The organism is Acinetobacter sp. AM (assembly GCF_003105055.1).
GTDB lineage: Bacteria > Pseudomonadota > Gammaproteobacteria > Pseudomonadales > Moraxellaceae > Acinetobacter > Acinetobacter tibetensis.
Genome location: NZ_QETG01000008.1, coordinates 57,672 through 114,883 on the forward strand (window position 1 = coordinate 57,672; position 57,212 = coordinate 114,883).

Sequence of the window (57,212 nt, forward strand, 5' to 3'; positions counted from 1 at the left end):
TGGCGACTGTTGGGCTATTGCAGAATGGGTGTGGAATGGTCAACAGTTTGTGCAAACGGTCGATCGTTGGACAGGCATGTGTAAAGGTTTAGCCGCAGGAGGCGTGTGGGAGTTAGATAAAATTGAGGCAGTGCTGAAGTAGTTGGCTGATGATCATGTATTGAAACTAGGGTGGGTTATCTGGTTTTTATCCAATTGATATAAAACAATATTTTATTAGAGTGCATTCCTGTAGAGCCTATTTAAGAAAATTGTGTTAATTGATACAACGAAAAATTGAAAAGTAGAAATTGTTTAACATTAAATATAGTTTGCTTGATCTAGTTTTCAGTAAAAAATAAAAATGAAGAATAAAATCAGTGACCTATCGTTTGTTATTTTATGTAATTTGCGATATTTTTAAATAATAAAATAATTATTGAGAACGACGACGTGAATGTAAAACAATTTATTTTCATTGGGGCGATGGGAATGACTTTACAGGGATGTAACCACATCGGTAATTTCAGTACCGATTCCATCAATAAATATGCTACACCACAAGCGTTAATTGACCAGAAAAAATTGAATGCTGCGAATGGTGATGCGAAAGAATATGTTTATGATTGGGGACAACAACAAAAAAGCACTGAAACTCAAGCGTTATATCCACGTAAGTATTTAGGCAGTTATTGTCATGCTAAAGGTGGCAAATTTGCCTTGCTGTATAAAAGTAATTTGTATTTAGTCAAAGATCAGACACAGAAAAAGCGCCTGACGGGAAACAGTAATGTGAAGCAAGGTATCGGTGCTTATGAATGTGTATTACCCAATGAGCGTTGGATTGTTTCGATTGAACCTACCGCAGAAGGAAAGTTGGAAAGTCGTCTTGCAGCGCGTGCTGTGAGTTTACAAACCCGGATGCTGAGTGCGGATGAAGCCAAGCAATGGTATAAAAATGTAGCATCAAACTCGACAGAGAAAAAAACAGCGAAGAGCACTACAACGACAAAAAATAGCAAAACCGAAATAGCCAAAGAGTCTGACAATAAAAAAGAAGCAGAGAAAAAGAAAGAAAGTAAACCTACTGTAGTAGAAACAACGCAAACTGTAACTGCCCCAGCAGTTGAAACACCGCAACAGCAGCAGCTTAAAGCTTATGTCACTGCTCGTCGTGATTTAAGCAAAGGGACCAATAAGTTAAATGCCTGTAACAATGCCCAACGTGCGTATAACTATGGAAAATTGGCAGGAACCAATGCAAATGTATACACAGATTCAGGCATGCTCGTTGCACGTTGTTTGACCAGTGTGCCTGCATACAGCACTCGTTTTTCTAACCCGAAAGGACAAGCCGATAAAATTCTGCAAAATCTTGCTAGCAACTATAACCATGCAGGTGCTAAGCGCATGTTGAAACAGGGACGATAAGTCGTTTAACGGTCAGTTAAAGTGGATCAATGGAATTGGGGCAGTCAGCAGCAGACCCAATTGAAAACGCATACCTTATTACAAAATCAAGGGGGCTATTTTTATTGGTATTGCAACAAATCATCGACCATACATCATCAATCGCCCGTGATGAAATAGCTCATCTATGGGTTGCGTTCCCAACATGTGGTCTGGAACGCAACGATCATTGTTTAAGATAAAATGTCTTAAATCTGAATAGTTGCACCGAGTGCTTTTACATATTGCGCTAACCAAGCAGGGTGTGCAGGCCAAGCAGGTGCTGTGACCAAATGTCCATCTGTCACCGCTTCTGTTACGGCAATATCGGCATAGTGACCACCTGCCAGTTTCACTTCTGCTGCACAAGCAGGATAGGCGGAACAGGTTCGGCCTTGCAGTACATTGGCCGCAGCCAGAATTTGTGCACCGTGACATACCGCAGCAATCGGTTTTTTCGAAGTGTCGAATTCTTGCACAATTTCAATGACACGGGCATTCATGCGTAAGTACTCAGGCGCGCGGCCTCCCGGAATCACCAAGCCAATATAGTCTGTGGTATTCACTGCATCAAAATCATGATTAATGGCAAAGTTGTGTCCACGCTTTTCGCTATAGGTTTGTTCCCCTTCAAAGTCATGAATTGCCGTGGCAATACTGTCCCCCGATTTTTTGTCTGGACAGACCGCATGTACGGTATAACCCAGTCCTGTCAAAAATTGAAAAGGCACCATAGTTTCGTAATCTTCGGCATAGTCACCGACCAGCATGAGAATCTGTTTAGGCATGATTTTTCTCTCTGTGTTGTTATGTTTCACCATAGCATAGCCCGATGATCAGTTTAAGTCTGGCTTTATTGTCTTTAGTCGTAATGAATTACCAGTAGGGGGATGGAAAATAAAAGACATCCAATATTATGGTGATCATCAGTTGTTTTAGACCTGAGCTGCATTAAAATGCGGGTCTGTCGTATAGCAATAACAAAGGATAATAAAGATGAGTGTGAAGCACGGGGTTTCAAAAAGTTTGTTATGGGTCGCAATCAGTTTTTCTTCAATGGCTATGGCTGCGGACATGACCAGCTATCGGGGGATGGGGACTACGAAACAAGATTTTCCGACGTTTAAAGTTTTACAAGCGGGTGGCTTTATTGCCAAGAAACCTGAAGTTTCCCGTTATGACTACAACGATGTATTTCGCATTAAAAAACCGCTTAAGTTTATGGGGCAAAGTGTGGTCGCGGTGTCGGATGAATATATGTCACAGTATGTCGGCTGTTGTGTCAGTGAAGGTTGGGGGGCTATATTAAGTAAAACTGCGGATTTAGCCGCACTGCAACAATTTGCCAAAAAGAATCAGTGTACTTTAGGCCTTATAGCAAACGATAATACGGATTATTATAGTCATATTCTAAAAAGACGTCCGCAAGCTGAATATTATGAGCTGTCTTGTCGGGAGCGAGATTTAGCGCAATATTAAATCATGTTTTATCCGACAGTAGATGCCACTCGGTGAGTTGGATTCACTCCGTATCTAATTAGAAAAATGATGAAACCCGCACAATGCGGGTTTATTTACCTTGATGGTATTTTTATAGAAAACAAGCGCCTGCGGTTGCACCAAAGAGCATGACCCAAAGAGGATGTACTTTCTTAAATAGGCTCATCACTGTCGTAATTGCAATGATGGCCATCAGTAAACTATTTTGTGCCGAAGCATCGGCAATAATCCACGCACTGACCAACACCAAGCCTACCGTAATGGGTTTTAAGGCTTTTTCAAAGCGTTCGCGTAGAGGATGGTCTTTAAACTGATTCCAGAATTTGAGTGCGAATACCGTAATCACGGATGAAGGCCCAAATTGGGCAAATGAGGTGACCAAGAGTCCAGCGGGGCCTGCTACATGCCAACCCACCAACGGAACAATCATCATATTAGGGCCGGGCGCTGCCTGTGCCATCGCAAACATGGTGCTAAATTCTGTGGCAGTTAACCAGTGATGCACTTCGACCACTTGATGTTGTATTTCAGGCAAAATGGCATTACCACCGCCAAAAGCCAGTAACGAAAGCTGAGTAAAAACGATGGCTAAAGCAATCAGAATCATGCGTTTTTTGCTCCTTTATTCAGGCTTAAAACTGTGATGTTAAGGGTAACTAAAATCAGCAAAGTCAGCAGCAAGGGAATTTTGATGACCAGCATAAATAGAAAAGTCATGCTGATGGTCAACCAAGTTAAATAACGTTTTATAATGGGACGTAGCATTTTTAATCCCATCGCAAACAACAAACCTGCGGCTGCCGCTGCCAAACCTTGAAGCATGTGTTTAACTGCGGGAATGGATTGAAATTGGGCGTACAGTTCATACAGTATAATTACAATTAAAGTGGGTGCCGAGATCAAACCCACCGCAGCACTAATTGCACCTTTAATTCCTTGAAATTGATAGCCAATTGCGACTGACATATTGATGATATTGCCACCGGGGAGCAGTTGACACACGCCCAATAAATGTGTGAATTCCTCAATGCTCAGCCATTTACGATCATCCACAATCATACGGTGTGCCAGTGGCAGTACTCCACCAAACCCCATCAGACCAAGTTTCATAAACCCCATAAATAATTCCTGATTATTGGGATGAATGTCTTGCTCCAATGTCATGACTTCAGTTTTCATTGCTGGCCTCACTTGTTCTAATGTCAAAAGTATGCGCCTGTTGCGTTATAATGAAAAATGCTATTTATGGTGTAATCCATACCTAAAAAGTATGTTTAATTTAGAAGGTGGAAGATGGATATACACAAGCTCAATGCCTTTGTGGCAGTGGTAGAAGAAAGCAATATTTCACGTGCAGCCGTTCGTTTAAATATGCAGCAGCCACCTTTGACCCGCATCATTAAAGGTCTGGAAGATGAATTGAATGTGCAACTACTGAAGCGTTTACCGCGTGGCGTAGAGGCAACTGAAGCAGGGAAAGTGTTGTATCAGGAAGCACTAACCATATTGGCGCATGCACAGGCGATTCCACAGCGCGTGAAGAACATTACCCAAGGTTTGGAAGGGCAATTGAATATTGGCTTTACCAATTCGGTTGGGTTACATCCTTTTTTACCTGCCTTGCTGCGGAGCTTCCGTGAAGCTTTTCCTGCGGTGTCGATTCATCTGGAAGAAGATGGCAGTAACTCACTGATTGATTCCATCAGCAATGATAAAAACGATATTGTATTTTTACGCAAACCCGCACCGATTGGTTTGGGGCTAAATAGCTTGCCTGTATTGGATGAGCCATTGATTGTGGCGATGCCGAATAATCATCCATTGGCAGAACAGCCAGATGCAATCCAATTGTTAGCTTTAGAGCCTTACGATTTTGTATTGTATCGCCGTTTAGCAGGGCAAGACTTATTCGACAATATTATGGCAAGTTGTTATCAGGCGGGGTTTAGTCCCAAAATTGTCCAAGAAGCCCCACGGTTAACCTCCAGTTTAAACTTGATTGCGGCAGGTATTGGTTTATCCATTGTGCCCGAAGCCATTCGAGATTTTTGGAACAAACAGATTGTGTATAAGTCGTTAAAGGCAGAGCCACCATGTATTGCCCCAATTTATGCAGTGTATAAGGACAATCCTGAAAATGTACGTTTACAGCATGTGTTGCAATTGTTGGGTAGACAGCACCATGAGATACAGAGTCATAACAACCAACGCTAAAGTCCTGTGCTACAAAGAAGCCAATCAGTTATTGGAATTCAGCAGATGTCTGTTCAGCTTGTGAAAACTCAGGGGAAATGGTCGGGTCTTGGTCGTGCGGTGTTGTTGGCAGCCACGGTTTTGGGTGCAACGCAGATGACTATGGCGAGTACGACGGTCGATCAACTGAGTGACTGTTTGGTGAAATCGACGACGGCTACCGATAAAACCGCCGTGTTACAGTGGACCTTTATGGCGTTATCGACGCATCCCGATTTAAAGCAGTACAGTCAGGTCACAGAAGATCAGAAAACCGCATTGGATAAAAACGTGGCGCAGGTGTTGCAGCGCATTTTAGTCGAGCAATGTTCGGCACAAACCAAAGCCGTGATTCAGGCAGAGGGCATACAAGCGGTTGGGGAAAGTTTTCAGCAGTTGGGGCAGATTACGGGCGAGGAAATTGTAAAGAATACCGAAGTAAAGCAGCAGTTGAATGGTTTGTTGCGTTATGTCGATTTGAATAAGATGGTGACGACGTTTTTGACGCCTGATATTTGGAATAAGTTGGGTGTGGTACGTTAATAAATTATATAAAATCCCTCTTGATGAGGGATTTTATGTTTTATTGCGCCTTAATTTATCGTAATGAACATGCTTTCCCTTCAATTTCATAACGATTAACTTTGTATTCTTGACCATCCCAGCGGAAAACGGCGAAGCAAAAGCCAGAACCATTATTCATAATATCAGGCCAACCATCTTTACCTTTGGTTTCTAGGAAAGTTGGAGTACCTCTATTTTCGAAGATTAGTTTCCATGCTCCATTTTTTTGAAGGGAGATGATGTGGTAACCAACCATTTCTCGACCATAACATATAGAGTCGGCATCTGAAATGATGGCATCTTTTAGCCCATCACCATTTAAATCTTTATATGTGGTGATTTCACCTATATCACAGTTGCCTTCCCAACCATACTTTGTCTTTTTGAAGCCAGCAGCTTTAAAGATTTGGCTAGCTTCTTTGGTAAGAACATTGGGTTTGGTTTCTGCAAAGGTGGTTGTGCTTAAAAGTGTAAGCGTAGCCAACGTAATAATAGATAGTTTCATTGTTGTCCTAAAGTTTTTAAGTTCGTTATGGATGAAGTAATAAAATTTTTTGGAGATTTTAGCGGATTTTGGGGAATTAGCTAAGTTGTGTTTTTACCTCTCCCTAGCCCTCTCCTAAAAGGAGAGGGAACTTCGCGTATCAAATTAATCACATGACAAAGTCTCCCTTTCCCAAAGGGAGATTTAGAGGGATTTAGAAATCACGCATAAAAAATGATTTACAAAGTTGGATACGTCCTAAGTCTTTGAGTTTTATGACAGAGGGCACTTTTTTGATAGTCATGTTGTTTTTAAAATCATAGACTTATAACTTAATGATATATTAAATAATATTTACAAAAATAGATGGGAATTTAATGTCAGTATATATAAATCGAGAAACAAGCTTTACCGAAAGTGAAAAATTGGTAAATGAATTAGGATCTAAATCTTTTCTAAGGTTTTGGACATGGCCAAATTTATTTAGAGATCAAGAAAACGGTAAAGAAATTTGTGATTTAATTATTGTATTTGGAAATGATATTTTATTAATTAGTGATAAAAAAATTGAATTTAATACTGAAAAAGACCTAGAGGTTGAATGGAAGAGATGGTACAAAAAGGCAATTACTAAATCATTGTCACAGACTGTAGGTGCAGAGAGATGGATACGAAAATTTCCTAATCGACTTTTCGTAGATAAAGGATGTACTAAAGCTTTCCCAATTAATTTTGATATCTCCCAAGCTAAATTTCATCACATCTTAGTTACTCATGGTTTAGAAAATGTATTAGAAAAGGCTCTAGGCTATGCAAGTTTGCAATTTACAAATGATCATGAGCTTAGCGATCATCAGCACTTTAAAATAGGATTAATTAATCAAAGCAATCCATTTGTTCATGTCTTTACAGAGAAAACATTGCAAGATTCATTAGGTCATTTTGATACAGCGAATGACTTTATAGAATATTTAAAGCTTAGAGAGATTTTTTTTCTTACGGATAAAGATGTCAGTTTAAATGCTGAAGGTGATTTAATAACTTTATGGTATGAAAGTTATGATGAAAATATAGAAAAAAGGAATATTTTTTCAAATTCAGAAATGAATAAAGATTCTATCAATTTAAATTACCCCACTTTTGATAAGTTTATTGATCGAGAAGATTTTAAATTAAGAAAAGAACTAGATACAAATAGTTATGTTTGGGATGCCTTAATTGAGTCATTTAGTTTTCATATTTTAAATGGTACATCTATAGATAACAATAATTGGACAGAAATACATGAAATTGAAGAAAAAATTAGAAATATGGCACAAGCTAATAGATTTCAAAGGCGTATTTTAGGAGATTCATTTGTTGGTATGTATTATGATTTTAAAAATAAAAGAGGCACAAGACTTTCTACAATAAGTGGGTTAGAACAAGCATATTTATTTTTCTGCTTACCAGTTGCTGTAGAATATGGAAGTATGGAGCAATATCGAGAAGTTAGAAAAATGATGCTTCATGAATACGCAGTGATTAGAAAATTAAAGCATCCTGAGATTAAGAGTCTAGTTATGATTGGTTTTGCATCTGCAAGAGATGGATCAATTTTAGATACAAGTTTTTTTGAAGAAGGTAATGATTTCGGTTATATCGATTTTTCTGATTGGTCTGAGGAAGATAATAATCAGGCCAAATATGTTCTAGCGGAATATGAAAAATATAACTTAGTAGGAAAAAATCAGATTACTGAAATGACGGCAGAAGAGTTTACACCGACCTATAAAAAAACCCGCTCTTAAGCGGGTTTTCTTTTGAAATTAGATCAGATCAACCAATCAATTTCTTCATTAATTCATTCACTTGTGCAGGGTTAGCTTTGCCTTTAGCAGCTTTCATCACTTGACCCACAAGGCCGTTAAAGGCTTTCTCTTTACCAGACTTGTATTCCTCAACCATCTTCTCGTTGGCTGCAAGCACGTCTTTAATAATCGCTTCAATCGCGCCAGTATCAGTTTCCTGCTTCAAGCCTTTTTCAGCAATAATGGCATCGGCAGTTTTGCCTTCTTCCCACATAAAGCCAAACACTTGCTTCGCAATCTTACCGTTAATGGTGTTGTCCACAATACGCGCGATCATACCACCCAATTGCTCAGCCGAAACAGTGGAATCCGCTAACTCTAAGCCTGCTTTATTTAAAGCACCCGAGAATTCGCCCATCACCCAGTTTGCCGACACTTTACCTTGAGCCGCACCGCCAGCAGCTTGAACCACCGCTTCATAAAACTCAGACATTTCACGAGTCAGTGTTAAAACGTGTGCATCGTACTCAGTCACCCCAAAGTCCGCCACGAAACGCTCACGACGTGCCGCAGGTAACTCAGGTAATGTTGCGCGTGCTGCTTCAATTTGTGCATCTGAAATAATCACAGGCAACAAGTCTGGGTCAGGGAAGTAGCGGTAATCGTTCGCTTCTTCTTTCGAACGCATTGAACGCGTTTCCATTTTTACTGGGTCGAATAGACGTGTTTCTTGGTCGATTTTACCGCCGTCTTCCAAAATTTCCATTTGGCGTTCAATTTCAACATTGATCGCTTGTTCAATGAAACGGAAAGAGTTGAGGTTTTTCAGTTCACAACGTGTACCAAATTCGTTGCCCGGACGACGTAGCGACACGTTACAGTCGGCGCGGAATGAACCTTCCGCCATGTTACCGTCAGAAATGCCCAACCAACGTACTAAAGTGTGAATCGACTTGATATACGCCACAGCTTCTTCAACCGAACGCATGTCAGGTTCAGACACGATTTCAAGTAAAGGTGTACCTGCACGGTTTAAGTCGATACCTGACATCCCTTCAAACTGGTCATGGATCGATTTACCCGCATCTTCCTCTAGGTGAGCACGTGTTACGCCAATGCGCTTCACCGTACCATCTTCAAGTTGAATGTCGATATGACCCAAGCCCACAATCGGGTTGTCCATCTGGCTAATTTGGTAGCCTTTTGGCGAATCTGGATAGAAGTAGTTTTTACGGGCAAACACAGATGCTTGGTCGATGTACGCATCAATACCCAAACCAAAACGAATCGCCAAATCCACCACTTGTTTATTTAAAACAGGTAGTACACCCGGCATTGCCAAGTCAACAAGGCTGGCTTGTGTATTTGGGTCTTGACCAAATTCGGTCGAAGAACCTGAGAAAATTTTAGATTTGGTCGCAAGCTGAGTGTGAATCTCAATCCCGATAACGACTTCCCAACCGTCAATCAATTTCAACTTTTGAGCTTCAGCCATTATGCATTCTCCTCAGCAATTGCTGCACGTTTGGTGTGCCAGTCCGTGTTTTGTTGGTATTGATGAACAATTGACAACAATTGTGATTCTGACCAGTAGTTACCAATCAACTGTAAACCAACAGGGAGTTGATCTTGGTCGAAGCCAACAGGAGCGTTGATGGCTGGTAAACCTGCCAAGTTCACTGCGATGGTGTAGATGTCGCCCAAATACATTTCGACTGGGTCTAACGATGCCCCAATGCGGTAAGCGGTGGTCGGTGCAGATGGTGCAGCAATCACATCCACTTGTTCAAAGGCTTTTAAGAAGTCTTGCTGAATTAAACGACGAACTTTCTGTGCTTTCACGTAGTAAGCATCGTAGTAACCCGCAGACAGCGCATAGGTTCCAATCAGGATACGACGTTGTACTTCAGCACCAAAACCTTCAGAACGAGAGCGTTTATACAGGTCTAAAATATCCGTCGGGTTTTCACAGCGGTAGCCGTAACGTACACCATCAAAACGAGAGAGGTTCGATGATGCTTCCGCAGGTGCAATCAAATAATACGTCGGAACATAAGCTTCAGTCATGTTGAGATCAATCTCAACAAGTGTTGCGCCCATCTCTTCCAACTTCTTCAATGACTCTTCAACACGTGCTTTAACTGCTGCGTCTAAACCAGCGACATTAAAGTATTGTTTAGGAATACCAATGCGTAAGCCTTTAACCGCTGTGCTGTTTAGATTTGCCACATAATCATCAACGTCTTTTTCAATAGACGTTGAGTCTTTCGCGTCATGACCTGCCATCACGTTCATGAGGTAAGCACAGTCTTCTGCCGAACGTGCCATTGGACCACCTTGATCGAGTGATGATGCATAAGCAATCATCCCGAAACGGGATACACGACCATAGGTTGGTTTTAAACCCGTTAAACCACAGAACGAAGCAGGCTGACGGATTGAACCGCCTGTATCGGTACCTGTCGCAAATGGTGCAAGGTCCGCTGCAACGGCTGCCGCAGAACCACCTGAAGAACCACCTGGTACATGACCTAAGTTCCAAGGGTTAGCTGTAGCACCGTAGAAGGAGTTCTCAGAGGTTGAACCCATGGCAAATTCGTCCATGTTCACTTTACCTAAAGTCACCAGACCTGCGGTTTTACCTTTGGCAACCACTGTTGCATCGTAAGGAGAGATAAAGTTATCCAACATCTTAGAACCCGCAGAAGTGCGAATGCCTTGAGTACAGAAAATATCTTTGTGCGCAATCGGTACACCTGTGAGCGCAGTCGCTTGACCTGCTTGACGTAAAGCATCTGCGGCATCGGCTTGAGCCAAAGCTTGTTCAGCCGTCACCGTCACATAGGATTGAACTTGGGCATCGATTTTTTCAATACGTTTTAAATAATGTGCAGTCAGTTCGCGAGAAGAGAATTGAGCTTGAGCCAAACCCTCAGCAAGTTCACGAATCGATAAGCGGTGTAAATCGGTCATGAGAAATAATTCTTTACGTTTAATTTAAAAAAAATGGTTCAACTGAGTGAAAATTATTCAATCACGCGTGGTACAAGGTACAAGCCTGCTTCGGTTGCAGGTGCAACAGCTTGATATTCTTCACGATGATTTTGTTCAGTCACCACGTCTTCACGTAACGGCTGTGGATTGTCGAAAGGGCTTTTCAATGGTTCAACACCTTCGGTGTCGATGCCTTTTAAGGTTTCCATCATGCCTAAAATTTTATTTAAACTTTGAGCATATTCAGCAGATTGCGTATCATCTAGCGACAAACGAGCAAGATTGGCGATCGCTGAAACGGTTTGAGCATTTAAATCTGCTGAATGCTGAGCATCCGATGTAGACATAACATCACCTAATCAGTATTAAAAAATTTCAAAATATCGTGCGTTATAATAAGCGATTGACTTGTTCAAAGCATCACATTTAGTTAAAGTTGCGACCTTGCGTCCATATAAAGTTAAACTGAGAACGACCCCGTGATTCTAAAACGACTAATTGGCTTGTTTTCGCCAGACCTCGCCATTGATTTAGGTACAGCAAATACACTTATTTATGCACCAGGACGAGGCATTATATTAAATGAACCAACAGTTGTGGCTATTCGTCACAGTGGTTCACACAAAATTGTTGCCGCTGTTGGTCTTGATGCGAAGCAAATGCTTGGTCGTACGCCTGCGAACATCTCTGCAATTCGCCCAATGAAAGACGGTGTAATTGCTGATTTTGAAGTGACTGAAACCATGCTAAACCAATTTATTGGTAAAGTGCATGAAAAGCGTTTATTTCCACCTGCGCCACGCGTTGTGGTGTGTGTCCCATGTAAATCAACTTTGGTTGAACGTCGTGCCATTCGTGAGGCTGTATTCAATGCAGGCGCACGTGATGTCCGTTTAATTGAAGAACCGATGGCTGCTGCAATTGGTGCAGGTTTACCTGTGGAACAAGCTTGCGGTTCAATGGTGGTAGATGTGGGTGGTGGTACAACTGAAATTGCGATTATTTCGCTGCAAGGTTGTGTCTATGCCGACTCTTTACGTGTTGGTGGAGATGTGTTTGATGAACAAATCATTAACTATGTACGTAAAGCACATGGCTGCGTGATTGGTGAAACCACAGCAGAAAACATCAAGAAAGAAGTAGGCATGGCTTTACCAGACGAAAATGGTAAAATTTTAGAAATTGAAGTTCGTGGTCGTAACTTGGCAGAAGGTGTGCCACGTGCCATTACTGTAACTTCAAACGAAATTACCCAAGCGATTTCTGATCCTTTACAAAGCATTGTTTCAGCAGTGAAATCTGCATTAGAACAAACGCCACCTGAATTATCTTCAGATATTGCAGAGCGCGGCATTGTATTGACAGGGGGTGGTGCATTGCTACGTAACCTCGACAAATTATTGGCTCAGGAAACTGGTTTACCAGTCGTAGTTGCTGAAGATCCTTTAACTTGCGTCACTCGTGGTGGTGGTAAAGTTTTAGAATTCTTTGATAATCCAAATCACGACATGTTATTCGTTGGTTAATTAAGGATTTGGCTGTGCAAACAAATTTGTTTTCTAGGCAGCCCCCATCATTTCGCTCATTTATCATTGCGGTTGTAACATGTTTGGTGGTGCTATTTTTTAACTGGCGCTTACCTCATGTGATACAGCCTGCAAGAGATGTCTTGTATGCGGCATATAATCCCATTTATGCCTTGGCAAGTTATCCTGTATTGTCCAGCGAATGGTTAACTCAGCAGACCAAGTCTGAGGCACAACTACGTCGTGAAAACACGGCCATGCAGGCGGAGTTGCTACAAGCCCAAGTGCGTTTGCAAAAGCTGTCCGAGCTTTCTGCTGAAAATACACGTTTACGTGGTTTACTCGATACGCCTTTAATTATTGATGGTCGAATGGAAATTGCTGAAGTCATTGGGACGGATGCAGATCCATTACGCCATATTATTGTGATTAACCGTGGTTCAACCAACAACTTGAAAGTTGGACAAACGGTATTGGACGATAAGGGTATTATGGGGCAAATCATCAATGTGTATCCGCACAGTAGCCGCGTCATGTTGCTTTCTGACAAAGATCATTCTTTATCAGTGCGTTTAGAGTACACAGGCATGCGTGCTATTGTTTCAGGTACAGGTGATTTAGGACATCTGAAAATGGAATACGTTCCGACCAGTGCCAATATTAAGGTGGGTGAAAAAGTGTATAGCTCAGGTTTAGGGGCGCATTTCCCAGCAGGATATTTGGTCGGTACAGTGTCTAAAGTGAGTCGACATACGACAGGTGAATTTGCACAGATTGATGTGGTTCCCGCGGCGCAGTTAGCCAGTGGTCATCATGTTGTGGTGCTGTTTTCCGATTCATTAGCGATGGAGCAGCCACATGCCAATCGCTAAGTTACGTCAAGAAAAACGTCAAGATCCGTTATTCCCAATCATCTTTTCAGTGATTGTTGCTTCTGTGCTGATGGTTTATCCATTGGCATATGCAGTTTCGGGCTGGCGTCCATTGTTTATGATGATGGTGATGCTGTTTTGGGTGCTGTGTCAGCCAACATGGTGTGGTGTCTGGTTTGCCTTCGGTACTGGTATTTTTGTTGATTTGTTGATGGATGCACCACTGGGCTTGAATGCCTTATGTTTTGTGGTGATTAGTTTTGTTACGCGGTTTTTGATTCGTGAACGCCGTGTACTGACTTTTGCCAACCTGTGGGTTATTGCAGCGCTGGCAATTCTAGCCTACCTATTTATGATGTGGGTGGCACAAATTATGGGGGGCATTCAGTTTCCCTTTGCCCGACATTGGCAACCATTACTCACCAGTGTTTTGCTGTGGCCGTTGGTTTATTTTGTACTGAAAAAATGGCGCATCTAGTTCTTGCCTCTAGTTCTCCCAGACGTCGTGAGCTGCTTCAGCAGCTCGGTCTAGAGTTCTTAATTTATAGTCCTGAGATTGATGAATCTGCGTTTGAGAATGAAACTGCAGCAGATTATGTCCAGCGTTTGGCTTGTGAAAAAGCGTCGGTAGTACAACAAAAATTTCCAAATGCCGTCATTGTTGCTGCAGACACCAGCTTAAGTGTCGATGGTGAAATTTTGGGTAAGCCAGAATCAAAAGACCATGCATTTCAAATGTGGGCAAAAATCTCGGGCAGAAAGCATGATGTATTTTCTGGGGTGTGTGTACGTACATCAGCGCAAATTTCAAGTATAGTGGTGCGTACCCAAGTCGAATTTCAAGTGCTGAGCCTGAAAGACATGGAAGACTATTGGGCAACAGGGGAACCCGAAGGGAAAGCGGGAGCTTACGCCATACAAGGGCTTGCTTCGCGTTATATTCCCCGTATTGAAGGCAGTTATACCAATGTAGTTGGTTTGCCGTTACATGAGACAGTCGAGTTATTCAAAGCCATTAAGCTATTAAATTAATGGTGAAACAAAAATTTTTATAATGTTTTGAGTCTTATTATGTCTGACGAGTTACTGATTAATGTCACACCGATGGAGTGTCGTGTGGCGTTAATTCAAAACGGTACAGTCAACGAGTTATATGTTGAACGTACTGTAAAACGGGGTTTGGTAGGAAATATTTATAAAGGCAAAGTGGTTCGTGTTTTGCCCGGTATGCAGGCAGCTTTTGTCGATATTGGTCTGTCGCGTACTGCTTTTTTACATATCAATGATATGATCTGGCCGCGGAATCAGCCGATTCCCAATGTTTTTGAGTTATTACAGCCCGGACAAATTCTGACTGTCCAAGTCATGAAAGATATGTTGGGAACCAAAGGTGCGCGGTTAAGCACAGACCTTTCTATTCCTTCGCGTTATTTGGTGCTCATGCCTTTTGGTAATCATATTGGTGTATCGCAACGAATTGAATCTGAAGGAGAACGTGAGCGCTTACGTTCTATTATTGAGAAGATCCAAGCCGAACACGAGTTACCCGGTTCAGTCATTGTACGTACTGCTGCGGAAGGCATTGATGAAGCGTCGATTGCGCAGGATATGGCGTATTTGGCAAAGTTGTGGGAATACATCCAACGTAAACAAAAAAATATTGCGGTACCTTCTCTTATTTTTGAAGAATTACCCTTACCACAACGTATTATTCGTGATTTAGCGAATGAAAATACTGTAAAAATTTCCGTTGACTCACGTGAAATTCATGCGAAATTACAGGAATTTGTGGCTGAGTTTGTGCCAAATATGCAGAGTCGTTTGATTCACTATCCTGGTGAACGTCCGATTTTTGACTTATATAATGTTGAAGAAGACATTCAGAAAGCGTTACAAACACGTGTTGCTTTAAAGTCGGGCGGTTATTTAATGATTGACCAGACCGAAGCCATGACCACAATTGATGTCAATACAGGTTCCTATGTGGGTGGCAGAACACTGGAAGATACCGTGTTTAAAACCAATATGGAGGCAACACAGGTCATTGCGCGCCAGTTACGCTTGCGTAACTTGGGCGGCATTATCATTATTGACTTTATTGACATGCAGGAAGCTCAGCATCGTGAAGAAGTGATGAATCAGTTTGAGCGCATGTTGGAACGTGACCATGCCAAGACCAAAATTACACAGGTTTCTGAGTTAGGTCTAGTCGAAATGACGCGTAAGCGTACCCGAGAGTCATTAGAACACTTGTTATGTGAATCTTGTCCGACTTGTCAGGGACGTGGTTATGTTAAAACAGCAGAGACGGTATGTTACGAAATCTTTCGAGAAATCTTACGATATACCCGAGCTTTTGAATCACAGAGTGGCTTTACTGTTGTCGCGCATCCTTCTGTGATTGATCGCTTACTTACAGCAGAAGCACCAGCTGTAGCGGATTTAGAGCATTTTATTAATCGTATGATTAAATTTCAGGTGGAAAATTTATATACGCAAGAGCAATACGATATCATTCTGAGCTGAAATTGTAACAGGATGTCGTTAAACACTTGTTACAACTGAAATTTTACTTTCGAGCTAGTTTTTTCAATACTACTCATACCAAGTAGCCAAACTAAATTTTCATTTTTGGGGAATTTGGTCTTAGCAAGAAGAGGTGTGAAATGGGCATGAGTGAAAAAATTATCAAACAAGGTATTAAGAACGTGCTAGATAATAAAAACGTACATACGGGTTATATCGTAGACGAACAAGGCAAAGAAACTCAAATTACAACTGCTATGGTTCGTTCGGTTTGTCATCAGCTACTGAAACAGTGTCGCAGTATTAAAGCTTAAGGGGCTCACATGAAGCCCCTTAATTTATTCTACTTAATTTGTGTCATCAGTTTCTGCGGTTAACTCACCGCCTTCAACTTTGGGCTTTTGACCCCAACAATACTTTCAAATCGTTGAATTTCTTCTTCCAAATGCGTTAATAAATTCTGCATTTTAGGTAGTGCAACACGGCATGCCGTCAGACCGACTTCAAGCTTATCCAAATAACTGGTCATCGTAATATTGAGCGCTTGACCATCTAAAATAATGGATGCTGGATACAATGCATCTAATTTGGCACCATTCCAATATAACGGTTCACGTGGGCCTGGTACGTTAGAGATAACCAAATTGAATGCCTGACGTTTTGGCATTAAACCTGAGGCAATATTTAAGCCTGCGGCGCCATATACAAAAGCACTATAATTCATGATTTGGTTTGAGTTCATGCGTTTAAAGCGTTCTTTTGCATTTAGGACACTACGACGAATAATCTGCAAACGTTCTAAAGGATCTTCTTTATGTGTTCCTAAATTTGCCAAAATCATGGTAATTCGATTCGATACTTCTGAATCATCATCCCGAATAGAAGCAGGAACCATGGCAATCAAAGGCTTTTTGGGCAGGGCATTTTGACTCAGTAAATATTCACGTAATGCACCAGAGCAAATCGCCAATACCACATCGTTAATCGTGACATTTAAAGATGTCGCAATATGACGCAGACGATCAAACTCAAAAGACTGGGCAGCAAAGCGGCGTGATGAACTGACACGCTGATTCAAAATACTGCTTGGTGCTTGAAAGCTGGACACATAGTCTGGATTACGCCCCATATCCTGCATAACTGTTTTGGAAAGTTCCCGCATCACGATAGGGGTTGCTTCAACCTGTTGTTTCAACCCAGTGATGATTTTTTTCATGCGGCTGACTTTCGCTTCTTTTATGCGTTTTGCACGAGGTCCTTCAACACACCACGGCGGCACAATGCTTTTGGCATGTGGATCGTGAGATAGCGATTTTTCGACCAGACGCATACCTGCAATACCGTCGACCATGGCATGGTGAATTTTAAAATACATCGCAAAACGGTTACCTTCGATTCCCTCGATGATGTAACACGTCCATAAAGGCTTAGCTCGATCAATAAGGGCGCTATGCTCTTGTGAGATATAGGTCAGTAATTCACGAATGCGTCCAGGATGGGGTAAGGCAATATGGCGAAAATGATGATCGAGATCAAACTCTTCATCTTCATCCCATAACAGACCATTTAATTTATTGTTAAATGGTGGAATAGGAATAGATTTTGAGTTACGAATATCCGCAACTAAATTCTGTAGAAAAGTTTCAGGTGCATGCTCAGGAATTTGGAAAAGGAATAATCCCCCAACGTGCATCGGTTGCTGCCGTTTTTCTAATGTTAAAAAAATAAAGTCAATGGGGTGTAAGGGGCGCATAGTATTGATTGCCTCACTGCAATTTCTGCGGTGACTCCTTTCTGAGACACCTTGTTAGAATTATAAAACTTGATTTGAGTATAGCGCTTTTTACTTAGAAAAGTTACGGCTTTATATGTCCATCAATCTGAAAAAAAGCCACTGAATAGTTCAGTGGCTTTGGCTTGACAAAATTATTTTGATAAATTACCAGCATGTAATCCGCATTCTTTATGGGTGGCTTCTTCCCACCACCAACGACCTTCACGCTCATGTTGATTGGGCAATACAGGACGCGTACATGGTTCACAGCCAATTGAAATAAAACCACGCTCATGTAGTGGATTGTATGGTACTTCCATCATACGGATATAGCTCCATACTTCAGCACTCGACCAGTTCGCCAAAGGATTGTATTTAATCAACTGTTTACCTGGGCCAGAAAAGCCAACATCAGATTGAACCACTGGAATTTCAGTGCGTGTACCAGGACTTTGGTCTTTACGCTGACCCGTAATCCAACCATCTAAAGTCGCCAGTTTTTTTCGTAAAGGTTGTACTTTACGAATACCACAGCATTCTTTATGGTCATCTTGGTAAAAACTGAATAATCCTTTTTCATTGACGAGTGCTTGGACTGCTTCAGATTCTGGGAAACAGATTTCGATATTAACATTGTAATGTTTACGCACAGTTTCAATAAATTGATAGGTTTCTGGGTGTAAACGCCCCGTGTCTAAACTAAAAACACGGAATGGTTTACCCAGATTGGCAGCCATATCAATCAGTACAACATCTTCAGCGCCAGAAAAAGAAATGGCAATTTCACCTTCTTGATTCAGTGCGAGTTCTAAAATTTCACTTGGAGATTTATCTGCATATTCAGATGCAAGTGCATCAATATGATCGACAGTAGGGATAGTAGTCATTAGAGTTCCTGGCTATAGGCTTGGAGACTTCAAAACCTATATTAAAAGATTTTGAAAATATTCTAATTGAATTGAATATTTCTACTTAGCATTAAAAAATAAATGCTTATGAAAAAAATAGATTTAAAAAACAGCAACTACTGAATCATAAGTTGATGCTATTATAGTCCAAATTTTTTTCATAGACAGTTGGGAGCATTCATGGAAGTTGTATGTCTTGATTTAGAGGGTGTGTTAGTTCCAGAAATTTGGATTAACTTTGCAAAAAAAACTGGAATTAAAGCGCTAGAAGCGACAACACGTGATATTCCTGACTACGATGTGTTGATGACACAGCGTTTAAATCTTCTTAAGCAACATAATTTAGGCTTGGATGATATTCAAGATGTGATTGCGGAAATGGGACCATTTCCAGGTGCGAAAGAATTTGTAGAATGGGTCAGTACGCATTTCCAACTGATTATTCTTTCAGACACTTTTTATGAATTTGCACATCCACTGATGAAACAATTGGGTTGGCCAACCATTTTTTGTCATAAGTTAGAAACAGATGAGCAGGGCATGATTTCTGCTTATAAATTACGTCAACCAGACCAAAAACGTCAGGCGGTTAAAGCACTTCATGGTTTGAACTTCCGTGTGATTGCCGCGGGCGATTCGTATAATGACACCACAATGTTGGGCGAAGCGGATCATGGTTTCTTGTTTGATGCGCCAGAAAATGTGATTGCTGAATTTCCACAATTCCCAGCAATCAATGGTTATGATGCATTAAAAGAAGCCATTCGTAAGGCATCTGTACGTGATATTCCTGCTTAACTCTATAAGATTAAAGCAAAAAAAGACGGACTCATAAGTCCGTCTTTTTTTAATTCTAGATTTTAGAATTTATAGCCTACATTTAAACCATACGCGATGGCATTGTTGTCAGTAAATGTTCCTGCTGCAGAGTGAGCACCAGTTACGGCATCAGCATCACCTAACCAGTAATATTTTACGCCTGCACCGATAAAGTAATTTTCAGCAGGAGAGAAACGTACACCCGTTCCTACACTCCAAAAGCCTTCTGTTGGACCCAGTGTAGTCACAGGGTTACCTGCGCCAGAGTCCCAACCTACTGATACGTTAGCTCCCCAACGATCACTAAATTTACGACCTAAACCAACAGTTGCAGAAATTTGATCATCTTTATAATCAATGAGATTAAAACCATTCGGTTTATTCGCTACAAGTCCAGCCTGTCCAAGGACTTGAGAAAGTTTGCCAAAGTTATAAGGTTGAACTTTGAAGTTTGACCAGTCTACCCAACGTACATTGGCAAATGCCACAGTATTGGCCATGATGCCTGTTTGTAAATCGACATTGACAGATTGAGGGGTGGTTAATTCTGTTTCACCACTTGAGGCATTTAATGCGGTCATGACACCATCAAGTTTTGCATTACCAGTTAAACCTGCAAGCCCAAAATGCTCATAAGCATTCATTTTATGTTTAATTTCAGCGCGATAGGTTACTGATGCTTTCAATGCAATTTCAGGAATTTGATAAGCAACACCCGCTAACCAACCAACAGACTCATCTTCACCTGTTCTAAAATCATAACCATTAAGAACGCTATAGGTTGTACCACGAAGTAAGACAGTTCCATCTACCGTTTGATATACAGCGCCAGCATATAAGTTCCAGTTATCATTCGGTTGATAACCTACTAATAAATTTAAGTTTTGAGTATCAACAACAACAGATGTACCACCTTTAAAGGGAACAGGACGATTTTCTACAAAACCACTATCCCCAGAATATTCGGCATCTGCACCATAGGGTTGGTCGTAAATCAAGCCCACAGAGAAATGATCAGTTGCTTGGATTTTCAAAGCTGCATGAGGGAAGTAATAGTCACCAGCCATGTCACCTGTATTATTATTTTCTTTGTCTTTGCCTGAAACATCTGGATCAAGTATAGAAATACCTGCTTCAAAGTAGTTCCCTGGTTGCAGAAAAGCTGCAATAGATTGACCAGAACGATCAAGGCCTGCGGCAAATGTAGAAGTAGTAGGAATAAGACAGAGTAAAATTGCTTTTTTAAGAGCTGTAAGCTTCATGGATATTTTCCCTGATATCGCTTTGTAACTAAAAGTTAAGGGAAGGTAACACAAATTAAAAAAGAGTAAATGCACTATGCCGTTTATTAATTGAACTAGCTCATACACAAAAAGTGCTTGAATAGAGTAAAAATACTAATGGTACGTGTGTATATTAATGATTTATATATAAAAAATAGAGTAATTAGTTTAATTATAGAATCATTTAAGTAAAAAATTAAATGTTTAATTTAGAAACACTTGGCTAAGTTCGGTGAAAATTGAGATTTATAAAAATGATACTTTTTGCCAAAAAAAGACCATCCAGAAGGATGGTCTTTTGAGTCAAGTAGGAATTAGAAGCGGTAGCCGAGTTTTAAACCATATGCAAGTGCATCATTGTCACTGAAAGTACCTGCCGCAGAATGAGCGCCAGTTTGAGCATCTGCATCGCCTAACCAGAAGTATTTCACACCACCAGCAATGAATGTTGCAGGTGTAGGGCTATATTGAACACCTAGACCAAGATTCCAATAACCTTCTGTTGGGCCTAGTGTCGTTACAGGGTTACCAGCACCAGAATCCCAACCGACAGATACATTACCTGCCCATTGTTCAGTCAATTTACGACCCACACCAACGTTTGCTGACCATTGATCATCAGAGTAATCAACTAAATTAAAACCATTTGGTTTATTTAATTGTGGCAGTAATTGACCAGCAGCTTGAGAAACAAGACCAAACTTATATGGTTGAATTGAGAAATCTTTCCAGTTCACCCAGCGTAGGTTAGCAAAGGCAACTGTATTGGCCATAATACCAGTTTGGAAATCTAAATTTACAGATTGAGGCGTTGTAATGTCAGTTTTACCACTGCCACCTAATGCTGCAAGTTTCTGACCGATAGCTTGCTGCGTAGCAGGATCTGTAATACCCAGAGCGCCAAACAATAATGTTGGATTTGCTGCAACCAAGTTTACAATAGGAATATTTTCATTAACTTGTGCATTATGCTCAATTTCAGAACGATATGTTAATGATGCTTTTAATGCAATTTCTGGAATTTGATAAGCGACACCTGCTAACCAGCCAAAGTCACCTGTTTCTTTAATGTCGGCATCGTAACCATTATAAAGGCTATATGCAGAACCACGTAGTTTCACATTACCTTTTACTGTTTGATAAACAGCACCACCATACAAGTTCCAATTAGCTGTAGGTTGGTAGCCTAGGATAAAGTTTAAATTTTGAGTATCTACTTCAACGGATGTGCCACCAGTAACCACATTGCCTAAACCCGCTTGTCCTAAAGTTGGGCTGCTAGCAGATGGTAGTAAGCGGTCGCTTTGTTTGGCAACGAAATTATTGTTACCAGTATATTCAGCTTCAGCACCATATGGTTGATCGTAAAGTAAACCAAAAGAGAATTGATCAGTTAATTGTAGTTTTAATGCAGCAGTAGGGAAGTAGTAGTCCCCAGCCATGTCGCTAGCATTGTTACCAGATATATCTTTCCCTGATACGTCCGGATCAAGGATTGAAATACCTGCTTCAAAATAGTTGCCTGGTTGCAAGAAGGCAGAAATAGATTGTCCTGAACGGTCAAGTGCCGCAGCAAATGCTCCAGCGGTTGGTAATGCTGCGAGAATCATTGCGGTAGTTAGCGCTTTTAATTTCATTCTTTCATCTTCCCTTGAGGTACACGATTTTTTATGTATGTTTATGTAAAATCTGGAATTATTTGGTAGATCCGACCAAAATCATATCGTTACTCCATGTGACAAAAATAGCACAATTAAAATAAGAGTAAATGCTCTAGCAGAACTGATTAGTTCAAAAAAACAACAAAATAGAGTAAAAAATCTATATTCTATCCATAGTTTTATTTTAACTAGCTGAAATATATATGTTTAATTGGAATTTAAGTGGGATTTGGAATAAAATGCAAGTGGCTATAAAATAACCAAAAATGGGTATTGTGTAATTTAATTTGCTAGAGAGGGAATATAAATCGTAAATGACCTGTAATTTATAAAAGTTCTAAGCATCTATTTTTTATATTATTTTTATAAGTTTAAAAAGATCGTATATGTGATTCATATACGATCTAGAAATACATTTAAACAGAATTAATGAACAGGTCTTGCAACATCACCATTCAATTCTTCTGGCAAGTCTAAGATTTGTAAACCTAACTCAGTCATTGCAGTTGGTTTTGCAACGACTAATGCTTTATAGCCGTCAGGTGTTGGTATGCTATTGACCACGTCCACATCTTTGTTGAGTTGTGTCGCTGGGGCAGGGGCTTCACCGTGTCCTTGAACTAAATGTAGCCAGTGTTTTGGTTTTGCTTTAAACCAGAGGCGGGCCACAATTTCTTGACCTAAGTAGCAGCCCTTATCGTAGTGAACACCTTCACGTTGATGCAAACGTAATTCTTGAGGTTGGAACGCATGTTCAGTGATCTGGCAAATCCATGCTTGACCTGTTTCAATGGCTTGCAATTGCCAAGCACTTATATCTGTTTCTGTTGCTGAAAATTCAGTATGTGTACCAACAATACTCGGAAATACTGAACCAATAGATTCCAGTTTCATCTTGGAAAATGCACCAAATTTTCGAATATGTTTGGCAAATTCTTCGCTTTGATCGAGTGTGGTAATAATTTCGAAACTTTCACTATTTACTTTTTTTAGCCACAAGCCAAAATGAATTCGACCTTTAAGATCACAAATTGCGGTATAGCGAGTTTGATTTTCAATTAGGCGTTCTACGTGAACGGTAACTTGACCTTGTAGAAATTTTTGCGCGTCTACACCATTAAGAGTGAAAGCCGTAAATGCAAGAGTACTCATGAAATGCTCACTTCAACAATTTATAGAAGAATTAATTCGCTTGATTTTCCACTATTTTGCGTGAAATTGCACATTTGCTTTACAGGAAAACATGAAAAGGAAATAGATTAAAATTTTCTTGGTTTTTTGCGAACAGGTCACAGCTATTGGATGGCCATTAATAGAGGCTATTTCTAAGAATATTGTGAGGATGGAGCGGACTTATTAGACCCCTAAATAAGTCGGCCCCAATTGAGGTTTTACCAATCGACTTTGCCGACTAAAATGTCTTTATACATTTTAAAGTCACAGATTAAGCTAAAGAAGGGCTGTTTAAATGTTGCAGGTTTGTTGTGTTCAAAGAAGAAGTGACCGACCCAAGCAAAACCATAACCCACCATAGGTAAGGCCCAAAGTAATTTGGCATTTTTCTTCATGGCTGCGGTTGCAGCAATGCCAATTACGCAGGTTGTACCTACGAAATGCAAACGACGACACGTTGAGTCTGCATGTTGTGAAAGATAAAAAGGGTAGAATTCTTTGAGCGTTTTAATACGACCATCACTGCCGACAATTTGCACCTCATGCTTATTTGTGAGTGTTGGTACAGTATTTTTAATGAGTTCCTGAGTGTTGTTTTTAATCAGTTCTTGGGTATTCTGTAACATGTAACTACTCCTTTAGTGTTTACAGGAGTCATTTTGAACAAAATACCACATCGGGTCTTGAACGATTATGCTATTTCATCAGAAGGAATCTGACCCAGTAGCGAAACCAGAAAAGAGCTGGGTATATGCTTGGGATGGCATCGTTTTATATGTCACACAAGAACACTTAAACAAATCACATGTGCATTTCCCTGCACTGTTACAAATAGGGTTAGGTGCACAATTTGCCGTAACTCTGGATCATCAGCCCCGCAGTTATCATGACATTGTTTGTATGGCACCGAATGTTAGCCATAGCACGGATTCTGAAAATCAACCTTATCTGGCAGTGTTAATAGATCCAGACCATGAATTTTATGGCTATGTACACGCCGCATTACAGGGAAAGCAGATGTGTTCATTGCCTGCGGATTGTTTACAGCCACTCAGGAGTGAGCTTATACACTTGAGATTAGGGGCATTAAATATTGAGCAAGTGAAGCGATTATTATTGCGTATTTTGCAGCTTGTATCCCCACAAGTAACTCATTTGCCGTGGGATGTCCGTATTTTAAAAGCGTGTGAATATATTAAACAGCAAGTACCACAGAATATTCCTACAGTGGCAGATGTTTCGGCTCAAGTCGGTTTATCTGAGTCACGTTTGATGCATTTATTTAGTGCTCAATTGGGTGGTTCCATGCGGCAATATATATTGTGGTTAAAAGTACGCTATGCCATTCAATTGTGGATTGAAGGTTATAGTTTAATTGACCTTGCCTTTGAAGCTGGCTTTTCGGATCAAGCACATTACACGCGAACCTTACGTCGCATGGTCGATTTTGCCCCTTCCATTTTGAAGGCCAACACGGTTTTTATTAGTGAGCCCGCTGTTCAGCCAAAGTCGCATCGCACACCAGTGTAGTAAAAGGAAACTAAAGCTCGAAAAGTCAATTTGAAGCGAGTAAATTAGCACCTGATTTAGAGATGAAGTCCGAATTATGGCAATTGCTTGGGTACTATTTACAATCATGGCTGCTTTTATGCAGGCGTGGCGTAATGCTTTTCAAAAGCAACTCAGTACCAGCGTTGATGTCTATGGCACCACCTTAGCGCGTTTTCTCTTTTCTCCAATCTTTGCTTTAAGTTACCTCGCTATTTTATATCACCAACAACCTGTCACAGCAGTTGTGAGTTTTTCAGCACATTTTTGGCTGTACATTGTGGTTGCAGGCATGAGCCAAATATACGCAACAGCCTTAATGGTAAAATTGTTTCAACAAAAGAATTATGCGATTGGCATCGGGCTAGCAAAAAGCGAAGCCATTTTGGCTGCACTCATTGGTGTCATGTTGCTACAAGAGCACTTAAGCGTTTGGGGGTGGCTTGGGGTACTGATTGGTGCAATCGCTGTATTCTTACTGAGTCAAGGAAGCAAGCGGACCAAACTTTTCGTCAAAACCTTAATGATCGGATTAGGCAGTGGGTTGTGTTTTGCCATTACCTCCCTATTGGTTCGAGAAGCCAGTTTAGAACTGGCAATGCTGCCTTTTTTGCATCGTGCAGCGTGGGTATTGTGTATTTTAATTGGCTTTCAATGTGTGATTCTGTTGTTGTACTTAAGTTTATTTAGCAGAAAAACCTTGTACCACATAGGGCAGCGGGTCGGACTGACCTTCAAAGTCAGTGTATGTAGCTTCTTGGCATCTTTAGGTTGGTTTAGTGCCATGAGTATGCAGACAGTGGCTTTGGTGAAAACCCTAGGGCAAATTGAAATTCTATTTAGTTTGTTGATTTCGGTATTTTTCTTTAAAGAGAAATTAGCTCGTTCAGATCATTTGGGGCTTTTTTTAGTCATTTTGGCAGCCATTATGGTGATTTGGGCATAATTTTAGATTTGCTGGGGTTGGTTTGGTAAAAAAACGCAAAATATACGTAAAAGTGAAATTAAAAATTGATTAAATTTTAATAAATGGAAATTAATTCCTTATATTTTTTATATTGTGGGAAATATACTTAAAAATTGTGAAAAATTCTAAATTTTAGGAAAACAATCCCAATCGAATCTGCCTACACTATATCTCAAGGGTGTGATGGGGATCGGAAAGAGTAGATTGCTACCAGTTGCGTACAACGTGAGTGTAGTACTTACCCAAAAGGTCTCGATTCGGCTTAGGACGCTATAAACCAAAAGTTTATAGGCACAAGGTTATGATTTACAAAGTCATGGTTGTTGAAGTAAACCACTGATGTTTTCCCTTGACACCCTAAAAATTTTTTAGAATAAAATCGAATAACAATATAATTTTAATAATATTTTAACCTCCCTTTTAGTTTGGCTGCTTATTCAATATTCCTCAACATAGTTACTTCATTTACAAATTCAGACGATGTTTTTTTGGCTCATTCAGTAACATGATAAGAGCAGGTTTCGAAAAATAATGTCATAAAAAGAAGAGCAGAGATGAGCCATCACAACTTAGATCAGCCATTAGATGATCAGCAACTTTTTACCCGTTTACAACAACGTTTCGAGCAGCATGTTTTAAGACATCCTCATCTCAAATGGAGTGAAGTGTTGTCCAAACTTCAAGCACAACCTAAAAAAGTTCAAAGTTTGCACTGGATGGAACAAACAGGGGGCGAGCCCGATCTTATTCAATTTGAACAAAACAGCGATGAATATTATTTTGTCGACTGTGCTGAGGAAAGTCCCAAAGGTCGCCGTAGTTTATGTTATGACGCAGAAGCCTTGGCTGCTCGAAAGCAGAATCCACCACAAGACAGTGCGCTGCGTTTGGCAGAGGTGATGGGCACTAAGCTACTCACAGAACAGCAATATTATGAATTACAGCAATTAGGGAATTTTGACCAGAAAACATCAAGTTGGGTGAGTACACCTGAGGCTATTCGGGCTTTGGGCGGAGCATTATTTTGTGACCGTCGCTATGGTCAGGTGTTTACGTATCATAACGGGGCTGAATCTTATTATGCTGCGCGAGGTTTTCGTGTCGGGTTAAAACTTTAGCTCATGACGTGACTATTCAACGTGAAGATAGAGGTGATACACATGGATATGCAATTATTAGGGCAAGTGTTGGGTTGGTCTTTGGCCCTTAATTATCTCATTTTATTGATTTGGTTTTTGGTTTTTATCAATGCCCGAACATGGATGAAAAGCTTACATGGTCGCTGGTTTAATCTAAATGATCAGACTTTTGATGCAATTCATTATGCTGCGATGGCAGTCTATAAAATTCTAATTATGGTGTTTAATTTGGTTCCGTTTATTATTTTATCCTTTCTAGATTAAATTGAGTATTCTTGTTATTACAGGAGTTGTAGTCGCTTCATTTGCATAGAAAATTGTTATGATGGAGTCAAAATAGAAAACCAATTAAAAAAATGACAGATGGACAAACTCAAACGTGTGCAGTGTGTAAAAGTCATTTCCTTATAAAGCACGGGTCTCTGGGTATATGATTCGTGATGTGATCAGCGATGAGATCAAAAAAAATGAACCAGATTGGTCATCAGACAGTTTTATTTGTCGACCCGATTTGACCCATTATCGCATCGAATATGTACATTCATTGTTGAAATCTGAAAAAGGCGAGCTGACCGATTTAGAGTGTGAAGTGATTAGCAGCATGCAACGGCATGAACTGATTACCAAAAACATCGAAACTGAATTTGATCAAAAAAAGACGCTTGGTGAGAAGCTGGCAGATAAAATGGCCAGTTTTGGCGGCAGTTGGATTTTTTTAATTTGTTTCGGCGTTTTTTTAGTGCTTTGGATTCTGTTAAATACAGTGGTGTTATGGGTACATCCCGTCGACCCGTATCCTTTTATTTTGCTGAATCTGGTATTGTTATGTTTAGCGGCGATTCAGGCACCAATTATTATGATGAGCCAAAATCGGCAGGAAGCCAAAGACCGTTTACGTTCGCAGCATGATTACCAGATTAATCTCAAAGTGGAATTAGAGATTCGACACCTGCATGAAAAAATGGATCATTTGCTGTTACATCAATGGGAAAGGCTGACACAAATTCAAGAAATTCAGTTAGATTTACTGACAGAAATGAATAAGCATCGCTAAATATTTGTCGATTTTTAATGGAGAAAGTATCACTTTGGGATAAATGAAATGACTGAAACGTAGAAAAATTGACAGCATCATGTTGGCTTGATATTTTGCCCGCTTTGTTTGTCATCCCATCTGCTCATGTCTCTAAATGACCACTTCGTTTATACCCCGCCACAAGAACCTTTGCAGATTATTTATGAAGATGCAGACTTAGTGGTGATTAATAAACCTGCGGGTTTGTTGTCGGTGCCGGGGCGTTTACCTGAACATCATGATAGTGCTTATTATCGTGTTTTAGCGCAATTTCCTGATGCGAAAATTACCCATCGTTTGGATATGGCGACCTCGGGAATTTTGATGTTTGCCAAGCATCGTGATGCCGAAGTCGCGGTCAGCAAAATGTTCCAAGCACGAACGGTGACCAAACATTATCAAGCATTGGTACAAGGTCAGATTCAGCAATCGGGAAGTGTCGAAGTTCCTTTAATTACAGATTGGGAAAATCGTCCACGTCAGATTGTGCATTTTGAATTGGGTAAAGCTGCCAAAACCTTATTTGAAATGATGGAATATCATCCAGAACAGGATATCAGCCGTGTATTGCTGACTCCGATTACAGGGCGCTCCCATCAATTACGTGTGCATATGCAATATATTGGGCATCCCATCACAGGGGATAAACTCTATCATCCTGAACCCTTTCAAAGTCCTCTAAAGCGCATGGCATTACATGCCAGTCACTTGAAGTTTGTCCAGCCATTTAGTGGTGAGTTGGTCGATATTCAGAGTTTAGCTACATTTTAAAAATGTCTCTTTTGGGGCTTAAACTGTCATAAAATCATGCTAAATTATGTTGAATTAATAAACAAAAAGCAGGGATATAACCATGAGCCGCAACTATGAATTATTTCCAGATGACGATAACGGTAATGTACTGTGGCAAATGTATGAAGATGGCAATGATCTAACCGATCTACATGAAATTGAATTCTCTATTGTTTTTACCACCCAAGATCAGGCAGAAAAATGCGCTTTGCATTTATTGCATGAAGAACAAAAAATTTCGCTGTTCCAAGAAGAAGTTAAAAATGATGGCAGTGATTTATGGGTGTTGAATGTTCATGTCAATATGATTCCTGAATATCAGGATGTTCAAGATTTAGAAGAGTGGTTCGTTAAAATTGCTGAAATGTTCCAAGGTGAATATGACGGTTGGGGCTGCCTGAGCTACCTCTATGATTATGATGACGAGTAGTGAGAGGCCAAAGTAGGGGGTGCTGTATAATTTATACTCAAGTTATACATAAGCCACCTCTGCCTGCCGTACACTATTTAAAACTAAAGAATAAAAATATAGGTGTCTCATGTCGAATACGGTTCAATTACATCGCGTGTTTAATGCACCACCAGAGCGTGTTTATCGGGCATTTACCACAGCAGATGCCTTAGTCAAATGGATGGCACCCCACGGTTTTACAGCACATGTCGATTTGCTTGAGGTGAAGCCTGAGGGCAAATATCGCATGTATTTCACTAACTTTTCTACAGGCACACGCATTGGTTTTGGTGGCACATATCACGAAGTAGTTCCGAATGAACTGTTACGCTATGTTGATCAATTTGAAGATCCAAACATGCCCGATTTAATTGAAGTCAAAGTTCAATTTAAAGCGGTCTCTGTAGGGACAGAAGTTCAAATCACGCAATCAGGCATACCTGATGTAATTCCTGTAGAAGCGTGTTATTTGGGCTGGCAAGAGTCTTTACAATTGCTGGCACTCTTGATTACACCTGAAATATCTGATGGATAAAAGGTAAGACTGTTATGCAAACGTTTAATAATTTTAAGGACAGAGAACAGAAAGCCCGAAATGCGATTTGGCAAAGCTATCTGCAAGATGTCGGGTTAGATAATCAAGTACGCTTATATGTGGAGCATCATCTGCAAGAAATTTCTCCACAGTATTGGCAGCATCATACTGGACTCACGCGCCCTGAAGCGAAGCAGGTAATTGAGTTATTATCGACCCAACGTTTTTTAGACTTTCATTCCGTTGAGGAAAATGATGATTCGATTGACTTTAGTCTGCCAGAAAATGTGACTGACTATGTGTTATGTGTCTCATTTGATGAAGATGGAAATGTTGAAGATATTAGTATGGAAAGTTAAATGAATTCTTTATTTTCGCATCGCTAAGCAAATCAATGCTGATTCAAATCAAGCGTGCCTACAGTCCTGTTACCGCAGATGATGGATTAAGAATTTTAGTGGATCGTCTATGGCCACGAGGCATTAAAAAACAAGATGCCAAGATTGATCTTTGGCCCAAAGAGATTACGCCGACCACTGTTTTAAGGCAGTCTTATCATCAAGATTTAATTGGCTGGCAAGAATTTCGAGCAAAATATTTACTTGAATTGAGGCAACATCCTGAAACCCTCGCAGAATTACGACGTTTAGTCCAACACAATAATATTAGCTTGATTACTGCGGCAAAGAATGCAACGCAAAATCATGCTGTGGTCTTGAAGCATTATTTAGAATCCCTTGAAGAAGAAACCACTTAAAATAAAATATGTTTTAATATAATATTATTTGCTTATGTGATTCATTACTGGGAATGAAGACATGTCAATAGAAACACATTGGAATCGGGTTTATACAGATAAAGCCGTGACGCAAGTGAGTTGGTTTCAGTTACATGCAAGCCAATCGATACAATTGATTCAATCTTTGAAATTGGAACCTGACGCTGCAATGATTGATGTTGGCGCTGGCGCATCTATACTTGCTGATGAGTTACTCGATTTAGGCTATCGTCATTTAACCGTATTGGATATATCCAACATGGCTTTGCAGCAGAGCCAACAGCGTTTAGGTGATCGCGCTCATTTGATTCACTGGAAGGTAGCCGACCTTTTAAGCGTGGAATTCGAACCAGAAAGCTATCAAGTTTGGCATGATCGTGCGGTATTTCATTTTTTGACCCAGCCTCAAGAGCAAAAGCGTTATATACAGCAAGTGAAAACAGCCGTACAGCCCTTAGGATACGTGATAGTAGCTACTTTTGCTGAAGATGGTCCTTTGAAATGCAGTGGATTAGAGGTTCAACGTTATAGTGTTGCACAATTACAGCAACAATTTGCTGAACCCGATTTCCGTTTCATTTCGAGTGTACAGGACGTGCATATCACACCCAATCAACAAGCTCAGAAATTTAATTATGTGGTGTTTCAAAAGCAATAATTTGCAGAAATACCCATATGGAATTTAGGGTTATTCGTAATTTTACAGTACACTAAGTTTTATTTTTTATTTTTTGAGTTTTTTATGTCTTTACCAAACTGCCCAAAATGCCAATCAGAATATACCTATCAAGATGGCGACTTATTGATTTGCCCAGAATGCTCGCACGAATGGAAAGAAGGTGAGCTGAACCAAGCAGAAGAGGTTGCTCAAATTAAGGATGCTAACGGTAATTTATTGGTTGATGGCGATACCGTGACTGTAATTAAAGATTTAAAAATTAAAGGCTCATCTTCAGTGGTTAAAGTCGGTACCAAGGTCAAGAACATTCGTTTATTGCCTGAAGCCAGCGATGGCCATGATATTGATTGCAAGGTTGACGGTATTGGGGCAATCAAACTGAAATCGGAATATGTGAAAAAAGTTTAATTGTAATGTTTTATCTCACTATGCAGAGATTGAGGATCATCTCATCCTTTTTCTTGCATCAGTGAGGTATGAAAACATGTTATAACCCAGTTTTCACTGTTTGGGTTGCACTCAGATGCCGCATATTCATTTGGAATATTCTGACAATTTAGAAAACTTTCATTCTCAATCTGTTTTAATGGGCTTAAATCAGGCTTTGTTTGCTACGGGCCATGTACAAGTTGCTACAGATATTAAAAGCCGAGCAATTTGTCAAAGTGATTATTTGATTGGTTTAGGTGAATCGAATCAAGCCTATGTACATGTCAAGGTTTCCTTGCTTTCAGGGCGAGATATAACTACAAAAACAGAAATTTCCAATCAATTACTTTTAGCTTTACAGCAGTTGCTACCCAAGCAAATGCATTTGACGGTACAACTGTGTGTGGAAATTATTGAAATGGAAGCCGCTTTTTACGGTAAAACCGTGGTTGTACCTACATCAGTGACGTGATGCCATCTTGTGTTTTTATATAGTTACTTAAGCAAAAATTAATGCTCACGCCCTAAAAATTGCATGGTTTTGGGGCGGCAGGAATCACAATGGTTCCTGCTGAGCGAATGTTTGATTAAAAATGCTCTTTTTTGTTGTCTAAAAGTCATTTATATTTCTTAGAACTTAAATAGTTTTAAGCAACAATAAGTAAAGTGAAAACAACAAGAGGAATAAAAATATGTCTGGATGGTTTGAGCTGAGTCAAGCAAAAGATGGGCAATATCGCTTTGTGCTCAAAGCGGGTAATGGGGAAGTAATTTTAACCAGTGAGCTGTACAAAGCAAAAGCCTCGGCGCACGTGGGAATAGAATCCGTTCATAAAAATAGTGCAGATGACAGTCGTTATGAGCGTTTAACCGCCAGTAATGGCAAGCCGTATTTTAATTTAAAAGCAGCCAACCATCAGGTGATTGGTACCAGTCAGTTTTACTCTTCCGAACAATCACGCGATAAGGGGATTGAGTCAGTCAAAAATAATGGCTCATCCATCACAATTAAAGATTTAACGGTGTAATGCCCAATTTATCCTGATTAAGCATGTCCATCGACATGCTTTTTTATTGGATTGAATTTGCTAAAAGCGGTGAGGAAATAAGGGTTTGGACGTCCTTTAAAATAACCGCTTTATTCTCTGAATTATTTTCGCTATAGTTTTTATAGTGTGATGAAAGTCACATGTTTTAAGGTTTGTGAAGGCTGTAGGGAGTGCACCTTCTGAGACTGTGTATAAAAGACAAAATGCCTCTGAATGTTTTTAATTTGTATGCAGATACGTTGAAGTCGTGATGCTGTCAAAATCAGAGCTTATGTTGATGATAAGTGGATACACTGTAAAGGAATGACACGATGAGCATAGAAATTTCGGGTGATGAGCAAAGTGCCCATGCCATCTTATTAATGCTGAAACAATGGGATGAAGCTGTAGCAAGCATGGATATACAAGCTTTAGCTGATCTTTGTGTCGAAGATGTAAGTTTAATTGATGTAAGTACCCATTTAACGGGTATACAAGCGTACAAACAATTGTGGAGGCGTTATCTTCCAGTGAAAGCTGGAAACATTCGTGTATATCGTGAAGGCATTAAACTTATTGCCCAGCCTGAACTCGCTGTCTTGCACTGCTTTTCAAAGGTCGATCAAATTGATGCAATTCCCAATTTAGAAGTGTTTTGGTGCCGCACCACCATATGTTTTCAGAAAGTAGAGCAAGTCTGGAAAGTGGCGCATCAGCATATTTCTATGCCAATACAACTTGAAACAGGACTGCCTATTTTACTGAGCGAAGTGAGTTAATCCTTTTAGCTTGAAACAGCCATGAGATACGAAAAGTATCTCATGGCCTTTATTTGAAACTTAAATCACTGTCGCGTCTAATTTTTCTACAATTTCATGCAATTGTTTAATACGTTTTACTTCATCCCAAAGTAATTTCGCTTCAGGATAATGCTTAGACATCATGCCTAGCCATTGTTTATAGCGACCAAGCATACCAATTTCAGTTTTGGCTGGGCCGTTAATAAAGCGAATTTGCAAAGCCAATAAATCATTCCAACTCAATAAAGCGGTATCTGAGTTTTGGCGGATACATTGGGTTAAATCGGGAGTCGTTACAGCACCACGACCTATCATCAAATCTTCACAACCCGACTCTAAGCGACATTGTTTAGCATCGGCATTGGTCCAGATTTCACCATTGGCAATCACATTAATTTTCAATGCTTCACGAATCGGTTGTAACTGATCCCAAAACGCGGGTGGGGTATAGCCATCTGCTTTGGTACGGGCATGTACCGTTACCCAAGCTGCGCCCGCATCTTCAATTGCATGAGCATTTTCCAGCATAAAGTTGCGATCCATATAGCCCAAGCGCATTTTGGCTGATACTGGAATATGCGGAGGCACAGCATCGCGCACGGCTTTGACCAACTCGTGTACCACTTCAGGTTCATCTAACAATACCGAACCGCCACGATGACGGTTCACCGTTTTGGCAGGGCAACCAAAGTTCATATCAATGGCTGGCGCACCGAGTTTAACAGCTCGAATGGCATTGGCTGCCAACATTTCAGGATCATTACCTAAAAACTGCACATGCACAGGTGTGCCCGAAGCTGTTTTCCCATCGTTGAGTAATTCAGGGCAAAACTGATGAAAAATATGATCAGGTAAAACAGAGTTGGTGACACGAATAAACTCGGTTACACACCAGTCGAAGCTGCCGACGGATGTTAAGACATCACGCATAATCGGGTCAGTTAAGCCTTCCATGGGTGCAAGGATGAGTTTCACGGTTTGAGTCACCAGTTAAATTTGAAGAACGGTGTTATACGTTTTTTTGTGCAAATTGTCTAGGCGAAGGGCTTTGAAATATTGTCGCTAGAGAGGGGGCGATGAAGGTTTTGTCACAGTGATTTTATGTTAAGGACCAAAGCTTATAAGCGTTAGCTGATAGCTTAAAATTTTCCTTGATGTTGGAGTAGACTCCAATCTTAGAATCATTGTCTTCTTGAGTAATAAAGACATTATTTTATGGAAACATTTTTCACTATCATTGCATTATTTTTGTTTTTTCTATTTATCTTTAGACATAAAAGAATCGAAACAAAGATCATTATAAATCAACCAATAGATTATGTTTGGGAGCTATTTACATGTACTTCATCTTACTCAGAGTGGAATACTTTATTTGGTCTTAATCAATTTCCCACACATGTAGGTCAACAAATTATTGTCGATTTATATGATGAAAACAAAAATGTGAAATTTCAAATGCAGCCAGAGGTAAAAAAACTTGATCAATATCATCTAGAATGGGAAGGTAAGCTCTATATCAATGGGTTGTTTAATGGTCGGCATCAGTTTGTTTTTACTAAAATTGATGCTAATACAACTCAATTCATTCAGGCTGAAGATTTTAATGGGTTACTTGTGCCTATTTTAAATTATTTTGTTATTCAACCTACGCAATTAAATTTTGAGAGAATGAATGAATCCTTCAAACAATATCTTGAAGATCATCCATTCAACAAAGACACTTATTAAAATATCCTAGATAAAAGAATCGTGGTGGTTGAGTGAATATTCGTCAATTTTCTCTAAAATATGGTCTTTCATTAGATACTTTACGTTTTTATGAAAGGCGTAAAATATTAATTCCTGATCGATTAGCAAATGGATACAGGAATTATCATGATATACATGAGCAAAAAGTTAAGTTAATTATCTGTTTAAAAAGCATTGGATTCAGTTTAGAAGAGATTAAACAGTTAATTGAACTTGAGACAAAACCGCCTTCTGAAACATGTAATGTTATTTCTAATCAACTCATTGATAAAAAAATTGAAATTATTAATCAACAAATTGAGTTGTTAGAATATGGAAAAAATACACTTCATGATATGAAAAAACATATTGAAGATAATTCTTTTGTTCAGAATAAGGAAATAATTTCAAACATGATTGAAAACTTATATCACATTACAAAAAGCACATATTAATAAAAAAGCCCGACATCCTGTCGGGCTTTTTCGTATCGGTTCGCTTGGTATAACTCCTGTCGTACCTTGCAGTCCTAGTGCGATCTTTCTTATTTTTGTTCTTTGGAACTTCCTGTTCTCTATATCCCCATCATATGAAAAATCGCAGTAGTGACATAGACGTAATGGCCCCTAATTCATGTCAGCCTGAGCGTACAGAATTGCTCAAAACTTACCCCTAGGTGTATCCGCAGAAATTGCAGATAATTTCAAGAGCAGGGGGTATCAGGGAAAAGCTGAAATATGAGCGATTTTTTGATCAACTTTATTGGCTGAAAGTAACAAATTTGCTGAATAAAATGCCGACTTGTTTCAAAGTCGGCATTTTGTGCATTTTTAACTTGGGTGATATTTTTAAATATTTGATATTAATATTAATATGCAAGTGTACTTCGTATAAGCGCTATTGTGTTAAATGGCTGTTGGATTAGATGATTTTTATATAAGAAGTTATTTTTAAAAAAATTAATACATATGTAATATTTAGTATATGAGATTATATTTCCCATTTTTTAAAAGAACTTTAACTTGATGGTTTTTAATCAAAAATATTTTTTTCAAGTAAGCTTCATTACCATGGTTATGGGTTTGGGTATGAATTTACATGCAAGTGAAGTCAGTCAAAATGAGAAAAATATTGAAAAAGTTGTTACCCAATCATTTAAGCCACTTATGGATGAGTACGGTGTAGCTGGTATGGCTATAGGTGTAATTTACAACGGTAAAAGTTATGAAAAATATTATGGTGTTCGATCTAAAGATACAAATGAAAGCGTAAATAGTCAGACACTTTTTGAGTTAGGTTCTTTAAGTAAAACTTTTACTGCTATTTCGGGAACATATGCTAATCATCAAGGTAAAATATCGTTCAACGATTATCCTAGTAAATACGTCCCTGCTTTAAAAAATTCAGAAATTAATAAGGTAAGTTTATTAGAATTATTAACGTATACAAGTGGTAATTTACCATTACAATTTCCCGATAATGTCAAAACTGATAAGCAAATATTAGAGTATTTCAAAAATTGGAAAGTAAAGAATCCTCCTGGTACTTATCGTGAATACTCAAATCCAAGTATAGGACTTTTTGGGTATCTAACTGCAAAATCGATGAATGTTCCTTTCTCTTCATTATTAGAGAAGACTGTTTTTCCTCAACTTAATTTGAAACATACATACGTCAATGTTCCAGAAGCACAAAAAATGAACTATGCTTTTGGTTATGATGAAAATAACAAGCCAATTCAGGTTAATCCTGGTCCATTGTCGGATGAGGCATATGGCGTTAAATCAACACTCCCAGATATGCTTAAGTTTGTAAATTCGAATCTTAATGTAGATACAAATAGCCCTGTTATGAAAAAAGCTATATTGGATACACACAAAGGATATTTTAAAGTTGCTGATAGCGGTATGACACAAGCACTTGGATGGGAAATGTTTTCTTATCCCACTACTTCTGAAATTCTGCAGGCTAGTAATTCAAAACAAATCTTATTGGGCTCAAATCCTGTTGTAAAAGAATTATCGCAACCAAAATCTAAAGTTTTTCATAAAACAGGTTCGACCAATGGCTTTGGGGCGTATGTTTTATTTATTCCAGAAGAAGGATTTGGATTGGTTATGTTAATGAATAAAAAGATACCAAATGTAGATCGTATTAAGGCTGCATATAATGTTTTTGAGACATTGAAAGATAATTAACGTTCTCTAAAATCAACATAATACACCTTATACGAAATGCACTATCTAAGTCATTTATAATCAATAGATTGTTGATTGGATAAAAGCCCAGTTTATATAAACTGGGCTTTTCTATTGAATTTTGATGTTCTTCGTTCGCGTAATGAAGAATGTTCTATATCTTTAATCAGCCAAACTGAAAAAATGCCTTTATCTTCCTAAAATCATTTCCAGTACAAACTTAGAACCAATAAAACCAACGGCTAAAAGGAAGAAGCCGATCAGGGTAAAGCGAATGGCTTTTTGCCCGCGCCAACCAAATTTGTAGTGCCCAATCAACAGTGAACCATAAACAAACCATGAAATAATACTGAACGCAGTTTTATGTGCTAAATGCTGAGCAAAGAAATCTTCAATGGTAAAGAAACCAAACAGTAATGCTGTGGTCAGTAAAATAAAGCCTGTTTGAATTAAATCAAACAATAACGATTCCATCGCTTGAAAAGATGGAAGCAAATTAACCCAGATACGCTTCTTTTGTTTGTTTTTTAGCTCACGGTTTTGGAACCATAAAATTACCGCTTGAATGGTTGCCATTAGCAAAACAGCATAGGCCGATAAAGACAAAATAATGTGAATATCTAGACTAACCGAATGCTGTTCAATAAATTGATCAGGTTTACTAAAGGCGAAGCCTAAAATCAGCCCTGTCGCAGCGACAGGAATACCAATTAAATTTAATGCCAGAATCGGGCGATAAGTACTAAAAATTAAACTCAGTAGTAGCATTAAACCTGAGGTAAAGGACATGAGCACAAAAACATCATAATTGACCCCAAGTGGCGTAAGCATGTCATGGCAAAGCACCCCTGCATGCAGCAGTAGCCCTAAACCCAAAATTACGCCAATAAACCAATGGTTTGGTTCACGTTTCGACATTAAATGCAGGAATAAATACCAAAAGGAGGTGGTATAGGCAATTAAAGCCAAAATGGTATAAGCCAAGGGAAGACTAATCATGTCAAACCTTTTTCAGGATGATGAATATTCATTTATATAAATTCGACTCGAACTACAGTATCCTATAGCATCTTATGCATAAATTTTCTATTTTAAGAAAGATTTTTTTGCTACTGGCTATTTTAAGCGGATTTTGCAATGTTTGATACCTTAACAGAACGACTCACGCAGAGTTTAAGAAATGTTACTGGCTCAGGGCAGCTAACCGAAGATAATATTAAAGATACGTTACGTGAAGTACGTATGGCACTTCTTGAAGCCGATGTTGCGTTACCTGTAACTCGTGAATTCATCGCGAAAGTTAAGGAAGAAGCATTAGGCCAGGAAGTGATGACGCAGTTATCCCCTGGGCAAGCCTTCGTTAAAATTGTTTATAACGAATTAACCAAAATGATGGGCGAGGCCAATGAAAGCCTTGACCTCGCAGCGAAACCTCCAGTGGTTATACTTCTTGCAGGTTTGCAAGGTGCAGGTAAAACCACCACTGCGGCAAAATTAGCGCGTTTCTTACAAGAACGCCAAAAGAAAAAAGTGGCAATGGTGTCTGCCGATGTTTACCGTCCTGCGGCAATTAAGCAGTTGCAAACGGTTGCAGGTGAAGTTGGTGCGATTTTCTTTGAATCGAATGCCAGTGAAAAGCCAATTGATATTGCTAATCGTGCGATTGAACAAGCCAAGATCCAATTTGCGGATGTCTTGATTGTCGATACTGCGGGTCGTTTACATGTCGATGATGACATGATGGACGAAATTAAAGAGTTACATGCTGCGATTAAGCCAACTGAAACTTTGTTCGTGGTTGATGCCATGACAGGTCAGGATGCGGCAAATACAGCCAAAGCCTTTAATGATGCGTTACCTTTAACGGGTGTGATCCTGACCAAGACCGATGGTGATGCGCGCGGTGGTGCAGCACTTTCGGTTCGTGCGATTACAGGTAAGCCAATCAAATTCTTGGGTATGGGCGAAAAGCTCGATGCCTTAGAGCCATTCCATCCTGAGCGTGTTGCACAACGTATTTTGGGTATGGGTGACGTACTTTCTTTAGTCGAAGAAGTTGAACGCAAAATCGACAAAGAAAAAGCCGAAAAAATGGCGAAAAAATTGCAAAAAGGCGGCAGCTTCAACTTTGAAGACATGCTGATGCAATTTGAACAAATGAACAAAATGGGCGGCATGATGGGCTTCTTGGACAAGTTGCCTGGCATGAGCAATTCAGGGATTCAAGATGCAATTGCACAAGCAAACCCTGAAAAGCAAGTGAAGAAAATGGAAGCGATTATTCAATCGATGACCATTAAAGAGCGCCGTAACCCAGACTTGATGAACCCAAGCCGTAAAAAACGTATTGCGGCAGGTTGTGGTATGGATGTGGTTGAAGTGAATAAACTCATCAAACAACATGCGCAAATGGCGAAAATGATGAAGAAGTTCGCCAATCCATCGGGCATGGCGAAAATGATGCGTTCATTGGGTGGCTTACAAAAGCAATTCGGTGGCGGTGGTGGCATGGGGCCACTCTTCGGCAACAATGATCAAAAGAAATAATTGAAGATACTTCAATAAAAAATAGGTGCTTGATGCACCTATTTTTTATGTCTTGAATTTTTAAACAAACTACAAAAGATCAATATAAAACCATAAAAGTTGTGATTAGTATTTGATCGCAAATGAATAAAAAGAAATGTAGTTATGTCGAATTGTTCCAAAACTGTTTTTATTGTGCATGGTGAGCATGCTTCACCAGAAGATCATTGGTTTTCTTGGTTGGCACAACAGGTCAAAGCTATGCACGGCGTAGCGAAATTGGTTTTTTTACCTGATGCAGATGTTCCTGAGTTCGATCTTTGGCAACAAGCATTGGATATGCAGATATCAGACCTGAATGAACACAGTATTGTGATAGCACATAGTTTGGGTTGCTTAGCTGTCGCTCATTATTTGAGTCAGCATTTAAACCATCAAAAAATGGAGGCGCTTATTTGTGTGGCAGGGTTTAAATCTGTGCCGCCACATAAGACTGAGCTTAATTCATTTATCCAACAAACTACCTTACAAAGTCGTGTGTTACACCGTCAAATTGCACATCGAATCGTATTGTTTTCCAATAACGACCCTGTTGTTCCACCTCCGCTTGCGCTGCAATTTGGACATTTTATGAATGCGCAATTGCTGGAAGTGAAACAGGCAGGGCACTTTACCCAGCAGGATGGTTTTAGTGAATTTGTACTCTTGCAGCAGATTCTTCAGCCTTTGATGCTTTCAGTTTGATGATGAATATAATGTTGTAAACCTTTTAAAAGTAAATCTGCTTCAATAATCGGGTGATAGTGCTGTAAATGTTGGGCAAACAATTCAGCATCACCACCAGTCAATACAAGCTGTCGCGGTGAATGTTGCATAACGCGTTCAATGGTACTGAGCAAACCTAATAAAATGCCATGATGCACCGCATCAATAGTATTTCGCCCCGGGCTGAGTTCTTCAAAGGCCGCATCTGGAATTTTAATGCCTTTGGTATTTTGAATCAGGGAATCTCGTTGCAAATACAAATTCGGCAGAATGTAGCCGCCTAGGTGTTGTAATCCATCCGCTAAATCAATGGTTAGGGCAGTACCACAACTAATCACACAATAATTTTGATTCGCGTGATTGGCAACTGCCAAGACTTGTAGCCAACGGTCAATTCCTAACTGCGTAGGATCATCGTAGCCACATTTTAAGCCTGCATATTCGGTATGCACTTTGGCAAAAATGACAGGCACTGCTAAACGTTTCAGAATAGTTTGAATACGTTGATTATTATCTGGGTCTAGAACCGAGGAAACCCCGACATGCTGAATATTCAAGCCTTGAAAATGTTGAATTAACCCGAGAAGTAAATCGGCAGGGGATTGTAGATGTAACTCAGCAGCATGTTCCACAACTTGGTCGTGTTGCATAATCCAATATTTGAGTCGAGTATTACCAATATCGAGCCATAAACTTTTCATTACATCATCCTATTGGGTTGCTGTACTGAGTCGTAAACGACCTTGGTAAAAACTTTGAATACCTGCTTCGGTTTCAAGTAGTACCGCACCATCGTCTTGAATGCCAATAAAGGTTCCAGCGCAATGCCCTGTACTATGTTCAAACTCGACGGCTTGTTGCTGAAAAGCGGCATAACGATTAAAACGTGCTGCTAGATTATAGCTCTGATGATCAAACCATTCTCCAGCACGGTGAATCGCCAGATAAAGTTCAGCAATCAAATCAATGCGTGAAGTGCCCTGTAGTCCTAGCTCTGTGAGTGACGTAACTTGTTGATCAATACTCGCATCCGCAACAGGGGCAAGATTGAGTCCAACACCGACAATGACTTGTTTTGGTGTGATGGGTTCAATCAAAATACCGCCCCATTTACCTTGTACGCTGTACAAATCATTGGGCCACTTAATTTGTAAGTTCAACTGCTCGAGGCTGGGCATATGTAGAATATTCAAGGCAACTTCTAAAGCTAAGCGCCCATCTATTGCTGTTCGAGTATTAAGCAATGTGCTTAAATACACGTTTCCTTCGGGTGACACCCATTGTCGTTGTCGCTGACCTCTTCCTTGAGTTTGTTGGGCACTACACACCAATGCACTTTGTATGCCTTTTTGTGCAATTTCACGCACATCATCATTGGTTGATGCGGTGGTCGGTTTGAGCATCAGGACTTCAGGAAGTTGTTGAGCCGCTTGAAGTCGTTGTTGTAGTTGGCGAGTTTCTACATCCATTTGAATCTGAGCATAGTGAAAAATATTTATGGAGTTAATCATATATTTACTGATTGGTGCAATCGCAGGATTTACCGCAGGATTATTTGGTGTGGGTGGCGGTTTAATTATTGTGCCGATCCTCTATATTGTATTTACCCAACTTCATTATGATCCATCGGTCATTATGCACATGGCATTGGGGACTTCTTTGGCGACCATTATTGTAACTTCATTCAGTTCGGTGTCTGCACATCACAAGCAAGGTGCGGTACTGTGGTCAGTGTTTCGTCACTTGGCGCCTGGCTTAATTTTAGGGTCATTCTTAGGTGCAGGAATTGCAGATTTACTGCCAGGTCAGGGCTTACAACTGATCATTGGTTTTTTTGCGCTTTGGGTGGCTTATCGCATGTTCAAAGGGGCAAAAGCTCAAGTGGATACCTCGAAGCAGCTTCCTTCGACAGCGAAACAAATGCTAGCAGGTGGTGGGATCGGAATTGCTTCCGCTATTTTTGGGATTGGCGGTGGCAGCTTAACCGTGCCTTATTTGAACCGTCATGGGGTGGTCATGCAAAAGGCGGTTGCCACATCGGCAGCTTGTGGTTTACCGATTGCTGTGGCAGGCGCTTTAGGCTTTATGTGGTTTGGTGCCAAAGCACAGGTCGATGTACCGAATACTATTGGTTATATTCATGTTTATGCATTTTTAGGTATCAGTTTGATGAGTTTTATCACAGCTAAACTTGGTGCGAAAGTTGCTCATCAATTGTCAGCTACCATGCTGAAAAGATGTTTTTCAGGATTGCTCACCACCGTAGGTCTTTATTTTATTTACCAAGGATTTTCAAAATTATTCTAAAGATTTATGATGACTTTTGCTGTTTAAATTGGCTTTTTAGACATAATATTGTCTGACAATGACATGGCGCGGAATGGTTGAAATCAGTTAAAACTGTTCCATGAGTCATGTGATGTATTGTGGATTGCATCTTATAAAAACAAGATAGGAAAAGTATGCAACAAGAAGAAATAGAGAGCCTCTCGGAACAAATTGCCAAACACATTAGTGAGCAGATCATTAGTGGCGAATTGGTCGAAGGTGAGCGAATTCAGGAATTAAGAATTGCCAAAGAACTCGATGTTAGTCGGGGTTCGGTGCGTGAAGCTTTGCTACTGTTAGAGCGTACGCATTTAATTCAGATTTTCCCGCGACGCGGTGCAATTGTTTCTGAAATGTCAGCACAACAGGTGCGGGCATTATTTGACAGTTGTGCCATGCTGTCTGGGCAAATTGTGCAACGCATTGCGGAAACGTGGCGTCAGCATGAAGCAGAGCAATTCCAACGTTTGATGGAGCAAATTCAAGAAGAATGTCGTCAGGGGCATACTGAAAAGTTTTATGATTTAATTTTTCAATATTTGGCGCGACAGCAAGATATGGTGGCAAATCCGTACTTGATGAATTTCTATCAGGAGCTGTTACCTTCCATGCGCCGTAGTTACTTCTTAACCCTAAATACTTCGCGTAGAGAGTTACAAGAGTCGTTTGAGTTGTTTAAACTGGTGAGTGATGCAATTTTAATCCGAAAATCACAACAAGCCACTTTATTTATGGACGATTTTTGTCGACACTTGCGTAACTTGGTGTTGGAATCTCTAACACGCATGAAACAAATCGAATTAGCATGGGCGCGTCGTTCACGACGTTAGCAGGACATTATGCGTTTAAGCAGTTTAAAACTTTCAGGCTTCAAATCTTTTGCCGATAGCACGACTTTACAATTCAAAGCCAACCGCAGTGCGGTGGTGGGACCGAACGGCTGTGGTAAATCCAATGTGATTGATGCCATTCGCTGGGTGATGGGTGAATCCAATGCGCGCCAACTCCGTGGCGGCAGCATGCAGGATGTCATTTTCACAGGGACAGCCAAGCGTAAACCTGTGGGCGTTGCTAGTGTCGAACTCCGTTTTGAAAATACTTATGGCAAATTGGGTGGCGCTTATAATGCCTATAATGAATTGGCGGTTCGCCGTCAGGTCAATCGAGATGGCAAGTCTGAATATTTTTTAAACGGGACCAAATGTCGTCGTCGAGATATTACCGATATTTTCTTGGGAACAGGTTTAGGTCCGCGTTCGTATGCCATTATTGAACAAGGCATGATTAACCGTCTGATTGATGCCAAACCAGAAGAAATGCGGGTGTTTCTTGAAGAGGCGGCTGGTGTATCTCGTTATCAGGCGCGCCGTCGTGAGACCTTATTACACTTAGATCACACCACCCAAAATTTATCTCGTTTAGATGATATTGCCCAAGAGCTCAAATCTCAGTTAAAAACTTTAAAGCGTCAGTCTGAAACTGCAATTCAATATAAAGCATTAGAAAAAACCATTCGTACCATTAAAGTGGAAGTGCTGTCTTTCCAATGCGAACAAAGCAGTCGTTTGCAGCAGGAATATACGGTGCAAATGAATGAATTGGGTGATCAGTTTAAATTGGTACGTTCAGATTTAACCACTTTGGAACATGATTTAAGTTCGACCAGTGAGTTATTTCAGCGCCTGATTCAACAATCGACGCCATTGCAAAATGAATGGCAGCAAGCTGAGAAAAAACTGGCTGAGCTGAAAGTGACTTTAGAGCAAAAGCAGTCACTTTTTCAACAAAATACCTCAACGTTGGCGCAACTCGAACAGCAAAAGGCACAAACCAAAGAGCGTTTGCAACTGATTGAATTACAGCTTGAAACCTTACTGCAACAACAGGAAGATCAAACTGAACAATTGCAGCAACAAGACGTTTTAAATCAGCAACAAAGTCAAAGTTATCAAGATTTAAAAGCACAACAGCAGCAAGTGCAGCAGCAGTTTGAGCAGCTCAAAGCACAAGTGGAAAAGCAGCAACAGCAGAAAATGCAAATGCTGGCACAGTCTGAGCAATTAACTAAAAATATGGTACGCATAGAACAACAAAAACAAACTTTGCAACAGCAAGCCGCTCAGATTCAAAACCAAACTCAGCATGAAGATATGCAACAACTGGAGCAAGATAAACAATTGCTTCAGACCCAGATTGAACAATCCGAGCAAATGATTCAGCAGCAGCGTCTACAGTTAGAACAATTACAGGAACAATCTGCTCTGCAAAAGAGTCAGGTGCTGCAATTAAAATCTGAGATGCAGGTGTTGCAGTCTGAACAGAAAAACTTAACCCAACTTTTGGTCAAGCAAAGTCCTGAATCACACAATGCCAATGTGCAATTGATGCAGACCTTGAAGCTGACAGAACAGGGCAAACCGCATGCCCAATTGATCGAGAAATTCCTTGCCAAGTGGCTGTCGGCTGAAGTGCTAGATGCAGAGACGGAATTTCAAGCGAGCATTGCGCGTCAGCTTAAAATGAGCGTCGGTCGCAGTAAACTTGCAGTGGCTGAATTGCCATGTCTGGCAGATTGGATTGCCTCTGCACAGCATTCATTGTGGAATCAGGTTGCTATTGCAACGACACTAAGTGAAGCTCTGTCTTATCAATCTCAGCTTCAGCATGGGCAGTCCATCTTAAGTTTAGATGGCTATCAGGTTGCGGCGGATTGGGTCATTGGCTTGCTTTATGATGAAAGTAGCCAAGCCGGGCAAGGTGCACTGAGCCATCGGATTCGTTTAGAAAGCATTGAAATTGAGCTGAATAATTTACAGGCACAGTATGAGCTGGCGGATCAGCAATTACCGAGTCTACAACAACAGATTCAGCAGCTTCAAATGCAGTTAAAAGAACAGCAAGTATTACTGAAACAGCAGCAACAGTCTTTACAACAGTTGGATGTAAATATTGCCAAGTTACAGAGTAGTGCACAGGCTTTTGCCATTCAGCAACAACAATTGCGTGACCAGTTGCAACAGTTGGATGAGCAGCTTGAAGAAGATGCCATGCAAAAGGATGATCTGGAAATTGATTTGCATGCACTGACTTTAAAGCTGGAACAAGTTTTACCACACTATAAAACTACGCAATTCCAACTGGATGAATTGACAGAACAATTAGAGTTGGCACAGCAACAAAGTTTACAGTCGCAACAAGAGCTGGAAGTGTTGCGCCGTCAAAACTCACAGACCCAACAGCAAATTGAACTGTTGGAAAAAGATAGCTCTTTCCTGAAAACTCAAAATCTGCAAATTGGTCAGCAGATGGAGCAGGCAAAGAAGTTTGTTGATCCAGTTCAGTTAGAACTTCCGAGTTTGGAGTCACAATTTGCCGAGCAATCTCAGCAAACCGAGAAATTACAAAAAACATGGCATGCATGGCAGCTTGAGTTGAACAGTGTGCAACAAAAGCAACAGCAAGTGACCGAGCAGCGCCATCAACAGCAACAACAAGATGAACGTTTACGGACTGAACTGGAAGAAAAGCGTTTGTCATGGCAAGCAGCCAAGTCTGACTTTCAACACTATTCTGAACAGTTGAAAGCGATGGACAGTGAATTAATCACGGGCTTAAACATTGATTTAGTTGCACATCAGGCCCAATTGGAAAAAGCTCAACAACAATTTGCTAAATTGGGCGCAGTCAATTTAGCGGCTTCGGAAGAATATGAGGAAGTGTCCAAGCGCTTTGATGAACTGAGTCATCAAATTGAAGACTTAGAAAAAACAGTTGCACAACTGCAAGCTGCAATGAAAAGTATTGATCAGGAAACACGTAAGTTATTTATGACCACGTTTGATCAGGTGAATGCTGAGTTGCAGGAATTATTTCCAAAAGTTTTTAATGGCGGCGAAGCTTGCCTCACTTTAGAAGATGATTGGCAATCTGGGGTTAAACTCATGGCACGTCCACCAGGTAAGCGTAACAGTTCCTTGGCATTGTTGTCTGGAGGAGAGAAGGCGCTGACTGCATTGGCATTGGTTTTTGCCATCTTCCGTTTAAATCCAGCACCGTTCTGCGTATTGGATGAAGTTGATGCCCCTTTGGATGATGCCAATGTTGGTCGTTTTTGTAATTTGGTAAAAGAGCTTTCTGAACAAGTGCAATTCATTTACATTACACATAACAAGCTAGCAATGACGATGGCAACTGATTTATTGGGGGTAACGATGCCAGAGCCCGGGACATCAAAACTTGTTAGCGTAAATTTGGAACAGGCAAAAGAATACGGTTTAGTCGCGGAGTCATAATATGGAAGTCACAACAATAGTCGGTATTGTTATTGCCGTTATCATTATTTTAATCGGTTTTCGCATGTTGTTTAAAAAAAATGCGAATGCAACACCTTCACTTGAGAGCGAATTGCAGGTGAACTCAGATAGTCAGCTTCCAATTATTCCGCGTCATGTACGTGATCAATTGCAGACCTCAACAGAAGGAACAGAACGCGTTGAGCCAACGCTGAATGATGCTGAAGTGGTTGCAGATCTCACAGAAAAGCATGACCCTAAAGTTGCCACAGAAAAACAACAAGCTACAGATTCAGTCGTCAATACAGATGCCAAAACCACGACAGAAGCAACACAAACAGAGACTGTGGTTGAGGCAAAGGTGACAGCCAAAGTAGAAGAAACTGCACCAGTGGCGAATGCAGATGAAGGTTTACATTTAAATGCACATCATATTGAAAAAGCAGAAATTGTTGAATTTAACGAAGAAAGTAGCATTTTAGATGAACATTTACACGAACAACAACGTGTCGATGAAGAAAGTGTTTTACAAACGGCAGAAGAATTTATTGTTTTCAATATTTATCCAGAACGCCGTGTATTGACGGGCGACAAGACTTTAAAAGTGTTGCTTAAATACGGTCTTCGTTATGGTGAAATGGCATGTTTCCATCGTTATGATGAAGAACATGAAAAGCTTTCATTTTCTGTTTTACAAATTACCGATGAGGGGCCTGCTGGATTTGACTTAGAAACTTTAGCCAATGAGCAAGTCAAAGGTTTGGCATTTTTCTTGGCGTTACCACATCATGATGTGCAAAATGCGTTTGATACCATGGTCAGTATTTCCAACCTGATTGCACGTGAAATTGATGGCACGATTTATGATCAAAATCAGCAGGAAATGACCGCGCAATTGCGTGAATTTTGGCGTCATCAAGCCATTGATTATCGTTCTGGTCAACAAGCAACGGTATAATCAAATTTAAAATGAGAGTCTGACTTTTATAATAGTTGGACAAGATTGTTGAAGGGCGGAGAAACCGCCCTTTTTTATGGTGAAACTATGACTCAGCAAAACACTGTTGTCGCACAAATGCGTCAACTGATTCAGATTCTGGCACAGCATAATCATGCCTATTATGTGATGGATCAGCCCACCATTGCCGACAGTGAGTATGACCAGTTATTTCACCAACTGAAGGCATTAGAACAACAATATCCAGAATGGGTTCAGACCGATACCCCGACCAATAAAGTCGGTGCTAAACCATTGGCAAAATTTGAATCGGTGACACATGTTGTGCCGATGCTGTCGTTGGGCAATGTGTTTAATCAAGAAGAACTATTTGCTTTCGCACGACGCATTGAAGAACGTTTACCGAATCAGAAGATTGAATACGATGTCGAATTAAAGTTCGATGGTTTGGCAATTTCATTGTGGTATGAAAATGGGGTGCTCGTTCGTGGCGTAACTCGTGGTGATGGCGAAACGGGTGAAGATATTACCCAGAATGTTAAAACCATTCGTAACTTACCGAAAGTTTTAACGCATGCCTCTGGTATGGTTCCGACGTTACTGGAAGTCCGTGGCGAAGTGCTCATGCCAAAGTCTGGTTTTGAAAAGTTAAATGCTGAAAATGAAGCCAAAGGTGAAAAAACCTTTGCCAACCCACGTAATGCTGCGGCAGGTAGTTTAAGACAGTTAGATCCGAATGTGGCTGCTGCACGTCCACTGGCGTTTTATGCCTATGGTATTGCGCAGTGTGAACCGAATCATGGCTTAGCCACCATGTCTGCAAGTTTAGATTGGTTGACTGGGTTTGGCTTTGCCGTCGGTGAGCGACATTTCGTTTGTGACAGTATCCAAGCAGTGCAACAGGCTTATGAAAAAATCAATGCCGAACGACCTGAATTAAGCGTTGAAATTGACGGGATGGTGGTTAAGGTTAACGATTTAAAACAACAACAGCAGTTGGGTTTTTTAAGTCGAGAACCCCGTTGGGCAACGGCTTATAAATTTCCTGCGGTGGCTGCGCTTACAACGGTTGAAAATATTGACTGGCAAGTGGGACGAACAGGGACGCTAACCCCAGTTGCACGTTTGAACCCAGTCGCTGTGGGAGGGGTTACAGTTTCCAATGTGACCTTACATAATATTGGAGAAATTCATCGTCTAGATGTCCGTATTGGCGATACGGTCAGTGTCTATCGTAGTGGTGATGTCATTCCAAAGGTGGAAAAAGTCTGGCCCGAATTCCGTCCAAATGATACTCAGGAAGTGCATTTACCAGAACAATGTCCTGTCTGTGAATCACCTGTAGTGATGCCTGAAGGTGAAGCTTTAGCGCGTTGCTCGGGCGGATTATATTGTTCTGCACAACGGATTGAGGCAATTCGCCACTTTGTATCACGTAAGGCTCTGGACATTGAAGGTTTGGGGGATCGTTGGGTAGAATCTTTATTACATTTGGATTTACTTCAAGATGTCGCAGACATTTACCACTTACATGAACATCGAGAGAAATTGCTCACCATTGAAAAAATGGGTGAGAAGTCAGTGCAAAACCTGATTGATTCGATCGAAAATAGTAAAAAAACCACGTTGGCTGCATTTATTTATGCCCTTGGTATTCGCGGAGTAGGTGAAACAACAGCACGAATGTTGGCCAATACCTTCCAAACCCTTGATGCACTACGGGTAGCTGATATTGAGGCTTTAAAGAAAACGCCAGATGTTGGTGATATTACGGCAGAGTGGATTGTCGATTTCTTCCAAGCACCCCATAACCTTGAAGTTTTGGATCGATTGTTGGCTGCGGGTATTCATTGGGATGCACCTGTCGCTCCAACACGCCAACCTTTTAACGGTGAAAGCTGGGTGATTACGGGTACGCTCAGCCAAATGGGGCGTGATGATGCAACCCAGATGTTACAAGCATTGGGTGCGCGTGTTAGTGGCAGTGTTTCAAGCAAAACTAAATGCTTGGTCGCAGGCGAAAAAGCTGGCTCCAAATTAGAAAAAGCTGAAAAGCTCGGTATTCATGTGATGAATGAAAGCGAGTTTATTCAACTGATGCAAGATTATGGTCAGTTAGAGGCTTAGATTTTTGATTTGGATCAAAAATATACTGTTCAGATAATAGCGTTTAGTTAAAGCACGACTAAAACGACTTTTAATGATGAGGGGGTCGCAGCGGAGTCTTATCGTATTAGCATCAAATGCTTGAAGTTCGTAGGTTACTTTGGATTAGCCCAAAGTAACCAAAGGCATTAGTCATCAGCAAAACGCGTTCATTGTTATCAATGAATAAAATTGTCGCAGAAACATTTTTTTCGAATGTAGTGTTGTCTCGAACAGTTGCTGATGACATTTTGTGTCTCATATGCCCTCATCAATTTAGAAAAGGTGTAATGCTCGTCAGCCATGAAATTGACTAGCATTATGCCTTTTATTTATTTTTAAGGAATATATTGTTTGATCAGACCATCGTTGAGCAATTGTTGAAAGTGCTCAATCAAGCTTTCTTTGACATCGCGATACTGTAAACCTAATTCTTTTTGGCTCTTGCTCGCATCAAAATAAATAGGGTAACCCATATTCAGTTCAACAAATTCACGGCTAAAACCAATGAACGGACCAATCACTTTAAAGGCCGCTTTTGGCAGTTCATTGCGTGGAAATGGAAACTTCCAACCAAAATGAGCTTTAAGTAATTGACCAATTTCAAGCAAACTCAAAGTATCGCCACTGACGATGTAACGGCCTGTTGCTTTTGGGTTAAATGCCGCCTGTAGGTGTGCTTCGGCGACATCTTGAACATCGACCACACCATTCCACATGGGTGGAACACCAGCGAGAGTTAAGCCATTGGTAAATTGTTGTAAGACCTCAATTGAACCTGACTGCGTATTTGGCGTTAATGAATGACCAAAGACCAACGCTGGGTTAATGCAAATCAATTGCCAACGGTTTTGTGCATCTGCCATTTCCCAAGCTTTACGTTCAGCCATCACTTTAGAATATGGATAAGGCTGATGGGTCTCTGAGCTGCTGGTATTCCAGTGACTTTCATCAAAAGTATTATGATCAGTTTTTAAAATATCCACGGCATCGCCATAGGTCGATGCAATGCTCGAAGTGAGAATGACGCGTTTGACTGACTCAGTTTCATTCACGGTGTTTAAAACATTTTCTGTACCTAAAACAGCAGGTTCAATGATGTCTTTCACTGCATCTTTATAGTTGGTAACGACAAAAGGTGACGCCATATGAAACACAATTTCACAGCCCTGCATGGCATCTCTAAATGAATTTGGTTCGAGCAAATTCGCTTTAAATAGTTTGAGTGTTCCTGTGCTGCTTTCTGCAATTTTAGATAAATGCGCGAAGCTTTGAGTTTTGTTCAGGTCACGGACAGTGGCATGTACGGTATAGCCTTGGGTTAATAATTTTTGAATTACCCAACTGGCAATATAACCCGAGGCACCTGTGACCAGTACAGGTGCTTGTGTTGCTAAGTTTGTCATAGATCAACCATTGTTGTTTTAAGTATTGGCATAGTGTAAGCGCGAATGTGATTAAAGTCTTTGCTTATGGGAAACAGGTATCTAACTTATGCGTCATTTCAACGTAGATGTTGATGCACGTTATAAAACCAAGTTGGTCGAGGTAAAGACGACTTGATTATCCCATATAGACAACGTGATCAATAAAAAATGTTGGGCGGTGTGTTTAACGCTTACTCTGCAACAGTGGGGACTTGAAACTCTAAATTGAGAGTAACTTTTTATTTTTAATAATAAAAAAATGATGGTGTGATAATTTTAACTTCGTGATGTTTTAAAGACGTGGTGAAATAAGGGCTATTTAAAATAGTTACAAATTTTAAAATAAGCAAAATTTTGAATGAAATAGCCGTTGCCCTAAGATGCAAAATACTGCAAAGGCTTATTTTATATGCGGAAAATGACTTAAATTAAACTGCAAATGCGTATGTTTCTCATTTTAATTTTATAAAAATCATAAACTTACAAAATTTAACTTTTGCAATCCTTTTCAAATGTCGCCATAATATTTGAAAAAGGTAGGGGTATAACGAGATGCGCGGCAATCCAGAAGTAGTAGACTATTTAAATATGTTGATTGGTGGGGAACTTGCAGCTCGCGATCAATATCTTATTCATTCACGTATGTATGAAGATTGGGGTTTAAGTAAAATCTTTGAACGTATTGATCATGAAATGCAAGAAGAAGCAGCACATGCAGATGCCTTGATTCGTCGTGTACTTTTCCTAGAAGGTACACCGAATATGCACCGTGATGATATTGATGTGGGACAAGATGTCGTGACCTGTTTAAAGGCAGACTTGGCACTTGAATATCATGTACGTGAGAAATTGGCGCAAGGCGTGAAACTGGCGGAAGAAAAAGGTGATTATGTCACGCGTGATATGTTACGTCAGCAAATGTCAGATACTGAAGAAGATCATACTTACTGGTTAGAAAAGCAAATTCGCTTAATTGAATTGATTGGCTTACAAAACTATATTCAGTCGCAAATGTAAACGTTGTTGGTCATAAAAAAAGGTTTTCAAACCCAAGTTTGAAAACCTTTTTTTATGCTGAAATTTTTTCTACTTTTTTGAGAACTTTTGAATGTCTGTGAGCACCTGATTGGCATGGGTTTGCGTGTTCACACTGCTGTAGTGATAGACAATAGTACCCTTAGGATCAATCAAGAAAGTTTCACGCTTGGCAATTTGAGCTACACCAAAATTACGGACTATGCCGAACTGACCTGCAAGTTGTTGTTTTTGATCGGCCAAAATTGGAAAAGGTAGTCCCAATTTGCTGGAAAATTTTTGATGAGATTTAACATCGTCTAGGCTGACGCCCAAGACCACAGCATTTGCTTTTAAGAATTTTGGATACAGCGCTTTAAACTGGTTGGCTTCTTGAGTGCAGCCAGGGGAGTCATCTTTGGGATAAAAATACAAGACCATCCACTGACCACGATATTGTTTGGATTCGTGCCATTTGCCATTTTGATCTTGTAATTTAAAGCTAGGCGCTGTCTGTCCAACCCATTGTTTTTGGCTTGAGGAAGAAGAAGAAAAAATCGAAGTTTCGGCATGAGTTAAATGATAAGTCCCGAAACTACAGGTCATACCCATTAAGCTAACACGGAGCAATTGATTCAAAGTCATTTTCTTCTAATTTTTCGCTGCTAAGGAAACTTTATCTTAGCAAACTATTGCTGTCACCCGTACAACAAAATTCTAGAATGGCTACGTGTGGTGATTGGTGCGTGGATTAAAACCTGAACCATATGTGGGATTTCTTTATCAGGTGAAACAGTGTGACTTTACAGTTTGAGAATGATAGGAAATGCAGCTCAGTCGCAAAATAAAAGCAGTTATACTGCTGTGCAAAGTTTTATTTTTAGAGCAAAACGTTGAACGCAAGTATTTTACTGATTACGGGTTGGGGTGGTGGTACACAACTGTTAGAGCCTTTACAACATAAGCTACAACAACAGGGATATGTCGTTGAGCTAATCAATATTTTTAATGCCTTGGATGCAGATATTCTGCAACACCATGTCGAACTGGCACATCGCTTTGATGTGATTATGGGCTGGTCTTTAGGTGGTCAACTTGCCACATTGTTGGTACAACAGCTTGAACAACAATATGCGGAACGGAAAATCTTGATTAACTTGGCATCAAATCCTTGCTTTGTAGCGCAAGCGACTTGGTCAACTGCTATGCCACAAGAAACATTTGAGCAATTTAAACTGTCCTTTCAACAAGATGCTGTGGCAACGCTCAAGCGCTTTGGGTTTTTGGTGTGCCAAGGTGCAGATTCTGCCAAGAAAGATTTTGTTCAAATGCAAAAACTGATTAGGCCACAACCAATTTCACTATTAGAACAAGGTTTAGTGTTATTAGAGCAGTTGAATTTAGCCAAAACTTTGGCGCATTATACAGGGCAGCAATTGCATGTGTTTGCCGAGCAAGATGCTCTGGTTCCTCGCGAAATTATTCAAAATATGCAGCAATTACTTGCAGAAAATGTAAAAGTTGTAAGTATTGAACATGCTTCGCATGGTTTTCCTTGCTTCCAAGTTGAACAAACTATGCAAATTATTGAAGATTTTCTGAAGTAACCACTTCAGGCTGTCTAGGAATGACCATTCTCGCAATGTTTTTTAGAAACTTGCAGGTTTAAGATAGCCCACATTGCAAAAAATACGACACCACAGGAGTTATGGATGACTGATTTATTTGACCTTGAACATATCTGGCATCCTTATACCTCTATGACCAATCCGCTGCCAACTTTCAAAGTAAAGAAAGCTTATGGGGCAGTAATTGAACTGGATGATGGACGCCAACTGATTGATGGTATGTCGTCATGGTGGTGTGCGATTCATGGTTATAACCACCCAGATTTGAATCAGGCGGTGACCGATCAGTTGCAAAATATGTCGCATATTATGTTTGGCGGTTTTACCCATGATCCTGCGATTGAACTGGGTAAACTGTTATTAGAGATTACACCACCCAGTTTAGACAAAATTTTCTATGCCGATTCAGGTTCTGTTGCAGTCGAAGTCGCGCTAAAAATGGCAGTGCAATATTGGACTTCGCAAGGCAATATCGAAAAGACCAATTTTGTCACGCCACGTTCTGGCTATCATGGGGATACGTGGAATGCGATGTCGGTGTGTGATCCTGTGACAGGCATGCATCAGATTTTTGGCAGCAGCTTGCCAAATCGAATTTTTGTTCCTGCACCACAAGTCAGTTTTGATCAGGCATGGGATCCTACTGATATTGCTGAACTTGCACAAACCTTGGAACAGCATCATCACAGTATTGCAGGTTTGATTCTTGAGCCGATTGTGCAGGGTGCAGGTGGCATGCGTTTCTACCATCCTGAGTATTTGCGCCAAGCCAAACTGCTTTGTGAAAAATATAATATCCTGCTCATTTTTGATGAAATCGCAACAGGTTTTGGGCGTACAGGCAAACTCTTTGCTTGGGAGCATGCACAAGTTGAACCCGATATTATGTGTATAGGCAAAGGCTTAACAGGTGGTTATATGACGCTGTCTGCAACCTTAACTTCGAAGCATGTGGCTGAAACCATCTCTAAAGGTGAAGCGGGCGTGTTTATGCATGGACCTACCTTTATGGCCAATCCACTGGCTTGTGCAGTGGCATTACGCAGCACGCAACTCTTAGTGTCTCAAGACTGGCAAAGTACCATCCAGCGCATTGGCAACCAATTGCAGCAACATCTTGCACCATTAGCACAACTCGATTATGTGCAGGATGTGCGTGTGTTGGGGGCAATTGGTGTGGTTGAACTGAACTTTAATGTTGATATGAAAACGCTACAACAAGAATTTGTAAAACGTGGCATTTGGATTCGTCCATTTGGTAAGTTGGTTTATGTCATGCCGCCGTATGTCATTTCTGAAACGCAGTTGGATACTTTATTGACTGAACTGGTAGATGTGGTTCGCCATATGCAAGAGGAAGCCGCATGAATTTGTTAGACCATTATGCTGCACAGTTGGATGAGCTAAAACAGCAGGGCAATTTACGTCAATTCACCTCTAACATCCAGCAGGGAAAATGGATTGAAATTCAGCAATGCCGTATGTTGAATTTAGCTTCAAATGACTATTTGGGCTTGGCTTCAGATCTGAGCTTACGCGAACAGTTTTTTGATGAGACTCCGAATGCGCATCGTCTGATGAGCTCATCATCTTCGCGTTTATTGACAGGGAATTTTCCTGAATATGAACAGCTCGAAGCCAGTTTAAGTCAGGCTTTTGCTGGACGTGCTGCGCTGTTATTTAACAGTGGTTACCACATGAATATTGGAATTTTACCTGCGGTCAGTGATGCCAAGACGCTTATTCTTGCAGATAAGTTAGTGCATGCCAGTATGATTGACGGGATTCGTCTTTCCTCTGCCAAGTATGTCCGTTATCGCCATAATGACTTACAGCACCTGTCGCAATTGTTGCAGAAATATCATGATGATGAGGCTTTTGAGCGCATTATTGTGGTGACTGAATCCATTTTTAGTATGGATGGCGATGAAACTGATTTGGCAGAATTAGCTCGTATTAAGTCCCAATTTGCCAAAGTCATGCTGTATGTGGATGAAGCACATGCGATTGGTGTGCGTGGTGAACAAGGTTTAGGTTGTGCCGAACAATATCAAGTGATTGAGCAGATTGACTTCTTGGTAGGGACATTTGGTAAGGCGATGGCCTCAGTCGGTGGCTACTTAATTTGCCATCCGATTATCCGTGAATTTCTGATTAATCGAATGCGTTCTTTAATTTTTAGTACCGCACAACCGCCGATGTGTATGGCATGGACCAACTTCATTTTCCAAAAAATATTGGGTATGAATGCCAGCCGTCAGCATTTACAACAATTAAGCAGTTATTTACAACAAGCGATACAGGCAAAAGGCTATGCTTGTCCATCGACCAGTCATATTGTGCCAGTGATTATTGGTGAGTCGCAAAAAACGGTTGATACGGCTGCGCAGTTACAGCAAGCAGGCTTTTATATTATGCCTGTTCGTCCACCGACGGTTCCTGTACAAA

60 protein-coding genes and 1 pseudogene (2 of these 61 cut by a window edge) are annotated in these 57,212 nt (G+C 40.3%); 42 read left to right on the forward strand and 19 right to left on the reverse strand.

Going from position 1 to position 57,212, the window contains the following annotated elements:
* Window positions 1-142 carry the 3' end of a DUF1176 domain-containing protein gene (locus DCO44_RS06035; RefSeq protein ID WP_416224521.1) on the forward strand. Its footprint begins 932 nt before the window's first position, so only the last 142 of its 1,074 coding nucleotides appear in the window; its start codon lies off the left edge, out of view; it ends in the stop codon at window positions 140-142.
* Window positions 143-432: 290 nt separating this feature from the next.
* Window positions 433-1,410: a hypothetical protein gene (locus tag DCO44_RS06040; protein WP_228157516.1), complete on the forward strand. Its 978-nt coding sequence runs from the start codon at window positions 433-435 to the stop codon at window positions 1,408-1,410.
* Between the two features lie 227 nt (window positions 1,411-1,637).
* Here DCO44_RS06040 and DCO44_RS06045 read toward each other — a convergent pair whose 3' ends face one another.
* Complete coding sequence (locus tag DCO44_RS06045; protein WP_116760037.1) at window positions 1,638-2,216, reverse strand: DJ-1/PfpI family protein; 579 nt, start codon at window positions 2,214-2,216, stop codon at window positions 1,638-1,640.
* A 208-nt stretch (window positions 2,217-2,424) separates the two neighbouring features.
* Here DCO44_RS06045 and DCO44_RS06050 point away from each other — a divergent pair, with 208 nt between their 5' ends.
* Window positions 2,425-2,907 (forward strand): hypothetical protein, encoded by a 483-nt coding sequence (locus DCO44_RS06050; protein WP_116760039.1) that lies wholly within the window; start codon window positions 2,425-2,427, stop codon window positions 2,905-2,907.
* A 112-nt stretch (window positions 2,908-3,019) separates the two neighbouring features.
* On the opposite strand, the gene DCO44_RS06055 is transcribed toward DCO44_RS06050, so the two are convergent.
* Window positions 3,020-3,535, reverse strand: a complete 516-nt coding sequence (locus DCO44_RS06055) for a chromate transporter (RefSeq protein WP_116760041.1) — start codon at window positions 3,533-3,535, stop codon at window positions 3,020-3,022.
* Window positions 3,532-4,107 (reverse strand): chromate transporter, encoded by a 576-nt coding sequence (locus DCO44_RS06060; RefSeq protein ID WP_116760043.1) that lies wholly within the window; start codon window positions 4,105-4,107, stop codon window positions 3,532-3,534. Before DCO44_RS06060 ends, DCO44_RS06055 begins: the two co-directional genes overlap by 4 nt.
* A gap of 114 nt (window positions 4,108-4,221) precedes the next feature.
* Between DCO44_RS06060 and DCO44_RS06065 the strand changes: the two genes are divergently transcribed.
* Entirely contained in the window at window positions 4,222-5,142 is a 921-nt protein-coding gene (locus DCO44_RS06065; RefSeq protein ID WP_116760045.1) for a LysR family transcriptional regulator, read from the forward strand.
* Between the two features lie 45 nt (window positions 5,143-5,187).
* The gene (locus DCO44_RS06070) at window positions 5,188-5,703 is read left to right on the forward strand and encodes a hypothetical protein (protein WP_116760047.1); all 516 of its coding nucleotides are present in this window, start codon (window positions 5,188-5,190) and stop codon (window positions 5,701-5,703) included.
* Window positions 5,704-5,758: 55 nt separating this feature from the next.
* Here the strand turns inward: DCO44_RS06070 and DCO44_RS06075 are convergent, their stop codons facing one another.
* Window positions 5,759-6,229 carry a hypothetical protein gene (locus tag DCO44_RS06075; RefSeq protein ID WP_116760049.1) on the reverse strand — a complete coding sequence of 157 codons (471 nt, stop codon included), beginning with the start codon at window positions 6,227-6,229 and terminating at the stop codon, window positions 5,759-5,761.
* Between the two features lie 356 nt (window positions 6,230-6,585).
* On the opposite strand from DCO44_RS06075, the gene DCO44_RS06080 reads away from it, so the two are divergent.
* Complete coding sequence (locus DCO44_RS06080; protein WP_116760051.1) at window positions 6,586-7,998, forward strand: hypothetical protein; 1,413 nt, start codon at window positions 6,586-6,588, stop codon at window positions 7,996-7,998.
* 28 nt (window positions 7,999-8,026) lie between these two features.
* Here the strand turns inward: DCO44_RS06080 and gatB are convergent, their stop codons facing one another.
* Genes gatB through gatC form a run of 3 tightly spaced genes read right to left on the reverse strand, consistent with a single transcriptional unit; the run spans window position 8,027 to window position 11,339 of the window.
* Window positions 8,027-9,493, reverse strand: coding sequence for an Asp-tRNA(Asn)/Glu-tRNA(Gln) amidotransferase subunit GatB (gene gatB / locus DCO44_RS06085; protein WP_116760053.1), 1,467 nt, complete (start codon window positions 9,491-9,493; stop codon window positions 8,027-8,029).
* Entirely contained in the window at window positions 9,493-10,971 is a 1,479-nt protein-coding gene (gatA, locus tag DCO44_RS06090) for an Asp-tRNA(Asn)/Glu-tRNA(Gln) amidotransferase subunit GatA (protein ID WP_116760055.1), read from the reverse strand. The genes gatB and gatA overlap by 1 nt, the downstream gene beginning before the upstream one ends.
* A 53-nt stretch (window positions 10,972-11,024) precedes the next feature.
* Window positions 11,025-11,339, reverse strand: a complete 315-nt coding sequence (gene gatC, locus DCO44_RS06095; protein WP_100242180.1) for an Asp-tRNA(Asn)/Glu-tRNA(Gln) amidotransferase subunit GatC — start codon at window positions 11,337-11,339, stop codon at window positions 11,025-11,027.
* A 132-nt stretch (window positions 11,340-11,471) separates the two neighbouring features.
* Between gatC and DCO44_RS06100 the strand changes: the two genes are divergently transcribed.
* The 6 genes from DCO44_RS06100 to DCO44_RS16595 all read left to right on the forward strand — a co-directional run bounded on the left by DCO44_RS06100 (window position 11,472) and on the right by DCO44_RS16595 (window position 16,230).
* Entirely contained in the window at window positions 11,472-12,518 is a 1,047-nt protein-coding gene (locus tag DCO44_RS06100) for a rod shape-determining protein (protein ID WP_116760057.1), read from the forward strand.
* Between the two features lie 14 nt (window positions 12,519-12,532).
* Complete coding sequence (mreC, locus tag DCO44_RS06105; RefSeq protein ID WP_016165347.1) at window positions 12,533-13,390, forward strand: rod shape-determining protein MreC; 858 nt, start codon at window positions 12,533-12,535, stop codon at window positions 13,388-13,390.
* Window positions 13,377-13,868: a rod shape-determining protein MreD gene (mreD, locus tag DCO44_RS06110; RefSeq protein ID WP_116760059.1), complete on the forward strand. Its 492-nt coding sequence runs from the start codon at window positions 13,377-13,379 to the stop codon at window positions 13,866-13,868. The genes mreC and mreD overlap by 14 nt, the downstream gene beginning before the upstream one ends.
* A complete protein-coding gene (locus DCO44_RS06115) occupies window positions 13,856-14,422 on the forward strand; it encodes a Maf family nucleotide pyrophosphatase (protein WP_116760061.1) in 567 nt (188 codons plus the stop codon). The genes mreD and DCO44_RS06115 overlap by 13 nt, the downstream gene beginning before the upstream one ends.
* 39 nt (window positions 14,423-14,461) lie before the next feature.
* On the forward strand, window positions 14,462-15,916 hold the full coding sequence (rng, locus tag DCO44_RS06120) for a ribonuclease G (RefSeq protein WP_116760063.1): 1,455 nt from the start codon (window positions 14,462-14,464) through the stop codon (window positions 15,914-15,916).
* A gap of 140 nt (window positions 15,917-16,056) precedes the next feature.
* Complete coding sequence (locus DCO44_RS16595; RefSeq protein ID WP_165815689.1) at window positions 16,057-16,230, forward strand: PA1571 family protein; 174 nt, start codon at window positions 16,057-16,059, stop codon at window positions 16,228-16,230.
* A gap of 59 nt (window positions 16,231-16,289) precedes the next feature.
* Here the strand turns inward: DCO44_RS16595 and DCO44_RS06125 are convergent, their stop codons facing one another.
* Entirely contained in the window at window positions 16,290-17,669 is a 1,380-nt protein-coding gene (locus DCO44_RS06125; protein ID WP_116760065.1) for a WS/DGAT/MGAT family O-acyltransferase, read from the reverse strand.
* Window positions 17,670-17,842: 173 nt separating this feature from the next.
* Complete coding sequence (locus DCO44_RS06130) at window positions 17,843-18,577, reverse strand: phosphoadenylyl-sulfate reductase (protein ID WP_116760067.1); 735 nt, start codon at window positions 18,575-18,577, stop codon at window positions 17,843-17,845.
* Window positions 18,578-18,778: 201 nt separating this feature from the next.
* On the opposite strand from DCO44_RS06130, the gene thrH reads away from it, so the two are divergent.
* Window positions 18,779-19,396, forward strand: a complete 618-nt coding sequence (gene thrH / locus DCO44_RS06135; RefSeq protein WP_116760069.1) for a bifunctional phosphoserine phosphatase/homoserine phosphotransferase ThrH — start codon at window positions 18,779-18,781, stop codon at window positions 19,394-19,396.
* Window positions 19,397-19,458: 62 nt separating this feature from the next.
* Here the strand turns inward: thrH and DCO44_RS06140 are convergent, their stop codons facing one another.
* From DCO44_RS06140 to DCO44_RS06155, 4 genes are all read right to left on the reverse strand, one after another.
* A complete protein-coding gene (locus DCO44_RS06140; protein ID WP_116760071.1) occupies window positions 19,459-20,679 on the reverse strand; it encodes an OmpP1/FadL family transporter in 1,221 nt (406 codons plus the stop codon).
* A gap of 335 nt (window positions 20,680-21,014) precedes the next feature.
* The gene (locus tag DCO44_RS06145; protein ID WP_116760073.1) at window positions 21,015-22,337 is read right to left on the reverse strand and encodes an OmpP1/FadL family transporter; all 1,323 of its coding nucleotides are present in this window, start codon (window positions 22,335-22,337) and stop codon (window positions 21,015-21,017) included.
* 450 nt (window positions 22,338-22,787) lie between these two features.
* Window positions 22,788-23,513: a YgfZ/GcvT domain-containing protein gene (locus tag DCO44_RS06150; protein ID WP_116760075.1), complete on the reverse strand. Its 726-nt coding sequence runs from the start codon at window positions 23,511-23,513 to the stop codon at window positions 22,788-22,790.
* Between the two features lie 239 nt (window positions 23,514-23,752).
* Window positions 23,753-24,160, reverse strand: coding sequence for a DUF962 domain-containing protein (locus DCO44_RS06155; protein ID WP_116760077.1), 408 nt, complete (start codon window positions 24,158-24,160; stop codon window positions 23,753-23,755).
* Window positions 24,161-24,227: 67 nt separating this feature from the next.
* On the opposite strand from DCO44_RS06155, the gene DCO44_RS06160 reads away from it, so the two are divergent.
* The 15 genes and pseudogenes from DCO44_RS06160 to DCO44_RS06230 all read left to right on the forward strand — a co-directional run bounded on the left by DCO44_RS06160 (window position 24,228) and on the right by DCO44_RS06230 (window position 33,734).
* Complete coding sequence (locus tag DCO44_RS06160) at window positions 24,228-25,064, forward strand: helix-turn-helix transcriptional regulator (RefSeq protein WP_116760079.1); 837 nt, start codon at window positions 24,228-24,230, stop codon at window positions 25,062-25,064.
* A gap of 76 nt (window positions 25,065-25,140) precedes the next feature.
* Complete coding sequence (locus DCO44_RS06165) at window positions 25,141-26,028, forward strand: DMT family transporter (RefSeq protein ID WP_116760081.1); 888 nt, start codon at window positions 25,141-25,143, stop codon at window positions 26,026-26,028.
* Window positions 26,029-26,603: 575 nt separating this feature from the next.
* On the forward strand, window positions 26,604-27,167 hold the full coding sequence (locus DCO44_RS06170) for a DUF4256 domain-containing protein (protein ID WP_116760083.1): 564 nt from the start codon (window positions 26,604-26,606) through the stop codon (window positions 27,165-27,167).
* Between the two features lie 42 nt (window positions 27,168-27,209).
* Window positions 27,210-27,452, forward strand: a complete 243-nt coding sequence (locus tag DCO44_RS06175; RefSeq protein ID WP_116760085.1) for a DUF6868 family protein — start codon at window positions 27,210-27,212, stop codon at window positions 27,450-27,452.
* 92 nt (window positions 27,453-27,544) lie between these two features.
* Window positions 27,545-28,242 (forward strand): annotated as a pseudogene (locus DCO44_RS06180) (DUF1003 domain-containing protein).
* Between the two features lie 126 nt (window positions 28,243-28,368).
* The gene (locus DCO44_RS06185) at window positions 28,369-29,034 is read left to right on the forward strand and encodes an RluA family pseudouridine synthase (protein WP_116760089.1); all 666 of its coding nucleotides are present in this window, start codon (window positions 28,369-28,371) and stop codon (window positions 29,032-29,034) included.
* Window positions 29,035-29,116: 82 nt separating this feature from the next.
* Complete coding sequence (locus tag DCO44_RS06190) at window positions 29,117-29,485, forward strand: ribonuclease E inhibitor RraB (RefSeq protein WP_016165331.1); 369 nt, start codon at window positions 29,117-29,119, stop codon at window positions 29,483-29,485.
* A gap of 109 nt (window positions 29,486-29,594) precedes the next feature.
* Window positions 29,595-30,041 carry an SRPBCC family protein gene (locus DCO44_RS06195; RefSeq protein WP_116760091.1) on the forward strand — a complete coding sequence of 149 codons (447 nt, stop codon included), beginning with the start codon at window positions 29,595-29,597 and terminating at the stop codon, window positions 30,039-30,041.
* 14 nt (window positions 30,042-30,055) lie between these two features.
* The gene (locus DCO44_RS06200; protein ID WP_116760093.1) at window positions 30,056-30,400 is read left to right on the forward strand and encodes a DUF2004 domain-containing protein; all 345 of its coding nucleotides are present in this window, start codon (window positions 30,056-30,058) and stop codon (window positions 30,398-30,400) included.
* Between the two features lie 35 nt (window positions 30,401-30,435).
* Window positions 30,436-30,798 (forward strand): DUF488 domain-containing protein, encoded by a 363-nt coding sequence (locus DCO44_RS06205; protein ID WP_116760095.1) that lies wholly within the window; start codon window positions 30,436-30,438, stop codon window positions 30,796-30,798.
* Window positions 30,799-30,859: 61 nt separating this feature from the next.
* Window positions 30,860-31,477: a class I SAM-dependent methyltransferase gene (locus DCO44_RS06210; RefSeq protein ID WP_116760097.1), complete on the forward strand. Its 618-nt coding sequence runs from the start codon at window positions 30,860-30,862 to the stop codon at window positions 31,475-31,477.
* Window positions 31,478-31,561: 84 nt separating this feature from the next.
* Window positions 31,562-31,906, forward strand: coding sequence for a zinc ribbon domain-containing protein YjdM (locus tag DCO44_RS06215; protein WP_044739298.1), 345 nt, complete (start codon window positions 31,562-31,564; stop codon window positions 31,904-31,906).
* A gap of 115 nt (window positions 31,907-32,021) precedes the next feature.
* Window positions 32,022-32,399, forward strand: coding sequence for a 5-carboxymethyl-2-hydroxymuconate Delta-isomerase (locus tag DCO44_RS06220; RefSeq protein WP_116760099.1), 378 nt, complete (start codon window positions 32,022-32,024; stop codon window positions 32,397-32,399).
* A gap of 220 nt (window positions 32,400-32,619) precedes the next feature.
* Window positions 32,620-32,955 carry a YegP family protein gene (locus tag DCO44_RS06225; protein ID WP_016165324.1) on the forward strand — a complete coding sequence of 112 codons (336 nt, stop codon included), beginning with the start codon at window positions 32,620-32,622 and terminating at the stop codon, window positions 32,953-32,955.
* Between the two features lie 332 nt (window positions 32,956-33,287).
* Entirely contained in the window at window positions 33,288-33,734 is a 447-nt protein-coding gene (locus DCO44_RS06230) for a YybH family protein (RefSeq protein ID WP_116760101.1), read from the forward strand.
* A 60-nt stretch (window positions 33,735-33,794) separates the two neighbouring features.
* Here DCO44_RS06230 and DCO44_RS06235 read toward each other — a convergent pair whose 3' ends face one another.
* Window positions 33,795-34,730, reverse strand: a complete 936-nt coding sequence (locus DCO44_RS06235; protein WP_116760103.1) for a tRNA dihydrouridine synthase — start codon at window positions 34,728-34,730, stop codon at window positions 33,795-33,797.
* 240 nt (window positions 34,731-34,970) lie between these two features.
* Between DCO44_RS06235 and DCO44_RS16820 the strand changes: the two genes are divergently transcribed.
* The 3 genes from DCO44_RS16820 (at window position 34,971) to blaMCA (ending at window position 37,681) form a co-directional block, all read left to right on the forward strand.
* Window positions 34,971-35,483, forward strand: a complete 513-nt coding sequence (locus tag DCO44_RS16820) for an SRPBCC domain-containing protein (RefSeq protein WP_228157517.1) — start codon at window positions 34,971-34,973, stop codon at window positions 35,481-35,483.
* 32 nt (window positions 35,484-35,515) lie between these two features.
* Window positions 35,516-35,938 (forward strand): MerR family transcriptional regulator, encoded by a 423-nt coding sequence (locus tag DCO44_RS06245; protein WP_116760105.1) that lies wholly within the window; start codon window positions 35,516-35,518, stop codon window positions 35,936-35,938.
* A gap of 570 nt (window positions 35,939-36,508) precedes the next feature.
* Window positions 36,509-37,681: an MCA family class C beta-lactamase gene (gene blaMCA / locus DCO44_RS06255; protein ID WP_116760109.1), complete on the forward strand. Its 1,173-nt coding sequence runs from the start codon at window positions 36,509-36,511 to the stop codon at window positions 37,679-37,681.
* 189 nt (window positions 37,682-37,870) lie between these two features.
* Here the strand turns inward: blaMCA and DCO44_RS06260 are convergent, their stop codons facing one another.
* Window positions 37,871-38,680, reverse strand: coding sequence for a cytochrome C assembly family protein (locus DCO44_RS06260; RefSeq protein ID WP_116760111.1), 810 nt, complete (start codon window positions 38,678-38,680; stop codon window positions 37,871-37,873).
* A 138-nt stretch (window positions 38,681-38,818) separates the two neighbouring features.
* Here DCO44_RS06260 and ffh point away from each other — a divergent pair, with 138 nt between their 5' ends.
* Together ffh and DCO44_RS06270 are read left to right on the forward strand one after the other, a co-directional pair.
* Window positions 38,819-40,228, forward strand: coding sequence for a signal recognition particle protein (gene ffh / locus DCO44_RS06265; RefSeq protein WP_116760113.1), 1,410 nt, complete (start codon window positions 38,819-38,821; stop codon window positions 40,226-40,228).
* 144 nt (window positions 40,229-40,372) lie between these two features.
* Window positions 40,373-40,951: an RBBP9/YdeN family alpha/beta hydrolase gene (locus tag DCO44_RS06270; RefSeq protein ID WP_116760115.1), complete on the forward strand. Its 579-nt coding sequence runs from the start codon at window positions 40,373-40,375 to the stop codon at window positions 40,949-40,951.
* Here DCO44_RS06270 and DCO44_RS06275 read toward each other — a convergent pair.
* Together DCO44_RS06275 and DCO44_RS06280 are read right to left on the reverse strand one after the other, a co-directional pair.
* Window positions 40,927-41,673 (reverse strand): type III pantothenate kinase, encoded by a 747-nt coding sequence (locus DCO44_RS06275; RefSeq protein ID WP_116760117.1) that lies wholly within the window; start codon window positions 41,671-41,673, stop codon window positions 40,927-40,929. The genes DCO44_RS06270 and DCO44_RS06275 overlap by 25 nt on opposite strands.
* Window positions 41,674-41,682: 9 nt before the next feature.
* Window positions 41,683-42,441: a biotin--[acetyl-CoA-carboxylase] ligase gene (locus tag DCO44_RS06280; protein WP_116760119.1), complete on the reverse strand. Its 759-nt coding sequence runs from the start codon at window positions 42,439-42,441 to the stop codon at window positions 41,683-41,685.
* A 28-nt stretch (window positions 42,442-42,469) separates the two neighbouring features.
* Here DCO44_RS06280 and DCO44_RS06285 point away from each other — a divergent pair, with 28 nt between their 5' ends.
* The 5 genes from DCO44_RS06285 to ligA all read left to right on the forward strand — a co-directional run bounded on the left by DCO44_RS06285 (window position 42,470) and on the right by ligA (window position 50,677).
* The gene (locus DCO44_RS06285; RefSeq protein WP_116760121.1) at window positions 42,470-43,279 is read left to right on the forward strand and encodes a sulfite exporter TauE/SafE family protein; all 810 of its coding nucleotides are present in this window, start codon (window positions 42,470-42,472) and stop codon (window positions 43,277-43,279) included.
* Window positions 43,280-43,434: 155 nt separating this feature from the next.
* Window positions 43,435-44,130: a GntR family transcriptional regulator gene (locus DCO44_RS06290; protein WP_116760132.1), complete on the forward strand. Its 696-nt coding sequence runs from the start codon at window positions 43,435-43,437 to the stop codon at window positions 44,128-44,130.
* A gap of 9 nt (window positions 44,131-44,139) precedes the next feature.
* Complete coding sequence (gene smc, locus DCO44_RS06295; protein WP_116760134.1) at window positions 44,140-47,592, forward strand: chromosome segregation protein SMC; 3,453 nt, start codon at window positions 44,140-44,142, stop codon at window positions 47,590-47,592.
* Between the two features lies 1 nt (window position 47,593).
* Window positions 47,594-48,550, forward strand: a complete 957-nt coding sequence (locus DCO44_RS06300; protein WP_116760136.1) for a cell division protein ZipA C-terminal FtsZ-binding domain-containing protein — start codon at window positions 47,594-47,596, stop codon at window positions 48,548-48,550.
* An 87-nt stretch (window positions 48,551-48,637) separates the two neighbouring features.
* Complete coding sequence (ligA, locus tag DCO44_RS06305) at window positions 48,638-50,677, forward strand: NAD-dependent DNA ligase LigA (protein ID WP_116760138.1); 2,040 nt, start codon at window positions 48,638-48,640, stop codon at window positions 50,675-50,677.
* A 356-nt stretch (window positions 50,678-51,033) separates the two neighbouring features.
* Here the strand turns inward: ligA and DCO44_RS06310 are convergent, their stop codons facing one another.
* Window positions 51,034-52,101, reverse strand: a complete 1,068-nt coding sequence (locus DCO44_RS06310) for an SDR family oxidoreductase (protein ID WP_116760140.1) — start codon at window positions 52,099-52,101, stop codon at window positions 51,034-51,036.
* 573 nt (window positions 52,102-52,674) lie between these two features.
* Here DCO44_RS06310 and ftn point away from each other — a divergent pair.
* Complete coding sequence (gene ftn, locus DCO44_RS06315; protein ID WP_116760145.1) at window positions 52,675-53,139, forward strand: heteropolymeric bacterioferritin subunit Ftn; 465 nt, start codon at window positions 52,675-52,677, stop codon at window positions 53,137-53,139.
* Window positions 53,140-53,208: 69 nt separating this feature from the next.
* Here the strand turns inward: ftn and DCO44_RS06320 are convergent, their stop codons facing one another.
* The gene (locus DCO44_RS06320) at window positions 53,209-53,748 is read right to left on the reverse strand and encodes a peroxiredoxin (protein ID WP_228157520.1); all 540 of its coding nucleotides are present in this window, start codon (window positions 53,746-53,748) and stop codon (window positions 53,209-53,211) included.
* A gap of 281 nt (window positions 53,749-54,029) precedes the next feature.
* Between DCO44_RS06320 and DCO44_RS06325 the strand changes: the two genes are divergently transcribed.
* The 3 genes from DCO44_RS06325 to DCO44_RS06335 form a co-directional block, all read left to right on the forward strand.
* Window positions 54,030-54,743 (forward strand): alpha/beta fold hydrolase, encoded by a 714-nt coding sequence (locus tag DCO44_RS06325; RefSeq protein WP_116760151.1) that lies wholly within the window; start codon window positions 54,030-54,032, stop codon window positions 54,741-54,743.
* A 105-nt stretch (window positions 54,744-54,848) separates the two neighbouring features.
* Window positions 54,849-56,132 (forward strand): adenosylmethionine--8-amino-7-oxononanoate transaminase, encoded by a 1,284-nt coding sequence (bioA, locus tag DCO44_RS06330; RefSeq protein WP_116760153.1) that lies wholly within the window; start codon window positions 54,849-54,851, stop codon window positions 56,130-56,132.
* Window positions 56,129-57,212, forward strand: the 5' portion of a protein-coding gene (locus tag DCO44_RS06335) for an 8-amino-7-oxononanoate synthase (protein ID WP_116760155.1). It continues 74 nt past the right edge of the window; the window shows 1,084 of its 1,158 coding nt (coding positions 1-1,084); the start codon lies at window positions 56,129-56,131; the stop codon falls past the right edge of the window. Before bioA ends, DCO44_RS06335 begins: the two co-directional genes overlap by 4 nt.

Excerpts from the sequence above, each read along its gene's own strand:
- gatB (WP_116760053.1), bottom strand. The coding sequence starts at position 9,493 with ATGGCTGAAGCTCAAAAGTTGAAATTGATTGACGGTTGGGAAGTCGTT.
- DCO44_RS06185 (WP_116760089.1), top strand. The coding sequence starts at position 28,369 with ATGTCTCTAAATGACCACTTCGTTTATACCCCGCCACAAGAACCTTTG.
- blaMCA (WP_116760109.1), top strand. The coding sequence starts at position 36,509 with ATGGTTTTTAATCAAAAATATTTTTTTCAAGTAAGCTTCATTACCATG.
- ligA (WP_116760138.1), top strand. The coding sequence starts at position 48,638 with ATGACTCAGCAAAACACTGTTGTCGCACAAATGCGTCAACTGATTCAG.
- ffh (WP_116760113.1), top strand. The coding sequence starts at position 38,819 with ATGTTTGATACCTTAACAGAACGACTCACGCAGAGTTTAAGAAATGTT.
- DCO44_RS06190 (WP_016165331.1), top strand. The coding sequence starts at position 29,117 with ATGAGCCGCAACTATGAATTATTTCCAGATGACGATAACGGTAATGTA.
- DCO44_RS06260 (WP_116760111.1), bottom strand. The coding sequence starts at position 38,680 with ATGATTAGTCTTCCCTTGGCTTATACCATTTTGGCTTTAATTGCCTAT.
- DCO44_RS06070 (WP_116760047.1), top strand. The coding sequence starts at position 5,188 with ATGTCTGTTCAGCTTGTGAAAACTCAGGGGAAATGGTCGGGTCTTGGT.
- thrH (WP_116760069.1), top strand. The coding sequence starts at position 18,779 with ATGGAAGTTGTATGTCTTGATTTAGAGGGTGTGTTAGTTCCAGAAATT.
- DCO44_RS06125 (WP_116760065.1), bottom strand. The coding sequence starts at position 17,669 with ATGCGCCCCTTACACCCCATTGACTTTATTTTTTTAACATTAGAAAAA.
- DCO44_RS06165 (WP_116760081.1), top strand. The coding sequence starts at position 25,141 with ATGGCAATTGCTTGGGTACTATTTACAATCATGGCTGCTTTTATGCAG.
- DCO44_RS06140 (WP_116760071.1), bottom strand. The coding sequence starts at position 20,679 with ATGAAGCTTACAGCTCTTAAAAAAGCAATTTTACTCTGTCTTATTCCT.
- DCO44_RS06080 (WP_116760051.1), top strand. The coding sequence starts at position 6,586 with ATGTCAGTATATATAAATCGAGAAACAAGCTTTACCGAAAGTGAAAAA.
- DCO44_RS06200 (WP_116760093.1), top strand. The coding sequence starts at position 30,056 with ATGCAAACGTTTAATAATTTTAAGGACAGAGAACAGAAAGCCCGAAAT.
- DCO44_RS06290 (WP_116760132.1), top strand. The coding sequence starts at position 43,435 with ATGCAACAAGAAGAAATAGAGAGCCTCTCGGAACAAATTGCCAAACAC.
- bioA (WP_116760153.1), top strand. The coding sequence starts at position 54,849 with ATGACTGATTTATTTGACCTTGAACATATCTGGCATCCTTATACCTCT.
- DCO44_RS06045 (WP_116760037.1), bottom strand. The coding sequence starts at position 2,216 with ATGCCTAAACAGATTCTCATGCTGGTCGGTGACTATGCCGAAGATTAC.
- DCO44_RS06320 (WP_228157520.1), bottom strand. The coding sequence starts at position 53,748 with ATGGGTATGACCTGTAGTTTCGGGACTTATCATTTAACTCATGCCGAA.
- DCO44_RS06275 (WP_116760117.1), bottom strand. The coding sequence starts at position 41,673 with ATGAAAAGTTTATGGCTCGATATTGGTAATACTCGACTCAAATATTGG.
- gatC (WP_100242180.1), bottom strand. The coding sequence starts at position 11,339 with ATGTCTACATCGGATGCTCAGCATTCAGCAGATTTAAATGCTCAAACC.
- DCO44_RS06055 (WP_116760041.1), bottom strand. The coding sequence starts at position 3,535 with ATGATTCTGATTGCTTTAGCCATCGTTTTTACTCAGCTTTCGTTACTG.
- DCO44_RS06225 (WP_016165324.1), top strand. The coding sequence starts at position 32,620 with ATGTCTGGATGGTTTGAGCTGAGTCAAGCAAAAGATGGGCAATATCGC.
- DCO44_RS06160 (WP_116760079.1), top strand. The coding sequence starts at position 24,228 with ATGCTATTTCATCAGAAGGAATCTGACCCAGTAGCGAAACCAGAAAAG.
- smc (WP_116760134.1), top strand. The coding sequence starts at position 44,140 with ATGCGTTTAAGCAGTTTAAAACTTTCAGGCTTCAAATCTTTTGCCGAT.
- DCO44_RS06060 (WP_116760043.1), bottom strand. The coding sequence starts at position 4,107 with ATGAAAACTGAAGTCATGACATTGGAGCAAGACATTCATCCCAATAAT.
- DCO44_RS06170 (WP_116760083.1), top strand. The coding sequence starts at position 26,604 with ATGAGCCATCACAACTTAGATCAGCCATTAGATGATCAGCAACTTTTT.
- DCO44_RS16595 (WP_165815689.1), top strand. The coding sequence starts at position 16,057 with ATGGGCATGAGTGAAAAAATTATCAAACAAGGTATTAAGAACGTGCTA.
- gatA (WP_116760055.1), bottom strand. The coding sequence starts at position 10,971 with ATGACCGATTTACACCGCTTATCGATTCGTGAACTTGCTGAGGGTTTG.
- ftn (WP_116760145.1), top strand. The coding sequence starts at position 52,675 with ATGCGCGGCAATCCAGAAGTAGTAGACTATTTAAATATGTTGATTGGT.
- DCO44_RS06230 (WP_116760101.1), top strand. The coding sequence starts at position 33,288 with ATGAGCATAGAAATTTCGGGTGATGAGCAAAGTGCCCATGCCATCTTA.
- DCO44_RS06285 (WP_116760121.1), top strand. The coding sequence starts at position 42,470 with ATGGAGTTAATCATATATTTACTGATTGGTGCAATCGCAGGATTTACC.
- DCO44_RS06195 (WP_116760091.1), top strand. The coding sequence starts at position 29,595 with ATGTCGAATACGGTTCAATTACATCGCGTGTTTAATGCACCACCAGAG.
- mreD (WP_116760059.1), top strand. The coding sequence starts at position 13,377 with ATGCCAATCGCTAAGTTACGTCAAGAAAAACGTCAAGATCCGTTATTC.
- DCO44_RS06205 (WP_116760095.1), top strand. The coding sequence starts at position 30,436 with ATGCTGATTCAAATCAAGCGTGCCTACAGTCCTGTTACCGCAGATGAT.
- DCO44_RS06175 (WP_116760085.1), top strand. The coding sequence starts at position 27,210 with ATGGATATGCAATTATTAGGGCAAGTGTTGGGTTGGTCTTTGGCCCTT.
- DCO44_RS06145 (WP_116760073.1), bottom strand. The coding sequence starts at position 22,337 with ATGAAATTAAAAGCGCTAACTACCGCAATGATTCTCGCAGCATTACCA.
- DCO44_RS06300 (WP_116760136.1), top strand. The coding sequence starts at position 47,594 with ATGGAAGTCACAACAATAGTCGGTATTGTTATTGCCGTTATCATTATT.
- DCO44_RS06280 (WP_116760119.1), bottom strand. The coding sequence starts at position 42,441 with ATGGATGTAGAAACTCGCCAACTACAACAACGACTTCAAGCGGCTCAA.
- DCO44_RS06075 (WP_116760049.1), bottom strand. The coding sequence starts at position 6,229 with ATGAAACTATCTATTATTACGTTGGCTACGCTTACACTTTTAAGCACA.
- DCO44_RS06270 (WP_116760115.1), top strand. The coding sequence starts at position 40,373 with ATGTCGAATTGTTCCAAAACTGTTTTTATTGTGCATGGTGAGCATGCT.
- DCO44_RS06050 (WP_116760039.1), top strand. The coding sequence starts at position 2,425 with ATGAGTGTGAAGCACGGGGTTTCAAAAAGTTTGTTATGGGTCGCAATC.
- DCO44_RS16820 (WP_228157517.1), top strand. The coding sequence starts at position 34,971 with ATGGAAACATTTTTCACTATCATTGCATTATTTTTGTTTTTTCTATTT.
- DCO44_RS06215 (WP_044739298.1), top strand. The coding sequence starts at position 31,562 with ATGTCTTTACCAAACTGCCCAAAATGCCAATCAGAATATACCTATCAA.
- DCO44_RS06155 (WP_116760077.1), bottom strand. The coding sequence starts at position 24,160 with ATGTTACAGAATACCCAAGAACTGATTAAAAACAACACTCAGGAACTC.
- DCO44_RS06065 (WP_116760045.1), top strand. The coding sequence starts at position 4,222 with ATGGATATACACAAGCTCAATGCCTTTGTGGCAGTGGTAGAAGAAAGC.
- rng (WP_116760063.1), top strand. The coding sequence starts at position 14,462 with ATGTCTGACGAGTTACTGATTAATGTCACACCGATGGAGTGTCGTGTG.
- DCO44_RS06310 (WP_116760140.1), bottom strand. The coding sequence starts at position 52,101 with ATGACAAACTTAGCAACACAAGCACCTGTACTGGTCACAGGTGCCTCG.
- DCO44_RS06220 (WP_116760099.1), top strand. The coding sequence starts at position 32,022 with ATGCCGCATATTCATTTGGAATATTCTGACAATTTAGAAAACTTTCAT.
- DCO44_RS06115 (WP_116760061.1), top strand. The coding sequence starts at position 13,856 with ATGGCGCATCTAGTTCTTGCCTCTAGTTCTCCCAGACGTCGTGAGCTG.
- DCO44_RS06150 (WP_116760075.1), bottom strand. The coding sequence starts at position 23,513 with ATGAGTACTCTTGCATTTACGGCTTTCACTCTTAATGGTGTAGACGCG.
- DCO44_RS06130 (WP_116760067.1), bottom strand. The coding sequence starts at position 18,577 with ATGACTACTATCCCTACTGTCGATCATATTGATGCACTTGCATCTGAA.
- DCO44_RS06210 (WP_116760097.1), top strand. The coding sequence starts at position 30,860 with ATGTCAATAGAAACACATTGGAATCGGGTTTATACAGATAAAGCCGTG.